This window comes from Mammaliicoccus sp. A-M4, from assembly GCF_022386955.1.
GTDB classification, from domain to species: Bacteria; Bacillota; Bacilli; order Staphylococcales; family Staphylococcaceae; genus Mammaliicoccus; species Mammaliicoccus lentus.
Genome location: NZ_JAJNHH010000016.1, coordinates 1 through 51187, shown reverse-complemented (window position 1 = coordinate 51187; position 51187 = coordinate 1). Strand labels below are relative to the sequence as shown.

The window sequence follows — 51187 nt, the reverse complement described above, 5'->3', positions numbered from 1 at the left end:
TGCTTAATGACTCTGATTCACTTAATGACTCACTTAATGATTCGCTTGCACTCAACGATTCTGACTCACTTAATGACTCGCTTGCACTCAATGATTCCGACTCGCTTAGAGATTCACTTGTACTTAATGATTCGCTTTCGCTCAATGACTCACTTGTACTGATCGATTCCGATTCACTTAGTGATTCACTTGCACTCAATGACTCCGACTCGCTTAATGACTCACTTGTACTTAATGATTCTGACTCGCTTAACGATTCACTCGCACTCAATGATTCTGACTCACTTAGTGATTCACTTGTACTCAATGACTCTGACTCACTTAGAGATTCACTTGCACTCAATGACTCCGACTCACTTAATGATTCACTCGCGCTCAATGACTCTGACTCACTTAGAGACTCACTTGCACTCAATGACTCTGATTCACTTAATGACTCACTTGTACTTAATGACTCTGACTCGCTTAATGATTCACTCGCGCTCAATGATTCTGACTCACTTAGTGATTCACTTGTACTGATCGATTCTGATTCACTTAATGACTCGCTTGCACTCAACGATTCCGACTCACTTAATGACTCGCTCGCGCTAATCGATTCGGACTCACTAATCGATTCTGAATCATCTTCATTTTCTATAATTATAGATGCATCATTACCATTATTTGCAAGAATATCAAGATTTATCAAACCGCTACCTACAGCTGATGTAAACTTATATTCTTGCCTTCCCGGTTGGTCAGATCCAGGTAACATACCATTTTCAGTTAATTGATTTAAATCAATCACTAAATTATATGTAATTCTACTACCAACACCTAAATTTACTAAATTTCGAACTGATCCATAAACTAAACCTGTATTAGGATCAATATTTAAGTCGCTACCCTTTACAGTTCCGGTGTTTCTAATTATTCCGCCTACGCCTGGTAAATCATAATCTATTTTAATAGCATTTCTAAAATCAGGATTTGACATTAAATCACGAATTTGTGGAGGCAATTGGAATGTTGGATACATATTTACTATACCTAAACTAACTAAAGGTCTTCCCTCTAATTTTAGGTTTAAATTACCATTATTATGATTCGCGGTTAGTTCCATATTATCTAAAAGTGTAACATCTGCAACAGCAGCGGTTGCTATATTATCTTCTCTAACCTGACTATTTTCATTTGTTCTTCGTGGAAGTGTCGCTTTTTTATCTGGTTCTTTTTCTGCATCTTTTTCTTCCTCAGCCGGTGTTTCTGAATCTTCTGGTTCTTTTTCATCTTCTGTTGGTGTTTCTGATTCTGAGTCTTCTGTATCTTTTTCACCTTCTGTTGGTGCTTCTGACTCTGAGTCTTCTGGTTCTTTTTCATCTTCTGTTGGTGTTTCTGACTCTGAATCTTCTGGTTCTTTTTCACCTTCTGTTGGTGTTTCTGACTCTGAGTCTTCTGGTTCTTTTTCACCTTCTGTTGGTGTTTCTGACTCTGAATCTTCTGGTTCTTTTTCACCTTCTACTGGTGCTTCTGGCTCTGACGTTTCTGGCTCTTTTTCACCTTCTACTGGTGTTTCTGACTCTGACGTTTCTGGCTCTTCTTGCACTACTTCTTCTAAGCCTGTTTCACCTTCTGCTGGTGTTTCTGCTTCTGGTACTATTTCTTCTGTATCTTTCACATTTTCAGTCTCTCGTTGAGTAGATTCAACCGTATCTTTTTCATCTTCTATTGGCTTTTCTGTAGCGTTTTGTAAAGGTTTCCTAATATCACCTGTATTTTCACCTGATGCGACGGACCCAAAATTACCTTCATTATTCTGTTTCTCGTCAGCCGCTGCAACATTCCCGCTTGTTGCAAAAATAGTAAGACCAATTAATACTGATCCAACTCCAACCCCAAACTTCCTTATAGAAAACCTTTGTCTTTCTCTCACTGCATAAACTCCCCCTCTAAGATTAGTTGTATTTACATATTACATTGCACTCTAACAAATTACAATTGTTATTTATGAATTTTTTATTTTTTTGGAATATTCATATTTATTTTATAAAACTTTATTTACTATCAAAAATAAAAAAATCTATTTTTAAATAATTTTCACATAAAAAATCATATTCATTCAATGGGTTAGTCATCTCATTTTACAAAATTTTAATATACTAAAATAATAAACCAAGTACTCTTCATGCTAATTGAAGAAAATAAAGAATTTTCTAATTAAATAGGTTTACACAAATGGTAAATATAATTTTAATAGGTAAATTAATTATGTTTAAGCTTGTATTACCTATTTTATACACTCAATTCTTATAGATATATTTGCAATTATGTGTATTTGATGTACAATAAAAGTGAATAATTACACTCGATAATAGCGAATGATAAAGGAGTGGTATTCCCACCTAGCAACTTAAATTGAAAGGGCATTGCATGTGTTTGAACTGGAAAAACGACAAATAAGTAAAGATAGTACTTGTTCAAGGATTTATGCATTTGAATGTTGACTAAGCAGTTATGGTCAAAGGTACTCAAAAATTAAGGAGTGGTTTATTATGCGTAAAGTAGGAAAGTTACTTTCAGCATCTGTCGTTGTATCAACACTTGTCGCAGGTTCTTCAGCAGCATTTATAACGACAAGTGGTCCAGAAGCTCAAGCAGCAGAGCAAGTTCAAAAATGGGGGCATGGTGAAGGAGCAGCAAGCGGTGCAAGTACACAAGGCGCTTCAGAAGAAATGGCACAAACACCTTGGTATAACTATTACGGTTATACAACATATGATCCTTCGTTTACACAAGATTATAATTTTGTACGTGCATTGAAATATGACAATGTTTCAATTGATAACTATAAAGTAGATCCAAAAGCTTATAAAAATTATGACCATAGTATAAAAGTTTATGATACAACTGTAGATTTTAACGATGATAATGAAGTTATTCAAATTAGCTTTAATACTAAACCAAATACGGTATCTAAAGAAACTTTCAAAAAAGCACATGCTTCTAATGATATGGGAGGAGAAGGTGATTCAGGTATCGGAGATGGTACAATGGTATATTATAATACTAATGATGGTTCATATAAGGCTTTCTTTGATGAAAATGATTACTTAACTAAAATAATCATTGGTCAATAGAATGAAATAACAACTATAGGAAGTCGTAATCTTAAAAATGTAGATGACAAAATAGTAAGCACATCACTCTACTGATGAAATTCAGTACACAAAGTGATGTGCTTATTTTATATTATAAATTTGGTTAATGATGATTATTTTAAACTACTATATTTATGATTCTGTCATTTTAATAATAATTCTACCTGCATCGCCATTTGCTAATTGATCAAAGCCTTTATTTATCTCATTAAGTGAAATGACATCACTGATTAATGGATCAACGTTAAGCCGATTACTTTGATACAAACTAACAAACCTAGGTATATCACGATCAGGAACACAACTTCCAACATATGAACCTTTAATCGTTCTTTCTTCAGCTGCTAAAGTTACTTGAGGTATTGATAATTCTGCTTTAGGATCAGGTAAACCTGTTGTAACTGTTGTTCCACCTCGTTTTGTTATTGCATATGCTACTTTCATTGCTGGCACTACACCTGCTGTTTCAAATACATATTCAGCCCCGCCTGTAATATATTGCTTAACTTCTTCTATTACATTTTCATCGCCTGAATTATATACTGCTGTTGCACCTAATTTTTTAGCTATTTCAAATTTATCTTCATTTATATCTAATGCAATTATTTCATTTGCACCGGCCAGTTTTGCACCAATAATAGCATTTAATCCTATTCCTCCAAGTCCTACTACAGCGACATTACTACCTGGTCTAATCTCCGCTGTATTTATAACGGCTCCTATACCAGTAATAACAGCACAACCAAACACAGCTGCACGTTCATAAGGAATATTTGGATCAATTTTTACTATAGAATTTTCTGATACAACAGCATATTCAGAAAATCCAGAAACGCCTAAATGGTGATGGATGACATCATTATCTTTAGATAAACGAAATCCACCTTCTAGCATTTCACCTTTTTCATTTGAAGCAGCACCATTTTCACATAATGCCGGTCGTCCTTCACGACAAGGTATACACTTTCCACAGCTTGGAATAAATGTACAAACAACATGGTCTCCAACTTCAAAATCGGTAACATTTTCACCTAGTTCTATAATCTCTCCTGCCGCTTCATGTCCTAACGCCATAGGCATTGGTCGCGGTCGACTTCCGTTAATCACTGATAAATCAGAATGACATAAACCTGCTGCATGAATTTTAATTAATACTTCATTTTTGTTAGGATTATCAAGGTTTAATGTTTCTATCTTTAAAGGTTCAGCTTTTTCATAAGGACCTTCTACACCCATTTCATATAATACTGCTGCTTTTGTCTTCATTTATATACACACCCTTTATTCATAATAACCATCAGTAGATTTTCTAAAAGTCTCAAATTGATTACCGTCATGACCAAACCAGATTTCTGCGTTTTTTTCTTTTGCGAGTCGCTTAATGTATTCAACTGAGTTTGCCCAACCAATGGAATCATAAATAATACCAGGTGGCTGCAATTTAGGTTCCATACTTTCTCGTGTGTAAATAGCATCAGAAGCTAAGATTAACGTGCCTAGCTCTTCCGTTTCAATTTCAAGACCAATCATCCCCCATGCATGGCCACTACCAAAATTCAGTACCTTCACGCCATCTACAAGGTTCAAGTGGTCTTGATCACGTGAAATTGTGTGCCAAGTTAAATCACTTTTAATCCAAGCATCAATATCACTCCAAATATATGCACCTTCTTGTTGGTTACGTGCATAGCACTTCATCGCACCACTGAATTCATCATCATGAACAATAACAGTTGCGTTTGTAAAATATTCTAAACAACCAGCGTGGTCTAGATGTAAATGTGAAGCAACTACTATATCTACATCTTTAGGATCTACGCCTAACTGTTCTAGCCTATTAGGTAAATGACACGAGTCATCTGAAAAATACGGAAAAGCTTTCTGTGTCGCATTAATCCAACGACCCTCTTCACCCATTGAATTAGGATTACAAGCAGTATCAAATAAAATTTTAGCATCCGGATGGTCTATAAAAACTGTATAAATCGGAAATTCATGTAATTCATTTTCTTTATTAGGATTGTCGAGCGTGGCTTGGTTTGAATTAGCTATCATTAGATTTTTGTCCATTTGCATGCGTCCATTATCCAAAACATAGATTTTCATACGTTCTTTTTTTATATTTACCAATACAATCAACCCCTTTAATTATATGTTACTCCCCATTGTAAACCCTTTCACTTTTGGTGTAAAATTATACCTACCGAATTATATTGTTTCTATATTTTGTATAATTATTTGATTTTTGTTATTCATTCAACATGTTATAATGTTATTATTTTCACGAAGATTACATTTTTAATATAAAGGGGTCTAAAAATGAAAAAATTAATAATATTAAGCGTATTAGTATTGGTATTAAGTGCTTGTAATAATAAAGATTCAAATAATAGTGCAATAGATAAAATCGAGAAAAAATATGATGCAAATGTAGGTATGTATGCTCTTAATACTCAAAACGGTGAAGAATTATCATTTAATGAAGATAAACGCTTTGCTTACGCGTCTACATTAAAAGCTGTAAGTAGTGCCATGTTACTTGAAAAAGTACCTTCTAATAAATTAGATAAAAAAATTCACATAAGTAAGGACGATATTGTTACATATTCACCTGTGTTAGAAAAATATGTCGACAAAGAGATAACTTTAAAGAAACTTATAGAAGCTAACATGTTATATAGTGATAATACTGCTAATAATAAAGTTATTGACGAGCTAGGTGGTTATAAAGAAGTTAAAAAAAGATTAGTAGACTTAGGTGATACAATGACGTATCCATCAAGAAAAGAACCCGATTTGAATTTATATACACCAAAAGACAAACGAGATACAACCACTCCCTTAGCCTTTGGTAAAACATTGAATAAACTTATAATCGACGGCAATCTTAGTAAATCAAATAAAGATTTCTTAATGAACCTAATGTTAAAAAATAAAAGTGGAGATACGTTAATTAAGGATGGTGCTCCATCCGACTTTAAAGTTATGGATAAAAGCGGTCAGGCAGTTACGTATGGTTCAAGAAATGATGTTGCTTTTATTTATCCAAAAGGACAAGATAAACCTATAATATTAGTTATATTCACTAATAAAAATAATAAAGACGCTAAACCTAATGATAAAATAGTAAGTGAAGTAGCTGAAGAAGTTTTGAAAAATATTAGTGAATAATTAATAATAAAACAGATAGAGATCCAAGAATAGCTACTTGAATCCCTATCTGTTTTTACATTTCTATACCATTTTGATGTATCACTTGTTTATACCAATCAAATGACTTCTTCTTTCTACGTTCTAATGTCCCATTACCAGTATCGTCTTTATCTACATAAATCATACCGTATCGTTTACTCATTTCACCCGTTGAGGCTGATACTAAATCAATAATGCCCCAACTAATATAGCCTAGTAGTGGTACACCATCTTGAATTCCATCATACATTGATTGAATATGTTGTTGCATATAATCTATACGATAATCATCTTGAATACTACCATCTGCTTCTATTACATCTTTCGCACCTAATCCATTCTCTACAACAAAGAGTGGCTTCTCAAATCTTTCATATATTTGATTCATTGTAATTCTTAAACCAAGAGGATCGATGACCCAACCCCAATCACTCATTTTTAAGTAAGGATTTTTGGCAGATACAATAATATTACCTTCATTTTTTTCTACTCTTGATATATCTGCAATGGAAGTACGAGATGCATAATAACTAAATGCTACAAAATCTACAGTGTGTTTTAATATTTCTTTATCATTTTCATTGATTTCAATATTGATACCTTTAGATTTAAAGAATGAATCCATATAATAAGGGTATTTCCCTTTTGCTTGTACATCTACGAAGAATGTATTTTTTCTCTCATCATTCATAGACTTCCATACATCTTCTGGGTTGCAACTATAAGGATAGAAACTACCGCCAGCAATCATACATCCAATTTTCGCATTAGGTGTGATACGATGACAACTTTCAACAGCTCTAGCACTTGCTACTAACATGTAATGAGCTGCTTGATATAACATTTCTTCCTTATTTTCATTTACATCAAAGTACAAACCCCCACCTGAAAACGGGCTGTGTAACACTACGTTGATTTCATTAAATGGGATCCAGTAGTTAACATATTCTCCAAAGTATTCAAAACACGTTTCTGCAAATTTAATATATAAATTGATTGTTTCTCTATTCTTCCAACCATTGTATTGCTCAACAATACCCATTGGAATATCAAAATGCGCAAGTGTTACAAGCAATTCCATATTATGTTCTTTACATGTTTTAAATAAATCAGTGTAATAATCTATACCTGCTTGATTTGGTCTTGCTTCATCACCATTTGGATAAATTCTACTCCAAGAAATAGACGTTCTGAAGACTTTCAATCCCATTTCAGCAAGTAAAGCAATATCTTCTTTATAACGATGATAAAAATCAATACCTGTATGGCTTGGATAATATTCATCATCGCTCAGTCCTGGTTTTTTATACCCTAATTTTACTTCTTGACGATTAGTGCCATGAGGTATTAAATCTATATTACTTAATCCCCTGCCACCTATATTCCATGCGCCCTCAGTTTGGTTTGCAGCAATTGCACCACCCCAAAGAAAATTTTCTGGAAATGTTTTTATTGTCATTATTTAACCACTCCTAATATCGATGTATGTGCTTGAACGTCGTCTCTATCAAATGACGTAATCGAATCATAATCATCTGTATTTGTAATTACTACTATCGTTGTAGGATCATAACCCGCTTCTATAATTTGTTCTAAATCAAATGTCCCAATAACGTCACCAATATTCACATGATCCCCTTCTTCTATTACGGATATGAAAGGACCACCATCTAATTTCACTGTATCAATACCAACATGAATTAATACTTCAATTCCATCGTCACCTGTAATACCAATAGCATGTTTTGTCGGGAAAACAGAAGTAACTGTTCCTGTTACAGGTGCGTAAATTGTATTTCCTGTTGGTTCAATTGCGATACTTTTTCCAATAACTTCTCTACTAAATACATCATCTTCAACACTTTCAATCGGTTTAACTCTACCTTCAACTGGCGCTGCAACAGTAATATCATCTTTTGTACCCAAATCTAATAATTCATCCTCTGATTCTGGAATATCTTCAAATCCAAGTATTAACGTTAAAACGAATGAAATAACAATTGATAAAACCATAACTACAATAACCCAAAATATACTCATAGGATTATTTTGATCTATAAATTGAACACTCGTAAATAGGCCAGGTGCTGCCATAGAGTGACTCGCCAGTCCTGCAAGACCTGCAACCGCACCTGCAATAAAGCCTGTTATAACAGAGGCAATCATTGGACGTTTTAAACGAATAGCTACCCCATATAATGCAGGTTCAGTAATACCTGCAATAATCGCTGATGATGCTGCAGCCAATGATGTTTGACGCAATTCTCTATTTTTAGTTTTGAACGCTACTGCAAGTGAAACTCCACCAAGAGATAAGTTTGCACCAATCTCAGATGGCATAACCATACCCTCTTTACCTGTTTCAGCAATTGTTTGAACAATTGTTGGTGTGAACACACGGTGCATACCTGTCATAACTAATAATGGCCATAATGCACCAACAATTGCTACAGCTAAGAACCCTAATTTATCATGTACAAAGAATACAATTTGAGATAATCCTGTACCGATTAAAATACCACTTGGCCCAACAATAATAATCGCAATAGGCGCTGCAATTAATAAGATTAACATAGGTTTTAAGAAGTTTTTCATAACAATTGGCGTAATACGGTCTGCAAAATCTTCAATGTATTTCAATAACCAAGTCATTACAATTGCAGGAATAATCGTATACGTATATTTCACTGACATGACTGGAATAAATGCAAATGTTGCTTCTTTACCTTCAGATGCTTTCAACATAATATCCATAAATTCTGGGTGAACCATAACCCCAGCAACTGCCAGTGCCAAGAACACATTACTGTTAAACTTCCTAGCAGCGGATACTGCAACAAGCATTGGTAAGAAGAAGAATGGTGCATCTCCGATAGTATTTAAGATATTAAACGTTGAGCTTTCTTCTGATAATATACCAGTCATACTTAAAAGCATTGCTAATAATTTAATCATTGATCCACCGATGATGGCAGGGATTAATGGTGACATCGTGCCAATGATTGCATCTAAAATATTAATGCCTATCTGTTTGAATGTTAATTTTTCCTTTTCAACAGGCTCGTTACTTTTAGCACCACCACTCACACCTAATTTCATCAATTCAGTATATGTCTTCGAAACGTTATTACCAACGATTACTTGATATTGTCCACCTTGTTTACGTAAACCCATTACCCCATCAATATTTTTTATGCCCTCATCATTTGCCTTGCTTTCATCCTTTAACACAAATCTTAAACGCGTCATACAATGCGTTAAATTCTTTACGTTATCACTCCCACCTATATTTTTCAGTATTTCCTCGGCAATACTTTGATTATTAGCCATTTCCTTCACTCCCATCTTGTTTAGAACAATAAAAAAGACCTAAACCACAAATAGACAGACTTATCCTAAGATAAATTCATCTATTAATGGTTTAGGTCTCGCCTGCCGAACAGTCACAATCCTAAACAATTAATTGTTTATTTTGTTTTCTTAAATTTAATATATCACACGTTTATCAATTGTCAACGCTTTCATTTCTAGAAATCAATCTTTGAATATGAATTGTTAAATATAAAGCTTCGTCACGCGTCATCTCATATTGATATTTTTTCAGTAAAAACACTTCAATCTTTTTCACACACTTGAACGCAGTTTTATATTTTACCTTCACAATATCGTAAAGCTCAATTTCGCTTGTGTCGAGTGGATTATCTGAGAAAATACGTTGTGCAAGAAACTTTAAATGCGTCACAAATCTAAAATAAGTTAAGCTTTCTTCATCGAAATCTAATCTAAAATGATACTTCACTAAACTTAAAATATTCTGCACCATTTCAGTTACTTGATTATAATCAGCTAAGTTATTATGCTCAGCATTTAACAAATGAATAGCAACGAAAGCCGCTTCATCAATTGGTAATTTAACGCCTACAATTTCATCAATCCAATCCAAAGCACGCACGCCTATTTCATACTCAGTAGGATAGAATTTTTTAATTTCCCATAGCAGTCCATTTTTTATTGCCATCCCCTCTTGTTGACGTTCTATAGCAAAGTTAATATGATCAGTAAGTGCAACATAAATCGTATCACTTAAATCTTTATTATATTCAATCTTTGCAACCTCAATTATCTTCTCAACAGCTTGAACAACCTCAATGGGTACTTCAATTAATAACGTTTTGAAACGATCTGATATCTCTTGGCTACTTAAATCAAAAATTTTATCTATCTTTGACTCTTCTACAATGTCACCCTCTTGTTTTTGAAACCCAATCCCTTTTCCCATCACAACATGCTCTTGGTTGTTTTGAGTGACACTGATTACATTGTTATTTATGATTTTATCTATCTTCATATGGCACCCCTTATTCTAGTAAATACATTGTGCCATATTGTTAGAATGAATATCAATAATATAGTGGTCAATCGAATATTCAAAATTCCTTCCATGTATTCCACATAATATATTTTATAAATTTTTAGTTAATTAATTATATAAATACTATTCATTTGTAATGTTTTGTATTTTTTATTAATGTTAGGTCTATAACAACTAAGGAGGCAATTTAATGGTTAGCAAATCTGATATTACTTTTTTAGAAAGGTGTGTCGAGTTAGCGGAACAGGCGCTGAATAAGGGAGATGAACCTTTTGGATCTATTATAGTAAGTTCTGAAGGTAACATTTTATTTGAGGATCATAATCGTGTTAGTGGCGGTGATCATACAAGACATCCTGAATTTGAAATAGCGAGATGGGCTGCAAATCATTTATCTCCTGAAGAACGTAAGTCAGCAACTGTTTATACTTCTGGGGAACACTGCCCGATGTGTGCGGCTGCACATGGTTGGGTAGGTCTTGGTAGAATCGTTTATGCAAGTTCTTCAGAACAATTAGGTAAGTGGTTGAGTGAGATGGGGGTACCACAATCACCAGTAAAAAGTCTACCTATTCAACAAATTATAGAAAATGCTGATGTCGATGGCCCAGTTGATGAATTAGCAGAAAAAGTACATGCATTACATTTAAAGTTACACGAAAAAAATTAATATATTCTTAAATAATTCCCCTCAATATTCGAAAGATGTTGAGGGGATTTTTATATTCAAAAAATCTACGTGTGTGATTAATCCCCTTCATTTGTGATACACTTCCCCGTTATTAATTTCTTTGCTACCGTTAGCCATCCCTTCATTCAGTCTGTGACTGGTCAATATCCTTTTGTGTAAGTTGAAAATTTATGGTAATATCATCATGGATAAATAGACGAGATATTAATAGAAAAGAAGGTTTAAATATATTATGAAAGAAAATTTTTGGAGTGAATTACCACGTCCATTTTTTATTTTGGCACCTATGGAAGACGTTACAGATATCGTCTTTCGTCATGTTGTTAGTGAAGCAGCTAGACCTGATGTGTTTTTCACTGAATTTACGAATACTGATAGCTTTTGTCACCCTGAAGGTATAGATAGCGTTCGCGGACGCTTAACATTTAGTGAAGATGAACAGCCTATAGTCGCTCATATATGGGGAGACAAGCCGGAGCATTTCCGAGAAATGAGTATCGGTATGGCTGAGATGGGCTTTAAAGGTATTGATTTAAATATGGGTTGCCCCGTAGCCAATGTTGCAAAAAAAGGTAAAGGTTCTGGATTGATACTTCGACCTGAAACCGCGGCTGAAATTATTCAAGCATCTAAAGCAGGTGGTCTACCGGTAAGTGTAAAAACCCGCCTCGGATATTATGAAATAGATGAGTGGAAAGATTGGTTAAAACACGTCTTCGAACAAGACATTGCAAACTTATCTATCCATCTCCGTACTCGTAAAGAGATGAGTAATGTAGATGCACACTGGGAATTAATCGAAGCAGTCAAAAATCTGCGTGATGAAATCGCACCAAATACATTGCTAACTATTAACGGTGATATTCCAGACAGAAAAACAGGGCTTGAACTTGCAACAAAATATGGCATTGATGGTGTAATGATCGGTAGAGGCATTTTTCATAATCCCTTTGCTTTTGAAAAAGAACCACGCGAACACACGAGTAAAGAACTGTTGGACTTGTTAAGATTACATCTAACATTATTCGACAAATATTCTCAAAAAGAAAATCGACAATTCAAAAGTTTACGCAGATTCTTTAAAATCTATGTACGAGGGATTAGAGGTGCAAGTGAACTGCGACATCAATTGATGAGTACACAATCAACAGACGAAGTTCGTGCATTGCTCGATGAGTTTGAAGCGAAAATAGAGGAAGATATAGAATCTTAAAGCAGCTATGAGCAAGTATCAGGTTTTAACCCTACAATTATAAACTTTATCGCAGATATGTATATAGCCCCTGTTAACATTATTGTTAACAGGGGCTATATTATTAATTATAAATCTTTATATTTAGTATTTGAATCTTTGCTTTTGTTTATTGGGTACTTTTCAACATTTTTCACTAGTTTCTTACGGATAATTTCATTAATATCAAAGTCTAAATTATCTGCCAACATATAACTATAGATTAATACATCTGCTAATTCTTCTGCTAACCTCTCACGCTTAGTATCCACTACCTCTTCAGATGATTTCCACTGAAATAGCTCAAGTAATTCTGCTGCTTCTAAACTAATTGATAAAGATAAATCCTTTTCATTGTGAAATTGTCTCCAATTACGTTCATCTCTAAATTGATTGATTTCTTTTAGTACATCTTTTGTTTTATCCATTTTTATCACCTTTAGACGCTTTTTTAAGTGCTTCTCTTAATTGTTCATCTACTGCATAAATATATAAACCATTTACACCACGTGTAAGTAAAACATTTAATTCATTTTTCAATAGCATTTCCGAAAAATGATGCTTTGAACCATCTTCTAATGTTCTCCGACGTGTAGCCTTTTTATTAGCACTACTATCTTTATCAAAAACAATCCTACCATCTCTATATTTTACAGAAGGTCCAATTATTACTCCAGCATAGTTTAAGTCTAAACCTTGAATTGTGTAAGTTGAGCCTATCTCATTTATTGATTGATCTTGTTCAACCCAAGGCAAGTTCGACTGTTTTTTACTAACTTCCAATTGATAATTCCATGGCATTGAAAAATTGCCAATATCCACTCTCCAATAGTCCTTATTTTCAGGAGGTTTTTCTTTATATTGCCAATCAAAGGTGGCAAGCATTCTCGATATACCACTTTCTGTATTTTGAGACTTGTCTTTGATAGATTTTTTTAATTCCATTGGTGTATCAAAGATTTTAATTTCATAACCTTTTTTATCAAAAGGAATATTGTTTATTACTTGATCATCAACCAAATTTCTTATCCAATTAATTGTTGCTTCATCACTATTAATGCGCATTTGATTTTTTAATGTAATATGATTATTTTTATTTTTGGCGTAATCAAAATAATAATTTAACTTATCTACTTCCCATATTTGTTCAGTTGTAAGTACTTGTTTTAAGTCAAAAACAATAACTACAACTTTAGCTCTTTCCAATAAATCATTTAAATGATTTTTTCCTTGATAACTCTGTTTACCTTGAGTTAAAAGTAAATGTGCTTCATCTACAATTACAACATCTACTTTTTCATTTGATGAATGACTATTAATAAAGCTAGTTGGTTTACTAACAATTTTATTCTTCTTAGTAGAAATACCCAATTTAGTAACTATTTGATTATAAATTGATACATGCTCATTTTGATTTACTAATAAATGAATATCTAGATTATCATCTAAATCTAAATTGTACTTTCCAATTTCATAAAGCAACGTACTCATTAAAACAGTTTTTCCTGATCCAGCTTCTCCCTCAACAATTATCAATTGTCCTTCTTCATCTAAAATTAGCGACTCTTTAATTTTATCTAATATCTCTTCCTTAGCATTAATTTGCTCTTGAGTTAATTTATGAAAAGGAGATGCTTTAAATATTGCTGAATCTTTAATGATGCTTTCAATTGGAAACAAAGATTTATTTTTATTATTTAATGTTTTCCAAATATCAGAAAAAATTTCATCTAGCTTTTCAGACGTATAGTATTCATTTTGTTGATTTGTTCTACTATTATGAACCCTAGAAATACTATCTACACTTAACAAATACTGCATTAGTCTATTTTCAATATCTAAGGTTAATGACTTATTAAATAATTCATGACCAATCACATACATTGATGAACTGTTTGATTCAGAAAAGCTTTCCCAAAATGGTTTCATTTTTGTATCCGCATTAAGATGTTGTCTAGTTCTATTTCTAATATCTGCTGTTTCTCCAACGTAAACTTCAAAGTTATTTTCACGTTTTTTGTCGTTTATTATGTATACAGTTGGATACCTTAATAAGTATTTTCCATCTGCCGAAGTTTTCCATTTTTGGATTGAATCATTAAGATTTTCCATTGAATATTTCATATTTTCTATCTTTAACAAGTTTCCCATCTGCATCACCTATTAAATTATTATCTATTAAATTCTATTTTATCAATTTTGTAATAATTTTATATGTTTTTTTAAAATTTAACTTAAGAAACCTCAATTTTTATAATTTAACCTTATTTATTATTAAGGTAATGAAATAAATAAGGATAAATGAGCAATGTTTTACTCATTTATCCGATATATTTATATGGAAACTAATTTAAATATATTAGTCATATTTTTACTTCTATTTAAATTATCACTATGATAAGTAGATATTGTATATAAACTTTAGAGAAATAACAGTGGCTCTAGACCATGAAATGAATAAACTAAACCTTTCATTAAAAAATATAAGTCGCGTAGATTCTAATTTCTCTGTAAATATTTTAACAGAAAAAGAAAATAGTATTACACCTCAAAGTTGGATGGAAGGTTGGACAATTGAAGCTGGCATGTTGGCAATGAAATATATATTGGAGTCAGGTCAATCCACCGAAGTTGTCTTGACGGCTAACGATATGATTGCAATTGGCGCCGGACAAGCCATAAAAAGTAGTGAAATAAAGGTGCCAGAACAGCTTCAAATTATTGGAATTAATAACAACGAAATGTCTTCGCTAGTGTCTCCGTCTATCTCAAGTATTGATATTCCGAAGACTACCCTAGCAAAAGAAGTGGTTTGCTTAACTAACAAACATATTAAAGGGAACGATACAAACGCTTATCATATCAATATAAATACACACTATATTAAACGTGAAAGCACACAATTTTAAGCTAGTTTAATAATTCTAATAATACATCTTAATTTAGGATGATAAGAAGTAGTATCTCAATAATATTTGAATTCGACAAATTCACTTTCAATTAGTGTTACAAGAATCTCATTTACAAATTGTGATATATTACTATTGAATTTTTAAAATAGAAAATATACTGTTAAAAATAAGAGCATCTTCCAAGTATAGTGAAAGATGCTCTTATTATTTTTTTGTTATCTTGTCAATAATTCTACTAATTTTTATCCTTTGCGATGGATGTTATATATAAATCATTTTCTCTAAGTTTTATATAATACGCATAGGTATCATGTTTTACAAATTAATCTACCGATAGATGCTTGATATAAAAATGATCATTCATTTGGTAGTTATTTAGTTTGAAGTATTTTTTTGTGTATATTAGAATTCAAATAAATATTAGCTACTATTTCTATAGTTTGAACAGTTGTGCATTAAACGGACAAATCGCCTTTTTGCTTTTGATATTTTGAATTAAAAAACCATTGGGTGTTGAGATTTTCACTTATATTTCATGCAAAGTCTCTGTTGTCCAAACAATAAACTGAAAATACTTAGAATAATAAAATTCTCAAAAACAAGTAATTTAAGTTGTAGTTATTTTGTCTGAGATTCATATGATAAGAAACAAAAAGAGAGGATTGAGTTAAAGAAGCTATAAATGTACAACTCTACATTATTGAAGCATTTTTAAAACATTCATTTCCTAATTACATATTACTCAATATACTTTATAAAAAACACAAAATATGGCAGTCATATTTTGTAATATATAAATTAAAGATGCTCACGATTGGAATCGAGCATTTAGGATACTTGCTATATATATACCTAAAATTACAGAGTACTAAAACGGTGTTGCGTTCAACATTTCTTCTGCGTACATATACCTTATACCTAAAATTACAGAGTACTAAAACACGCTAAAGCACACACAAAAACAGACGCAGATATACCTTATACCTAAAATTACAGAGTACTAAAACCACTATGTGGCGTAGTGAGGGGTTTTTTTAATATACCTTATACCTAAAATTACAGAGTACTAAAACCTTCTGTGACAATATCCTCTTTGCCATGTAATATACCTTATACCTAAAATTACAGAGTACTAAAACCAACTGTGCTGAATTTAGCAGTAGCACGTTATATACCTTATACCTAAAATTACAGAGTACTAAAACCAGGTGAAAAGGATAGTACAGATGCATTTAATATACCTTATACCTAAAATTACAGAGTACTAAAACCTCTAGCACAATTATAACCTTGAAATATAATTAAGAAAATAGATAAGTTGATAACGCTAATGAAATTTTTGTTTTATCGATATCTAATTGATATTCTAAATTACAATGTTTTAAAAATGAAATAATGATATAAAGATCAATATCTTTAAAAACAATAATATCCGCAAGCAAATAGTTAGAAATAATTGGTTTTATTTCTAAAACTGAACAATATTTTACAAATAAATATTCAAACCTCTCTTCAATCTGTTCTTTTTCCACATTAATTGGCGCATTCCAATAGCTATCTTCAAAAAATGATTCAGTAATCATTTGAACATTATTAATAAAATAATTTAGTCCTTTAATACTCTCAGATAAAAAACATGGTGATTCGGTTAAAACAATAACCGGAACAGGTAAGTTGTTTAGTATTTTCCTGAACCTTATTTGTTCTTTAATACTAAGTCCAGCTTCTGGATATAAATAGATTACAAATGCTTTTTCTTTTGCTTGATAATCCATTTCATCCACTACTAGTGGGACAACTTGTTCTAAACGAGTAATTAGTCTGGCATAATCTTCCGAATAATCATATTTAAATGAGAGTAGTTTGATGAATAGTTTTAAATCAAAAGACTTAATAGTAAGTGGCAGTGTACCTTTTAAATTATCTCGTAAATCATCTAACAGTACATTGATAGAATTAATATAACCTTCTATTTCCATATCACTTTGCATTTCTCTCATAATCTTCATAGTCATCATACTCGTTGCTGATAAATGGTGTTCATTTTCAATTGTAGAATGATCTAAGAGAAATCCTCTAAACCGATTATGTGATACTCTTTCATAATCTGTAAGGTTTGTAATTGTAACAGTATCTTTATTTGAATTTCTAGGTTGAAAATAATTCTTAAGCATATCTAAAATGTATTCTTCATGCGTTGAATCCTCATTATAAATAGATGTATATATACTAGTATTTAAAATAACTTTTGGTATTGCATCAATGTTGATTTCTAAAATTGCTTCATACATAGGTTTTCTCCTAAAATAAAATTGTACGATTATCTCCTAATATTTCGATATTTTTATCTTCATCTCCTAACAATATTTTCATTTTTTCATATTGCTTTTCGGTAATAGTTAAAGCTCTAACATGACCATTTGGTGGTAAAATACGTTTCACATAATTTACACTGCTATTCGCCGCATCTTTATTGATACAACTTTTAATGTAAATAGAATACTGCATCATCAAAAACCCTTCCGAAATGAGTCCCTTTCTGAACTTACTATATAAACGTCGTTCTTCTTTTGAGTCAGTTGGGAGATCAAACATAATCAAAACTCTCATAAATTTATAACTCATGATTTGTAAAATGAATATTGCTTAATATTTGGTAATTTGAGTGTTTCATATCTCCCTGTTCTGAAATACTCAATAATTGATTGAATCATAATTTCAATCGCCCTAATAACTGTATTCTGCTGCCCATCAATTTGTACCCTAGCATGCATCAGATTTATCAGCTCTAGCCTATACTCTTTAGTCATATATTCCACTTTCGGAGGATGTTTCAAAAGATATAAGTCTACTAATGGTCTAAATACTTCAATGATATCTGATGCAAGGTTAAAGTGGTTTCTTGCACCATTATGATGTATTCCTAAAGCTGGAATCAATCCTTTAGCCACAATTGTTCTTGCGATTGCCGAATTTAAAATAGTGTAACCAAAATTCAACACCATATTTTCTATTAAAAAATCATCATCACGTCTAAAATTTTTAAAAAATGTATTAAAATAATACTTAGCTGCTTGGCCCTCTATGTTCATTTCATCTCTAGGTGAAACCATTGTTTGTAATGTTTTCATTTTGATTATTCTTTCTTCATGCACTTCAAAATGTTTCATACACTGAATTTGATTTTGTATTTTTTGAATCAAAATATATTTCCATAATTCAGCTTTTCTTTCTTCCGACCATTGAAGCTGTTCCTTCATTTGGCCATATTGATTAAAATGACCATTAATCGGCTGAATCATACACTCTGGCAAATGATGTTGATTACAAAAAATAACTAAAATATTATATTTAGATAGCTCTATCATAAGCCTAGAGGTTATAGTAGTTGTTAAATCTTCAATCACTATTGCGAAAATATCGCTAAGGGGAATTTTAACCTCCAAATCCCCTTTTGCGACTTTTAAATTATTTAAATTTAATGCAAGCTTATCTACTTCTGAAAGATACACAATTCTCCATGCCAAAATTTAATCATCCTTTCATTATCATTTGAGGATGTTGTTTACTTTTCACTTCATAAAGATTGCCTAAAATATCTGTAGAATATTTTTTAATAGATTGTGTTTTACTTGCTATGGTTTTAATTATTCTAGGTGATCTTTTATCATTCATATGCTCTAAGTATTCTCTATATGTGATGTCTATCATATTTACTTCAATTCGGTTAAGTAGATCATTATTTACTCCTATGACTCTATATAATTCCCCATTAACCTTAATCAAGTCATTATTGTAAAAACTTGCGATAAATTCTGCTTGATCACTAATTTTCTTCAGTTTCTTTGCTTTTTCATAACACTCTGAATTAACTTCATAGTAGTTTTCTTTTTTGATAACTTCTAAATTTTTAACTGTCACAAATTTATATACGCCATTATCTAAGTAAACATCAAAGCGATACGGTTTTAATGATAGTTTTACTACTTTATTTCTGCTCGTTGGATAATCCTTCGTAATATCTAAGTGCACGTTTAGCTTGTTACCATAATATTTAATTTTTTTGATGACTGGTCCATTATCTTTTTTACTATATTTCGTTAAGTAATTGCCAGTTTCTTTATGATATTTATAAAGAGGATTTTTCTCATTGCCATATTGTTCCATGATCAATTTTAACTTTTGATACGTTTGTGGATCATGATGATACATCAATAATTTTTCAGGTGATTTATTAATTAATTTTTTCAATTTATCATTATCTTTATCGTATAACCCATTTAAGTTATTAACGATTAATGTATTCCCTTTGTCATCTTTTCTCGTAGAATATAATGTATCATTTACTAACTCTCTATTCGGCTTTTTATCAACTCTATGTGAATACTTATAATCTTTAAAATCCTTAATGTTTTGGATTTGGTGAGGCGTTATAAAAATTTCTTTATACTCTTGCTCAGTCTCAATTTCAGGCATACTTTCAGCTTGTTTTTCTTCGACCGTTTGATTTTCCATCACTTTTTTAGCTTTATCTAGTTTTTTCCATTCTTTGAAAATAAAATCAGCGTTCGCAATAATCAGTGCATCTTCAGCATGGTGTTTGTAGCCCTTATTTCTTTCTTTTTTGAACTCCCATTCCCTTCTTAAGAAACTTGTAAATCCGCCATTAATCGATTTCACTTTGACATCTAAGTCATTCACTCTAAAATACGATCTTAATAAGTTCATTAACTCTCTTGTCGCATAACGTGTATCTACTAAGTTACGGTTAATAAAATCTTTTTGGACACTGAAGCGGTTGATATCTCGTTCTTCTAACAAATATTCTTTTTTCTTCTTAGAGATTCTACCTTTGCCTTTAGCAAGATTTAAAATATGCTTTTTGAATGTCTCATAACTTATTTTAGAATTTGAAGAACTTAAATATTGAAATGGCGTCCTATTACCTTTTTTACTATTTTCCTCTTGTTTTACCAACACTTTATTGTTGAAAGAGTTATCAAAAGAAACAGAACGTGGAATAATATGGTCTACTTCGTAATTGAATGGATTATTAAGTAAATCTTCTAGAGGGATTGCTTCTAACGAGTATAAACATTTCCCTTCTTGCATATCGTGCAGCTTAATTTTTTCAATTAAATATTTAGCATTTTCTTTACCTGTTGTTCTTATAATTTCCTCAATACGTTCATTCGTTTGACGATTTCTCTTCTGCATTTCATTAATCATTTTTTGTGCATCTTTAGAATTCTTTTCTCTCGCAAGTTCAATAATAATATCATTTGGCAAACCGTATTTTTTAATAATAGCGTTAATTACTTTAATAGACTGTATAAATGAACGTTTTACAACTGGAGACAATATAAAATCATCAACTAAAGTCGTAGGAATTTCTTTTTGTTGGCTTAAATCCACCTTTTTAGGTACAAGTTTCAAACGATTGAAGATTGCCATTTGATTATCGTTTGTATGCCACAATTCATCTAATATTAAATTTATTGCCTTTAGAGAAAGGCTATGAGTTCCTGTATAACCTGTCAATTTTGAAATTTGTTCAATCTCTTCTTGTGCCAATTCTGAATTTAGGTTTGCTAATTCTTCTTTAATATCTTCTGATGACTGGTAAATGGTTAATATTTCAGCTATTTGATTGAGTAGCTCTGCATTCTCAAGAATTTTTTTTCTTGCTGTGATATCTTTTATATCGTGATAAACTTTGAAGTTTGTAAATTCTGGTTTACCTGTACTTGTGACACGATAGCCTTTGATGTCTTCTTCATTCACCAAAATTTCCTTCGCGATTTGTTTAAGCGTCGGCTTTTTCTTTTGTTTAAAGACATTCTCGATAACCTGGAATTTTTCATAATACTCTAGCTTCTCATTCTCATCTCGTACAATAACCAAGTTGTTCAAATCATTCAGCACATTATATAAATCAGCATTATAGGCATATTTCACACTTCGTAATTCTTCTGGGAAATACGTACAATGTCCCATTAACATTTCATACCATTCTTTAATATCTTTCCATCCAAATGGGCTACCTTCACCTGGTCCCTCATAATATGTTCTTCTTGTTTCCAATAAATCGATATAAGTATCTATAAATGATTGATCAAGTTGATGATATGCTTTTTGTACTTTTAATAACTGCTTTGCCTCTTTTACATAGTCAGATGTTTTGAAACGGTTAATCGATCCTCTCACTTCACCGTCTGCTTTCAAACGTTCCAACTGTAATTCCGCAACATACTTCTCTTCTAATGCTTTACTATTTCTTGAAATTTGTTCTTTTGTGGATAATTCATTACCTGTATCTTCTTCCACTTCATTAACATTATGTACACCTCTACGCTTTGCTAAATGGAGCAATGCCACAGAAAATTCCTCTTCACTTAATTTTTGACTTAATCCTTTTACACGTGTCTCGTAAGGATTGATCCCACTTTGTTCACTATGATCCGTCAGCAAATTATGATCAAATAAAAGTTTCTTTACTCTTTGTAATCTATGTCTACGACGTCTCTTAAGCCTTCTAGTACCTCTTTTTGCTCGTCGTCCTTCATTATTTTCAACATTAGCCTCTTTAAATAAACGTACACCAGCATCTATGACATCTTTAGTTTCATAATCAATAATTCCATAACCCACTGATGTAATCCCGATATCTAATCCTAAGATATAATTCCTTTTCATATGACCACTCCCAGATACATGAAATTTTTATTGTTGATATAAAAAAATCTCGCCAACAAGTTGACGAGATAAACACGGCATTTTGCCTTGTTTTAGTAGATTCTGTAATTTTAGGTATAAGTACAATACATATTAGTATTGTACTTATATAATAATATATCTTTCAACTTTAATCAAACAAAATTTTATTGTTCTTTAACTTAAATTCAGTATAAAAATTTATCTTTTAAAAAGCTGCTCTTAATTTAACTATAACAATGTAATACTTCTAATAATTAATAAAAAAATGCTGTTTCAACTATTTTCTAACACCTCACAAGTAATTAAGATGACTTATATTTCACCTAAAAACTGTGAAAGCATTCCTGGAATAATCAATATGATTGCAATAATTAACCAACATCTTTTAGAAATAAATTCATAAAAAATCATAGGTTTAAGTGTATATCTTTATCACAAATATATTCTAAATCATCTTGAACATTAACTAAGTTTTCAAAATTAACGCCATATAGCTCAGATAAATCTTGTTACGTTAAACCAAAAATTGTTCTGTATTTCCTAATTATCATTGTGTTACCAAGTATATCTATAATTAACATAGTCAGTTGAATAGTGTAAAAAACCGCATTATTTATGATACGCTTCTGCTTATCAGTTGATGATGCGGTTTTTAAGTAATAAGTTCATTAAAAAAATAATTGGCTTATTATGAACAACTAACAGAATTGATTCCAATTATACTACTTCACAATTTATATAGTAATCTTCAATAGATATGATTTTTAATTTTAAATTATTAACTACAATCACCTCATAATAATGGCTTTCTTCGCCTGTTAAATTACCTACATAGAAAGCTGGTGTTCCTTTTTTTACTTTTACCCGTAATTTGTAACCTTCTTCTCTTGATTCGTACCCTTTTATTAATGAAGTGTGTAAAATTCCAAGTTCAAACAAATCTACTCCATTTAAGTTTTTAGCATTTTTCTCCATTAATTTGTATATCCGAGGACTAACCGTTCTATAAGTAGTTATATCCTCTTTTACTTTATATTTATCAAATACCTCTAGAATTTCTTTGTGATCATTAGTACCACTTCTTAAATCTTCATTTATTTTTTCCCCACTACTAGCTAATATATATTCTTCAGTTGGTTGGCCGTTTCTACGTGTTTCAGTCTCATATTCAAGTACTCTATCTACATAACTATGTATATTTTCATGGGATAAATTACTATTGTCCCACTTTTCACCGACACGGCAAAAATAGCCTTTTTGTTTTAAATACCATTTTTTTAATCTAAACACAACTTAAAACCTCTCTAATTAATTATTATCTATAAATATTGTCCGTCGAATACTATTTCTTTAAAGAATCTACAGCTTTAAAAAACATTGATACGTTGTACTCAATATTGTTATGCTTTGTTTTTTTTCTAGGATAGTAGTAATTCTTATAATAATCAATTTTAGCTTCTAACATATTCTGTTCAATAGACAAAGTCGCGATTGATAATTCTTCTTTCAACGCATTTCCAAATCTTTCAATCTGTTCTTTTACATATCTGTACTTTTTAATGGATTCCTCTATCAGTTTAATTCTTTTTTGATTATCTGATTCTTTTTCGCATTCATCCACAATACGCCTAATAATATATAACCTAACAGTCGGTAATCTTATATCTATAAGTAAAATAATGACATATGATTGAATAAATGCGTTCAATCCTTCTTCAAATTCATGGCCAGTTTTCTTTTGTCCTTTAAATGCCTTCAAATATAATTCTATTAAATAAAATAATTCATTTAAAAAAGCCCATGCATATTCCTTTTCTAAAGCAACATAACTAATTAATTGATTAGTAAGATTATAATACTGAATCTCATTATGTAAATATTCCCAATGCTTCTCCATCTTTGTATATGATATTTTTCCTCCTAACCGTACATACTCATTTTCTTTTTTGGATCGATTATAGAGAATATTTGGCTTTGTAACCAATCTTTTTTGCGTCTTGTTTATATCTGCTAATGCTTTTGAGGTAATAGATGGGTCATAACTCAAATGTTCATCTACTTTCTTTATCGCAAGTAGTGATTTTAATTGTTCTTCATTTATAAATGGTTTAAGTTTAAATTCATTGTTTTGACTATTGATATACGTCATAGTATTTAAATTTCTATAAATTTTATTCATACTTCTAAATTCTGAGTCATCTAACAAATAATCAAAATTAGGGTTAAAGTGTTTTTGTATAAATGAAACTCTATGCATCTTTTGGTGTTCATTTAAATCGCTTAAACTTCTTAATAACAATAAGTCTTCATAAACCTCACCTGATATATCAAACTTTAGACAATCTACTAAACTGCCATACTTGTCAATAATTTCTTCTATCGTAGGTATCATATATACCCCCCTCCCTATTTTTTGTTCCGCGTCTAATTAAAATGCTTCATTTATGCTTATTATAGCAATCAACCATTGAGGTGTTAAGCATCTACAGTATTGATTGACTAATAAGACTTATTTGGAGGAACTTATGATGAAAGAAAAAGAATTTTATACACTAAAACGTGCTGTTACAAGCATCGCATTTAATTTACCTGTAGGCACCATGTTTATGTATCACGATTTGAATGTGAGGGCTAATGTTTTGTGCTCGACTGAAATTCAACAAGATGTTGGTCGTTGGTTTGCACATTTTGTAAAATATACACCTAACCTTCCATTCATTGTAGTTGGAAAAAAAGGTTCATCTTTGCTCTACCTTAAAACTGCACCAAATCCGATGAATCATCAAAATAACTGGAAAGGTGGTAACAACTAATGACTAACATCATCTTTAGTGAATATCCATACTGGCTTACTGAAGATTCATGGTATGAAGTTATACCACCGAAAGGTAAAAATGATCAGCAAAAGTCCATACGCTTATCTAGTCCAATTTTAATTAAAAACAAGTTTCTTGACCCCAAATCTGGGGTTGAGAAACTAGTTATTTCCAACGGACAAAATATTGAACGTATTGAAACATCAGATATTTTAACATCGCAAAAGTTACCTTCACTAATCATGTATGGCTTCAGCATCAATGAGAAGTACATTAAATCATTAAGCAATGCACTACAATTAATGCGCCAATCACTGCCTCTGTCATCGTTGTATACGGGTGTCGGTGTGTTAAATACTGATAAAGGTGTCGTCATTTCATTAGATGAACCATATCTTTCAAAAGAAATTACACAGTCGCAGGCGGATGAAATCATTTGTGAAACACAGTACGATCTACAACCTAAAGGCACTTTTGAAGACTGGTGGCAAATGTATCTTGATGAAGTAAAAGGAAACTTGTTACTCGAACTTGCTGTAGTGTTTGGTATTTCTTCATTAGTAACTGCGTTTTTAAAAACAAAACATGAGGTTGAATTCGCAGGTACGATTTTCTCATTTACGGGAAATTCAAGCACGGGTAAATCAACTGCAGCGGCTTTAGGAGTCTCAATAACCGGCAACCCTACTAAAGGTAGTAATACGCTGTTTAGATCATGGAATGGCACTAGAAACGCGCTTGAAGGATATCTAAGTAACAACTATGGTGTACCTATTGTATTGGACGAACTGTCATCTGCAACCTTTAAAGATACAACTGGTTTGCTCTATTCAATTGCCGAAGGTCAAGGAAGACAACGTTCTAATATACACGGAGAAGTCAAGTCACTAAAAAACTGGGGAACCTCAGTAATTAGTACTGCCGAACACAGTATTTTCAATAATAGTGCACGTAATGATGGTTTGAATGTACGTACCATTGAAATATCTGAAGCTTTTACAACTAACGCTGACAACGCAGATACTATTAAAAAAGCAACATCAGCTAATTATGGTCATATCATGCCATTAGTAGCTGAATATCTACTCAATCGTGAACAAGAAGTCATTAAATGGTTCCAAAATGAGCACCTAAGGTTCAAAACTCAACTAGAAAAGGAAACCAGCAATACAGGAATTCGGATGTTCAAACGCTATGCAACCATTACAACATCAGCACGTATATTGGAACGTGTCATTGCCACACCTGTTGATTTGAATGCTGTAAGGGACTATCTTATTAACTATCATTTAGATTCTGTTAGTGAGCGAAGCCTAGCTGATAAAGCAATTGAAGTCATTGTCCAATTTGTAGCACAAAATCGTGGTAAGTTTTCTGACGACACTAGGTTATCAACGCTTATTGAAAATTATGGAATGATTTCACTTGAAGATGATCATATCCAGGTGAAAATGATTGCCTCGGTTTTTAAAAATATGTTAAAAGAACATAATTTCCAAGATACAAATAATGTCATTGATGCACTGAGGGATAAAGATTACATCCAGTCAGACGCCAATCGTAAAACAACAAAACGTAGTGTCAAAGACAAAGAAGGCAAACCAAAAACCATCGTATTTTATCATCTTAAGCTTGATAAATCATACGCTCCTATTTTTGGTCTATCTGAAAAAAGTAAATTCAATATACCCTTATCATTTATCTCTGAACACCAACATCCAATACTACGAGACATGATTTCAAAAGCAAGAGAATGGGATAAAAACGGTGATATTGACTTTTAAAGCTTAAAATATGTTATTAAATAAATTTGCTACAACACCTATTTAAAGGTGTTGTAGCACAAATATTAAATCAATGGAGGAATTGTACTATGAATACAGTAGCACTAGCTCACGAAATTGAAGATGAAAGATTTGAATACTTAGAAAGCACACCCCTAGATACTGTGAAGGAATGCTGTAAACAAGAAGGTCGTCAAATAAGTAACACTTACACTGAGGAGTACAAGTTAATAAATGACATTTTGGAGAAAGTAATCAAACCTACGTCCATTGTTGCATATGGAGAATATGAAGATTACATTCATTTAAAAAAATTTGCTCAAAGAAGAATATCGAATTCGTTACTACTTTTGAGATGCAACTAAAGAATTGTTGTTAATACTATGAATAATGAGGTGATATACATGGACGAATTAATCATACTATTAGCCGATCTGGTTATTGAAGAAATCAATCACGCTGATGACTAATAATACCGCCCAACACCCGACTGGTGTTGGGCTTATCTATAATTTCGTTCATAAATATATATTATCTCTTTGAAAGGAGGAAATACTATGAAACGAGCCATTGGTTATTTGCGCCAAAGTACAACGAAACAACAATCACTCCCAGCTCAAAAGCAAGCAATAGAATTATTAGCTCCAAAGCACAATATTCAAAATATCCAATACATTAGTGATAAGCAATCAGGCAGAACAGATAATCGAACAGGCTATCAACAAGTCACCGAACGCATCCAACAAAGACAATGTGACGTATTATGTTGTTATCGCTTGAATCGACTTCATCGCAACTTGAAAAATGCATTAAAACTCATGAAACTCTGTCAAAAATATCATGTTCATATTCTAAGTGTTCATGATGGCTATTTTGATATGGATAAAGCGTTTGATCGCCTAAAACTCAATATATTCATGAGTCTGGCTGAACTTGAATCCGATAATATTGGAGAACAAGTCAAAAATGGACTTAGAGAAAAGGCAAAACAAGGTAAACTCATAACGACCCATGCGCCTTTCGGTTATCACTATCAAAATGGTACTTTCATCATTAATAATGATGAATCACCTACCGTCAAAGCTGTATTCAATTATTATCTTCAAGGATATGGCTACAAGAAGATTGCACAATATTTAGAAGACGATAATAAACTTATTACCCGCAAGCCTTATCAGGTACGAAATATAATTATGAACCCAAATTATTGTGGTCGTGTCATCAATCAATATGGTCAATATAACAATATGGTACCACCTATTGTTTCGGCAACGAAATATGAACATGCTCAAGCAATCCGTAATAAGAAGCAACTTCACTGTATACCTTCAGAGAATCAGCTGAAACAAAAGATCAAATGTCCTTGTTGTGACTCAACACTGACAAATATGACAATAAGAAAAAAACATACATTGCGATATTATATTTGTCCTAAAAATATGAATGAATCTCGCTTTGTCTGTTCATTCAAAGGAATAAATGCACAAAAATTAGAAGTTCAAGTCTTAGCTACATGTCAGAACTTCTTTCAAAACCAACAGCTCTATTCAAAAATTAATAATGCAATTCATCAACGCCTCAAAAAACAAAGAGTGATAGAAGCTAAAAGTACGCTAACTCAAGAACAACTGATAGATAAACTTGCCAAAGGTATGATTGATGCTGAATCATTCAGAAAACAGACTCATTTGATGAATCAAAAGCACAAAACCATATCCTCCATAAGTGATAATCAGTTACAAACATCACTACAAAAGGTTATACAGAAAAGTTTCACGTTAAACATGCTGCATCCCTATATTGATGAAATTCGCATTACAAAAAATAAAGCCCTTGTTGGGATCTATTTCAAAAATGAACCATTGAACATTGTGAACCAAACCTCGCAATCATCGATTGCTTAATCAGAAAGGATGAAAAAATCATGCAACAACTCAAACAAAAACGTGTCGGTATCTATGTTCGTGTATCAACGGAAATCCAAAGTACTGAAGGCTATAGTATCGATGGACAAATCAATCAAATTCGAGAATATTGTGATTTCAATAACTTTGTTGTTGTAGATGTATACGCGGATAGAGGTATCTCTGGAAAATCTATGAACCGACCAGAACTACAACGTTTGTTAAAAGATGCGAACGAAGGTCAGATTGATTCTGTTATGGTCTACAAAACAAACCGACTAGCACGTAACACTTCTGACTTACTCAAAATTGTTGAAGACCTTCATCGTCAAAATGTCGAATTCTTCAGCTTATCTGAGCGTATGGAAGTCAATACAAGCAGTGGTAAATTGATGCTACAAATTCTAGCGAGTTTTTCAGAATTTGAAAGAAATAATATTGTCGAAAATGTATTCATGGGTCAAACCCGACGCGCTCAAGAAGGCTATTATCAAGGCAATTTGCCGCTGGGCTATGACAAAATACCGGATAGCAAGCATGAACTCATGATAAACCAACATGAAGCGAATATTGTCAAATATATATTTGAGTCATATGCTAAAGGCCACGGATATCGTAAAATTGCGAATGCACTCAATCACAAAGGATACGTGACTAAAAAAGGAAAGCCTTTCAGTATTGGTTCAGTGACCTATATCTTATCTAATCCATTCTATGTTGGTAAAATTCAATTCGCAAAGTACAAAGATTGGAATGAAAAGCGTCGTAAAGGGCTGAATGATAAACCAATAATAGCTGAAGGTAAGCATTCCCCTATTATTATTCAAGACTTATGGGATAAAGTCCAATTACGTAAAAAACAAGTCAGTCAAAAACCTCAAGTCCACGGTAAAGGAACTAATCTATTAACAGGTATCGTTCATTGTCCACAATGTGGTGCACCAATGGCAGCTAGTAACACAACGAACACATTGAAAGATGGTACCAAGAAGCGAATACGTTATTATTCTTGCAGTAACTTCCGAAACAAAGGCTCAAAAGTATGTTCTGCGAATAGCGTTAGAGCTGATGTGATTGAGAAATACGTCATGGATCAAATACTCGAAATTGTCAAAAGTGATAAAGTCATTAACCAAGTCTTAGAACGTGTCAATCAAGAAAATAAAGTCGATATTGGTGCATTGAACCACGATATCGCTTATAAACAACAACAATACGATGAAGTCAGCGGGAAACTCCATAATTTAGTTAAAACCATTGAAGATAATCCGGACCTAACATCTGCATTGAAAGCAACTATTCATCAATATGAAACACAACTCAATGACATTACAAATCAAATGAATCAACTCAAACAGCAACAAAATCAAGAGAAACTATCTTATGATACGAAACAAATCGCTGCCCTATTACAACGAATATTTCAAAATATAGAATCAATGGATAAAGCACAACTCAAAGCATTATATCTTACAGTCATTGACCGTATTGATATTCGTAAAGACGGTAATCATAAAAAACAGTTCTACGTTACACTAAAACTCAATAATGAAATTATTAAACAACTTTTCAATAATACCCCTCTCGACGAAGTGCTCCTCAGCACTTCGTCTTTATTTTTGCCTCAAACGCTCTTTCTTCAAATCTAATATCTATGTACTGTCCTTTCGTCATTCAATAACACCCATCTAACGAATCTTTTCAACATACTAACAAGTCACAACTCAATGTGAAGCTTATATTGTATGACGAAAGAACATCCCAAAATAAAATATGAACGGGATAGCAATGGGATTTGATAAATACATGTAGGATAAGGATTACGCAAGCGTAATCCCGAAATCCCATTATTATTTATAAATAAATAATATAAAAAGAAAAAGTAAGTCGTACTGACACCACCAAATCCAAATGATATATAAATATATCGCTATATTTCCTGAGAAATGAGCGGGATAATGGGATTTCCTTGTCATATCAACAATTGTGATAATTTTCTATTGGGATATTTTCTTAATAACAATGGGATTCACAAACGAAACAAAATTTTTTTGAAGCATATATTATCTATATGGTGTATTACATGTATACATCAAAAACATTATAGGAGGTCATAACCATGACACTAGAAAAACAACTCAAAGAGTATATAACTAACTTATTCAATCTGCCAAAGGACGAAAAATGGGAATGTGAATCTATCGAGGAAGTGGCAGATAATATCCTTCCTGATCAATATATCAGACTTGGTCCGCTTACCAACAAAATCCTTCATACGTATACTTACTACTCTGACACACTTCATGAAAGGCATATATACCCCTTTATCCTCTACTATCAAAAACAACTTATTGCGATTGGTTATATTGATGAAACAAACGATATGGACTTCTTATATCTTCATAACACAGTTATGCCACTACTAGATCAAAGACACTTACTTGAAAAGGAGAATTATAATAATGAATAAATGGATACACATAGCTCAGATAAGCGTCACAGTCATTACAGAAGTTATTACAATAATGAAAGATATAGAAAAGGAGAAATGAGCATGAAACGTTATATTACACGTAGTATTGCCAATTACTTGCCAGCAATGTTGCAGCAACAGTTATGGAAACTTGTAGCGCAACGCGAAAACGAACAATTCAAGGAACTAGAAGAGATTGATTACTTTCATATATTCCAGTTCAATATGCATAATAGTCAATTATATATCAAACATAAGCAAGAACGTCCAGAGTACGTAAAAATTCATAAGGCAAATTATTCAAAAGCTATCAATATTAATAAGGTCTACATTATCCGAGAAGATGATGTAGACCTTTCTTATTACGTCATGTTGTTACCTGAAGAATATTAAATAAAGGAGTTAGATAAAATGAAATCAATCAAAAGTGTATTAGAAACTGAAGCGATATTTAGTCAGGATAAAATGCATCGTTATCTTCTCAAGAAAACTTGGGATATTGATAAAGAAGTACTTACAATTATAACGATGTATCCTCATTATGATGGTGTTATCAACGTTGACCTTACAACACAACTTATTGTCAATAAAGTAGCTGAAAAAGATGAATATGGTGGCGTTAATTTTATAAATCTTTTTTCAAATATTGATACCCCCATTAATTTAAAACATATCGAAAACAGCCATGACAAGCACACGGATATTCACATTATGAAAGCTGTCAAAGAAGCCGATAGTGTTTTATTGGCTTGGGGTTCCTACGGAAAAAAACCTCTTGTGGAAAATCGAGTGAATGAAGTATTAGACATGTTAAAACCTCACAGTAAGAAAATCAGTATATTAACAAATCCTCAAACAAATGAAATCATGCATCCATTAAATCCATACGCTAGAAAGGCATGGACAATTAAACCATTAAAGGAGACTAAATAGAATGAATCAAACATGGAAAGAAGTATACCAATATTTAATGCATCAACCACACATCGATGTTATTAAAGGCATTATCGCCTTTTCATCAAACAAAAAAAATAATTCAGAATTAGATGAGCTATATTCCATTTATATGAATGATGATTCTATCACATCCATTGTTCACCCTGACTTAATAGAAAGTATAGAGCTTATCCATAATGAGTAGAAAAAGAATAGATGTTGTCAAAGTCCAAATGGTTAAAGAAGATACACTTTGGTATTTAAAAAGACGTATTGAAGAACCAAAAGACGCTGCTGATATTATGCGTGACTTCATAGGAAATGCTGACCGAGAACACTTCATTTTAATTTGCTTGAATAGCAAAAATGAACCTACACATATTGAAACCGTCTCTATAGGAACCATTAATTTTGCGGTTATACATCCTCGAGAAATATTTAAAACAGCCATATTAAGTAACGCAACGGGTATGATTATTGGCCATAACCACCCAAGTGGAGACATATTAACCATAGTATAATAAATAATAGTAGTTAAAGTAGTTCAGGAGGAGATGTTAAAGGGAGATTTTACTTTAAATAAAAATTAACAAGGTTTATAATTTGTAGTACTTAAAGTGTTTAAAGAGGGGGGCGCGTGTGAGGGTTCAAAGGATAGAAGTGGAGAATAAGCCGTATCCATTGTATTTATTACTAGATAAAGAATACCAGCTAAATGAATGCTTCTAGTAAAAGGAAAATTATCAGTCAGAGTGAGATCAGCAAAAAAATAGCTGTAATGAATGAAGAAATGCAAGGGTTTTGGGCTAATAATAGTTGGGATATAAGAAAATGTCCACATCCTTCTGCCATAGAATTAAGTAAGAATCCTGCTTTAAGAAATCGTTGGGTTCGTTTTGAACGTGTTAAAAATCTGTGGTTAAGAACAGAATTGAAATATTTTTATTTTTACCATTTAAACAATGGAATATGGAATGCAAAAACTGTCTGGATTAGAAAAGGAACAGTAATTAATAAAATGTTGGATTTTTTAGATTTAAAGTATCCCAGCATTACTTCAATTACTGAAGTTCCTATTGATAAAGCAATGACGGAGTATAGAACATATTTGACAAAACAGGGTGTTAGAATTACCACCACTAATTATAAGATTACTGCTAATCAAGAAAAAACACCTGTAAAAGCTAATTCTTACTATGTTACTAATCTTAAACAATTTATTGAGTTTTATGAGGATTTTTATTTTGATGGAGAGGAGTGGGATAAAGACGTTTGGGATAGACGAAACTTACCTTTGCCAGATGATAAGGTTAACCCAACACAATATGAATATACAATTAACTTTAAAGGGTTTCGGAATACATATTTTAAACAGCTTGTAAAAAGATATTGTAAGTTAAGATTGAACATGGATAGCTTTTCCTATGTAAGTGATATTGCCCAAAAACTTAAAGAGTTCTTTAATTTTCTGGACATAAAGTTTAAACACGTTCAGAGAGTACACCAATTAACGAGAGTGGAAATTGAAGCATATTTAAGTGAACTAAACATGATGGGGATAAAACCTAGTACAATAACTGGGAGGATCTCTATATTGGAAGGACTATTTAGTACCCTTCATAGGCTAGAATGGGATGATGTTCCTTCCAAATTATTAATTTATCCCGAGGACTATCCGAAAATACCAAGAGCAAAACCTCGCTTTATAGACGAATTCGTTCTAGAGCAATTGAACAGTCATCTTGATAAATTACCCGAATATATAGCTACGATGACTATGATTGTTCAAGAATGTGGAATGAGGATAAGTGAATTGTGCACCTTGAAAAAAGGCTGTTTATTAGAGGACAAAGATGGAGATTACTTTTTAAAGTATTATCAATGGAAAATGAAAAAGGAGCATATAGTTCCAATATCTAAAGAGGTAGTTTTACTTATTAAAGTTCGGGAAGATAAAGTTTCAGAGGAATTTCCAGATAGTGAATACCTCTTTCCAAGAAAAGATGGATCGCCATTAAAACAAGAAACATTTAGAGGCGAATTAAATAAATTAGCTTATGAGCAAAATATAGTGGATAAATTAGGCGAGATTTATAGATTCCATGCCCATGCCTTTCGCCATTCAGTAGGAACAAGAATGATTAACAACGGGGTGCCCCAGCATATTGTGCAGAAATTTTTGGGACATGAAAGCCCAGAAATGACAAGCAGATACGCTCATATCTTTGATGAAACTCTAAAAAATGAATTTACTAAATTTCAAGAAAAACTGGTTACCAATAATGGAGATGTGCTCAATCTAGATGATGATAGTGAAGTCGATGATGTAGAGCTTCAATGGTTCAAGAAAAATATAAATGCACAAGTGCTTCCAAATGGTTATTGTAGATTGCCAGTAATAGCAGGTGGTTGTCCACATGCGAATGCATGCTTAGATTGCACTCACTTCTGTACCAGTAAGCAATTCTTACCACAGCACGAAGAACAGTTAGAGCGTACAGAAGAGTTATTAACCATAGCAAAGGATAAACAATGGCAAAGACAAATAGAGACTAATAGCCGTATTAAAGAGCGTTTAGAACAAATCATTGGAAGTTTAACGGGGTAATTATCAATGAATAAACAAGTTAGAAATACAACAGAAATTGTACGTTTGGCGAAGCAGAAATCACAAAAGACAAGAGAAAAAGTAGACAAAGCGATTTCTAAATTTTCGATTGAAGGTAAAGCTATTAATTTTAATTCAATAGCAAAGGAAGCTAATGTTTCTAAATCATGGCTTTATAAGGAACACGATATTAGGCAAAGAATCGAATCCCTTCGTGAGCGTCAAATAACATCAAATGTAGTCTCAAAACCCAAGAAAAGTTCTCGTTCGGAGGAAATCCTTATAAAAACCTTAAAAAGAAGAGTTATGGAATTAGAAAAAGAAAATAAAAAATTACAGAACCAAATTCAAAAATTATATGGAGATCTGTATAATAAAGAGTAGTTTTTATTATTAATCTGTAGACAGATTGTGAAAGGATGCACTTAAACTAACGGGGCAGTTATGTTTAAGATACTTTAAAATTTGGTTAAAATCTCCGAAAGGATTGGTTTCTAACATTAGAAACCAATCCTTTTTAATATTAATTATATATCATTCAAACAATCATTTGACTATTTGTTTATAGTGGGATATATTATAATCATCAAACAAACAGTCATTTGAATAAGGAGGGTAATTATGACAAAAGATATGTGTGAAGTTACCTATATTCATGAAGATAAGGTAAACAGGGCTAAAAAAGACCTTGCTAAACAGAATCCTATGGATGTAGCGAAAGTTTTTAAGGCTCTATCAGATGATACAAGAGTTAAAATTGCTTATGTTTTGTCTTTAGAGGGAGAGTTATGTGTTTGTGATGTAGCTAATATCATTGAATCTTCAACGGCTACGGCATCCCATCATTTAAGATTATTGAAAAATTTAGGTATAGCAAAATACCGTAAAGAAGGAAAATTAGTCTATTATTCACTAGATGATGAGCATGTTAAACAGCTTGTAGAAAAAGCTTTCTTGCATCAAAGGGAGGTTGCTAGTATTGGATAGTTCAACAAAAACATTAACAGAAGATAAACAGGTTTACCGTGTGGAGGGTTTCTCGTGTGCGAATTGTGCTGGGAAGTTTGAAAAAAATGTAAAAGAACTATCAGGGGTGCATGATGCTAAAGTCAATTTCGGAGCTTCCAAAATTGATGTCTTTGGCAGTGCAACCGTTGAAGATCTGGAAAAGGCTGGTGCTTTCGAGAATCTTAAAGTGGCACCAGAGAAGGCTAGAAGAAGGGTCGAACCAGTGGTAACAGAAGATAAAAATGTTTACCGTGTGGAGGGATTTTCTTGCGCAAACTGTGCTGGGAAGTTTGAAAAAAATGTAAAACAACTAGCTGGAGTTCAGGATGCAAAAGTGAACTTTGGCGCTTCTAAAATTGATGTATATGGAAACGCATCGGTTGAAGAGCTTGAAAAAGCAGGTGCTTTCGAGAATCTTAAGGTAATTCCTGAAAAACTGGCGAATCCATCGATACAAGCGGTCAAAGAAGACACTAAGGCTCCTAAAGAAGAGAAAATACCGTTTTATAAAAAACACAGCACATTGCTGTTTGCCACATTACTGATTGCTTTTGGTTACCTTTCTCACTTTGTAAATGGAGAAGATAACCTTGTAACGTCCATGTTATTTGTAAGTTCGATTGTAATTGGCGGATATTCACTATTTAAAGTTGGTTTTCAAAATTTGATACGCTTTGATTTCGACATGAAAACCCTGATGACCGTTGCAGTTATTGGAGCTGCCATCATTGGTGAATGGGCAGAGGCATCCATTGTTGTCATTCTCTTTGCAATCAGTGAAGCACTTGAACGTTTTTCTATGGATAGAGCAAGACAGTCCATTCGTTCATTGATGGATATTGCCCCAAAAGAAGCACTTGTTAGGCGGAATGGTCAGGAAATAATGATCCATGTGGACGATATTGCCGTGGGTGATATTATGATCGTCAAACCAGGGGAGAAAATTGCCATGGATGGGATCATTATAAATGGTGTGTCGGCTGTCAACCAGGCTGCTATAACAGGAGAATCTGTCCCTGTTGCCAAAACGGTAGATGATGAAGTATTTGCAGGCACGCTTAACGAAGAGGGACTACTTGAAGTAAAAATCACCAAATACGTAGAGGATACAACTATCTCCAAGATTATTCATCTGGTTGAGGAAGCACAAGGGGAGCGCGCTCCAGCGCAAGCATTCGTAGATAAATTTGCGAAATATTATACGCCGATCATTATGGTTATTGCGGCGCTCGTTGCAGTCGTTCCACCTTTATTCTTTGGTGGAAGTTGGGATACTTGGGTTTATCAAGGATTAGCGGTACTTGTAGTTGGATGTCCGTGTGCATTAGTTATTACTACTCCAATCTCGATTGTCTCGGCAATTGGAAATGCAGCTAAAAAAGGTGTGTTGATTAAAGGCGGTGTCTATCTAGAGGAATTAGGAGCCATTAAGGCAATCGCATTTGATAAAACAGGAACACTGACAAAAGGTGTACCAGTGGTAACAGATTTTAAAGTGTTAAATGATCAAGTGGAAGAAAAAGAGCTGTTTTCCATTATTACAGCTTTAGAATATCGATCACAACATCCACTTGCTTCAGCAATAATGAAGAAAGCAGAGCAAGATAATATTACTTATTCCGATGTTAGAGTGAAGGACTTCACTTCTATTACAGGTCGGGGCATTCAAGGGAATATAGATGGAACAACCTATTACATTGGCAGTCCAAGGCTTTTTAAAGAATTAAATGTTTCCGATTTTAGCCTTGAGTTTGAAAATAAAGTGAAAGTTTTACAAAACCAAGGGAAAACGGCCATGATTATTGGAACGGACCAAACAATCCTCGGCGTGATTGCTGTAGCAGATGAGGTCCGCGAAACAAGTAAAAATGTGATTCTAAAACTTCATCAGTTAGGAATCAAGCAAACAATTATGCTGACAGGTGATAATCAAGGTACCGCAGAAGCAATCGGTGCTCATGTAGGCGTTTCTGATATTCAGTCCGAATTGTTGCCACAGGATAAGTTGGACTATATTAAAAAAATGAAAGCCGAGCATGGTAATGTAGCTATGATTGGCGATGGCGTCAATGATGCTCCTGCACTTGCTGCATCCACTGTTGGCATTGCAATGGGCGGTGCTGGAACAGATACTGCCATCGAGACAGCTGATATTGCATTAATGGGAGATGATTTAAGTAAGCTTCCATTTGCAGTAAGACTTAGCAGGAAAACGCTAAATATCATCAAAGCGAACATCACGTTTGCCATCGGAATTAAGATAATTGCCTTACTATTGGTTATTCCAGGCTGGCTAACCCTTTGGATTGCGATTCTTTCCGATATGGGAGCCACTATTTTGGTAGCATTAAATAGTTTGCGACTGATGAGAGTGAAGGATAAATAGGTACTATATGTGTGCAATTTACGGAAGGACTTTTCATTTTGAAGAAAAGTCCTATCCCTAAAATATTTGGAGATGATAAAATGATCGCGACGATACTGACGGCTACTGCGGTATATGTAGCAACAGGAATTGATTATCTCGTCATATTAATTCTTTTGTTTTCGCAAGTAAAAAAAGGTCAGGTAAAACATATTTGGATAGGACAATATATAGGGACTGCAATTGTGATAGGAGCAAGTCTTTTAGTTGCACAGGGGGTTGTAAATTTAATTCCTCAGCAATGGGTTATCGGACTACTTGGACTTTTACCACTTTACCTAGGCGTGAAAATATGGATTAAAGGAGAAGAGGATGAAGATGAAAGTAGCATTTTATCTTTATTCTCCTCTGGAAAATTTAATCAGTTATTTTTGACGATGATTTTCATCGTATTGGCTTCCAGTGCGGATGACTTTTCCATTTATATACCGTACTTCACGACCTTAAGTATGTCTGAAATCTTTATTGTCACTATTGTCTTTCTAATTATGGTTGGAGTTTTGTGCTATGTCAGTTACCGTCTAGCTTCCTTCGATTTTATATCGGAAACAATTGAGAAATATGAACGTTGGATTGTACCAATTGTATTCATTGGGCTAGGTATTTATATATTGTTTGAAAATGGAACATTCAATGCTCTGATTTCATTTCTTCTTTGAAGTGGCGAATCCAAACCATAAAGTAAAGTATAAAGAGGTTATCCTATTGATTGGGATAACCTTTTTATATTTAACTAATTATCATTTACGTTAAACACATGTACTTAAAGTAAGAACATTGATTTAAACCATTTTTTTCATAATTTACTCTTGATAAGATCCGACACCTTCTCCAGGAGATATCAAAATAACTCAGAGAATAAAAGAGATTAGTGAAATGATGGGCATTATATTATATGACCACATAATATTTTCAGAAAATGATCATCATTCAATTATCAAAAAAATTGCACTTTCTACTGGTATATATCCTTGCATTAATTTTATAAAAAATGCCCCTACTGAAGATATAAAAGCAATTGCTATGCTATTGTTCACTACCGTATTCATTGGTAATTTAAATAATGCTAATAATACAGGAATGATGATAAATGCTCCACCTGCACCCACAATTCCCGAAATTACACCAATTCCAAATCCAACTATAATAAATAGCAAAGGTTTAGATTTCGTCTCTTGTGTAGTAGGTTTAACTTTAATAAACATCAATATTAAAGCAAGTATGGCGATTATTACATATACCGTATTTACAAAAGTAGCATTAAACAAACTAGCTAAAATTGCCCCTAACATGCTTCCAATCAACATACCCCCTCCCATATATATAACAAGTTTAGGAGAGAAAGCTGGTTGTTTTCTTGCATTTAATGATCCACTAAGTGTACTGAAAAATACTTGACTAGAGGTAAGTCCCGAAGCAATATATGCACTATACGCAGGTATACCTATTAATGGTGGCAATATAAGAATAGCTGGGTAAATAATAATTGCGCCCCCAATACCTATTAATCCAGATATAAATCCACCCAGTACGCCAATTAGCAACATAATAGTCATATTTGCTATATCCATTATTTACTTTTAACTAATAAATTAACTGCTTCATTAATTAATTCTTGAGAACTTTCATTATTTTCTTCTGCTGTTTTAACGCATTCTATTAAATTTTCACTAATTATAATCCCCATTAAACGTTGTATAGAACCTTTAGATGCACTAAGTTGCGTAATTATATCTTTGCAATCTTTTTCTTCTTCCATCATTTTTACGACACCATTTAATTGACCTTGTATTCTATTTATACGATTAATCATTTTTTTATCATAAGTCATATTCATTTCCTCCACATAAATTGATTAAGTTAATAATAATAAATTAAAACAAAATTGTCAAATACCCCTATAGGTATTTGGCAAATGATTCTATCCGTTTTATTATACCCTCATAGGTATTTATAGGAGGTAAGTATGGAACAATACAAAGAAGTACACATTAATTCATTAAACAAAGAAGAATTAGAAAAATTGGCAAAAATGGGTCAATTGATTGATGTTAGAACAAAAGAAGAATATGAATTAGGACACATTAACGGTTCAACTTTACACCCAGTAGAAGAGATTAAATCATTCAATAAGAATAGCAACAAAACGTATTATATACATTGTAAAAGCGGTAACCGAAGCACTAAAGCTTGCGATTATTTAGCCAAACAAGGTTATGATGTCGTGAATTTAAAGGGTGGATATAAAGATTATGAAGCAAAGAACTTCAATAGTGCTCCTTTAATAGAAAAAGATATTGAAATCAAAGAGAATCGTAAACAATTTGATTTTAGAGGTCTTCAGTGCCCTGGACCTATTGTTAATATCAGTAAAGAAATTAACAATATTTCAACGGGTGAGCAAATCGAGGTAACAGTTACAGATCCTGGTTTCAATAGTGATATTAAAAGTTGGGCGAAACAAACAGGGAATACCCTTGTAAATCTTACTGAAGAAGCAAATGTAATTAATGCAATTATTCAAAAAGAAAAGCCAAAAGAATTTGAAATCAATGACACTGCTACAGGTACAACAATTGTTTTATTTAGCGGTGAGTTAGATAAGGCAGTAGCAGCAATGATCATCGCAAATGGCGCTAAAGCAGCAGGTAAAGATGTAACTATTTTCTTTACTTTTTGGGGCCTCAACGCATTAAAAAAAGCGCAATCAACTCGCGTTAAAAAGAAAGGTATTTCCAAAATGTTTGACCTTATGTTACCTAAGGATCCAATACATATGCCATTATCAAAAATGAATATGTTTGGACTAGGTAATATTATGATGCGTTATGTAATGAACAAGAAAAATGTTGATTCTTTATACTCACTTATCGATCAAGCAATCGATCAAGATATAAAGTTAATTGCTTGTACCATGAGTATGGATGTTATGGGAATTTCAAAAGAAGAATTAAGAGATGAAGTCGATTATGGTGGCGTAGGTACTTATATTGGACATACTGAGCAAGCAAATCATAACTTATTTATCTAATCAATAAAATCTATTTTAAAAAGGAGTTTTTTTTTGTTTTTCAAACAATTTTATGAAGACAATTTTTCACAAGCATCTTATTTAATTGGATGTCAACGTACAGGAGAAGCAATGATTATTGACCCTATACGAGATTTAACAAAATATTTAAAAGTTGCAGATAAAGAAGGATTCACAATTACTAAAGCTGCAGAAACACATATTCATGCTGATTTTGCTTCAGGTATTAGAGATGTGGCAAATAAATTGAATGCAAGTATATACGTATCTGATGAAGGTAAAGATGAATTTAATTATAAAAATATGCCTAAACAAACACATTTCGTTAAGCATCAAGATATTATCTATTTAGGAAAGATTAAATTAGAAGTCTTACACACTCCAGGCCATACCCCTGAGAGTATTAGTTTTTTACTTACTGACGAAGGTGGGGGTTCCAGTATACCAATGGGATTATTTAGCGGTGACTTCATCTTTGTTGGTGATGTAGGTAGACCAGATCTATTAGAAAAAGCTGTAAATGTTGAAGGTTCTACAAAAATCGGAGCAAAACAAATGTATCAGTCCATACAATTTGCTGCAACATTACCAGACTATATTCAAATTTGGCCAGGTCATGGTGCAGGGAGTCCTTGTGGTAAAGCGCTAGGTTCATTACCTACAACTACTTTGGGTTATGAGAAAATAAACAACTGGGCTTTTAATGTTAAAGATGAAACTTCATTTATCGAAACTTTAACACTCAATCAGCCAGCTCCACCACACCATTTTTCACAAATGAAAAAAATAAATCAATTTGGTATGCAAATGTACCAACCATATAATGTTTACCCTAGTTCAAGCAATACACAAACTGCTTTTGATCTTCGAAGTAAAGAAGCATTCCATGGTGGTCATATGCATGGAACTATCAATATTCCTTTTAATAAAACTTTTATAAATCAAATTGGTTGGTATTTAGATTATGACTAAGATATTGAATTAATTGGCGATAAATCTACCGTTCAACAAGCTATTCATGCTTTACAATTAATTGGTTTTGAAAATGTAAAAAGTTACCGTTTGCCACAAACAAATATCGTCACATCATCTATTCATAGTTCTGAAATGACTGGTGAAGAACATAATGTATTAGATGTTCGTAATGATGATGAATGGCGTAAAGGTCATTTAAAACAAGCAATTCATATTCCTCACGGTAAACTTTTAAATGAAGATATACCTTTCGATAAAAATGACCTAATTTATGTACATTGTCAATCAGGTGTTAGAAGTTCAATAGCGGTAGGAATATTAGAATATAAAGGATTTACGAATATTGTTAACGTTAGAGGTGGCTATCAACATTTACCAGCATTTTTAAAATAGTTTTCTTCTGCAATAGAACTATAAAAATCCCTCAATCCGAAAATTCAATTCGGATTGAGGGATTTTTTTATAAAGACAATTACGAACTTTGATTATTCATTTGAATTAGTTTTTTATGCTTTTATATCTAAGTAAATATCATTAATCTGTAGTACTTTTTGGATAATTGCTAATGTACCACCTAGCAAAGTTGCAAATTTGACATTAGATGTTAACTTTATTTGAATTTCGTTACGTGAATATTGTTTGAACTGGTTCTTAATTGCTTCTAATATTTCAGGCATTTCATTGAACAATGGACAGTTAATGTAAATTGCATTCGGATTAAACTGGGTGTTTAAATTATGTATTAAAACAGCAATTTTATTTATAAATTGTTCCATTTCTTCAACTACGACTGGATTTTTTTCATTATAAAATTGAATTAATTTGCTAAGCGTCATCTTCTCATTTAGTTGATTACTTAAATTATGCAGTAAAGCTTCTTGTGAAAAAATATCTTCAATCTTATGAAAGATCTCCACATTATCGCTAACTTTTGAGACAAGTGTTTTTCCAATTTCACCCGCTTCCCCATTTGCACCACGATACAATTGATTATTAATAATAAGCCCAGCACCAATACCTTTATGTATACTTAAAGCAATAAGATTATTGTAGGATAAATTATGATTAAAATTACGTTCATATAACGCTGAAAGATTCGCTTCATTTTCAACTACGACTGGAACATTAGTAATTTCTTTTATTTTCTTAGCAATTGAAATTCCTTCAGTTTCATGGAATGGTAAATATGTCACATGCTGCTCATTATCCACAACTCCATGTATAGAAACAGACACACCTAATAGTCCGTTATAAGTATCAAGTTTCTCCTGAATATCAATATGTTTTTTTATTATGCTTAATATACTACTAACCTTTTCATCAGGTAAATCATAAGATTCATGCTTAATGACATTACCATCAAAATAATTGTACATCACTTCAACAGAACTATAAGTTAAATCCAAAGAAATAAAATAACCATAAAGATGATTAACCTTCAGAAGAATAGGTTTTCTACCACCACTCTTCGTGCTATCACCCTCACCAACCTCATTAACAAGAGATTTATACTTTAACTTATTCAAAATACTAGAAATCGTTGCCTTATTAATCTCAAGATTTTTAGATATTTGAGTACGCGAAATATTATGATGGTTATAAATTTCCCTTAGCACTCTTTTTTCATTATCATTTATATTTAAAATATTTTCCATAATTGCCTACCCCATAAGTTATTTTGAATTTAGTTTATAGTTTATCATGTATTTTTATACCAACTATTTTAACATAAATTAAATTAAACCTTAGAACAACTTAAAACCTCACTTAGGTTATCATCTTCGTTCTTTTATTTTTTTTATTATTTCAATAAATTACGTATTTCCAATATGACGATTTTTTATGCAAAGTCGTTGTATGTTTTTCAAATTTTTGACATTTATGCAATCTAAATAGCCAATTAGGGAATTTTTAACATTTTTTATTTGTTTGATATTATACTTAATGTATCTTAAATAGAAAGAGGGTATGCATATGGATTTCACTGGTGTTATTACAAGCATTATTGATTTAATCAAGACTTGCATTCAGGCTTTCGGTTAATTTTTTCAACTAAAAAACAGAGGAAATATTCAACGACTTGATTGTTTCCTCTGTTTTCTATGTATTGTTGTAAACACAACAATTTTATTTTTTATTCAATATATTTCTCAATTCTTCTATTTCATCTTGTGATAGATCTTCTTTTTCTACAAAGTTTAAGACAAGTGAATTGAAACCGCCTTTGTATACTTTATTGATAAAGTTTTTAGATGTTTTATATTTTATATCACTTTCTTCTACAAGAGAGTAATATTGAAAAATTTTATTGTCTTTTTTACGATCTATAAATCCCTTTTTATACAATCTCGTTATAAGTGTACGAATGGTTTTTGGACTCCAGTCCTTTTGCATTTGTATTTCTTCTATTATATTATTCGCACTTGCATATTTTTTCATCCAAATGATATTCATAACTTCCCATTCTGCAGATGATATTTCATACGTTTTATTATCCATTATATTAACTCCATTTCTTTTAAAATACGCTCAGAAATTTGTTGTGCTTTTTCGCCATTCGCATTGTCTTCGCCTTTTAAATGTGTAGCAAAATAATACGTATTATCTTTCGTTTCAACATAACCTACGAACCATCCATTTGCTTCTTTGTGATTCACGATTCCTGTTCCAGTTTTACCTACATATTTATAAGTATCTTTTTGTTTCAAAGTCATACTATTTTCAACTTTTTCAATAGCCTTATTATCAAAATGCATGTTATGTTGTTTCATATTTTTCAACAAATTAACCTGTTCTATTGCAGAAATTTTTAATGAAGATTCATTCCAATAATTTTCATTCCCTGATATTTCTTCATTACCATATTCAATTAGATCTAAATAAGATTTAACCTCATCTTGTCTTAAATGTTTGTTTAAATTTTCGTAATACCAATTTACTGAATATTTCATTGAAGAATTTAAATTTTGATCTTGGTTCCATTCTTTAAATGGATATTGATGTTTATCCCATTGTTGTTCAGTATGATTTAATGAGAGTAAATTTTGGTCGAATGCCATTAACGCTAAATAAATTTTGTAAGTAGAATTAGGTGAATATCGTTGTTTACTTTCTGGTTCATTATAAATAGAATAAGCTTGCTCCCGTTCATTATAAAGCACAAAACTTCCATCAAATCCTTTGAAATACGGAGCTAGTTGATTTAATTTTTTATATGATACATTTGTTTCATATTTGTCTTGTTGAACATGTGCAGATAGTAACGGTGCTTGTATTAAAAGCGATATACTACATACAATATACGCAACAATACGCTTGTTTCGATTAGGTTTAGGCATTGAATCATAAAGTGCAATATACTTAACACGTTCTTTAATATTTGAATTAAAACCTAGTAAATATTGTGCTGCCACATTATTTATGTGCTGAGATTTTAAAATAGAGCATTTTAATATCGATTCACCATAACGTATATGTTCATGGCGATTCAAAATTTTTAAAACGTTTCTATCACATACTTTTTCACAGTCATTGTCCATCATTGTTTTACTTATATATAGTGCAGGATTAAACCAGAATATCATTTTAAAAACAACATAAAGCTGGTTGAATATTAAGTCATGACTTTTCACATGTGATAGTTCATGTAGAATAATATATTCAATTTCTTTGTCATTCATGGTTTCGACTACGACAGTTGGTAGTACAATTTGGGATTTCACTAAACCAAATACCATCGGATTATCAATGTTTGAACTATAACTAATTGTTATATGCTTTTTGTAGAACTGCATCTTACTTTGACATACTTTAAGTCGTTCATTAAGATATGACGATTCCAATGACGAACTTTTAATAACATCAATTTGTCGGAATGCCTTAATCATATAAAATAAGCACAACAAACTACCAAATACCCATATCAAAAGAATCATATACGTTATATTTGAGGTCTCAAACTGATTAACATTAATTGCTAAGTCTTTCGTAACAGATGATTGTTGACCATCTAACATATGACTAACCGAAGAAGTCGTGTCAGATACATTTCGATTCATCATATCTTTTGAAAATGTAAAATTCGATATTTTGTAAAATGGTATTAATGGAATTAACGTGGAGACGAGCACTAATAACCAAATCTTATGTGACATAATATTTTGAGTATATTTTATATAGAGCATTCTCACTAAAAAAATTACACATATCGTGAGCAATGAACTGATTATACTTAACATTAAAAAAGATGATAACACCTTCTACACCTCCATATCACAAAAATTATAACATTATTTTGACATAAATACTACATTTGTAATATACTACAAATGTAGTCTTATATAAGGAGGATATTGATGAAAAAGATAAAAATTGTTCCACTTATTTTAATAGTTGTAGTTGTCGGGTTTGGTATATATTTTTATGCTTCAAAAGATAAAGAAATTAATAATACTATTGATGCAATTGAAGATAAAAATTTCAAACAAGTTTATAAAGATAGCAGTTATATTTCTAAAAGCGATAATGGTGAAGTAGAAATGACTGAACGTCCGATAAAAATATATAATAGTTTAGGCGTTAAAGATATAAACATTCAGGATCGTAAAATAAAAAAAGTATCTAAAAATAAAAAACGAGTAGATGCTCAATATAAAATTAAAACAAACTACGGTAACATTGATCGCAACGTTCAATTTAATTTTGTTAAAGAAGATGGTATGTGGAAGTTAGATTGGGATCATAGCGTCATTATTCCAGGAATGCAGAAAGACCAAAGCATACATATTGAAAATTTAAAATCAGAACGTGGTAAAATTTTAGACCGAAACAATGTGGAATTGGCCAATACAGGAACAGCATATGAGATAGGCATCGTTCCAAAGAATGTATCTAAAAAAGATTATAAAGCAATCGCTAAAGAACTAAGTATTTCTGAAGACTATATCAAACAACAAATGGATCAAAATTGGGTACAAGATGATACCTTCGTTCCACTTAAAACCGTTAAAAAAATGGATGAATATTTAAGTGATTTCGCAAAAAAATTTCATCTTACAACTAATGAAACAGAAAGTCGTAACTATCCTCTAGAAAAAGCGACTTCACATCTATTAGGTTATGTTGGTCCCATTAACTCTGAAGAATTAAAACAAAAAGAATATAAAGGCTATAAAGATGATGCAGTTATTGGTAAAAAGGGACTCGAAAAACTTTACGATAAAAAGCTCCAACATGAAGATGGCTATCGTGTCACAATCGTTGACGATAATAGCAATACAATCGCACATACATTAATAGAGAAAAAGAAAAAAGATGGCAAAGATATTCAACTAACTATTGATGCTAAAGTTCAAAAGAGTATTTATAACAACATGAAAAATGATTATGGCTCAGGTACTGCTATCCACCCTCAAACAGGTGAATTATTAGCACTTGTAAGCACACCTTCATATGACGTCTATCCATTTATGTATGGCATGAGTAACGAAGAATATAATAAATTAACCGAAGATAAAAAAGAACCTCTGCTCAACAAGTTCCAGATTACAACTTCACCAGGTTCAACTCAAAAAATATTAACAGCAATGATTGGGTTAAATAACAAAACATTAGACGATAAAACAAGTTATAAAATCGATGGTAAAGGTTGGCAAAAAGATAAATCTTGGGGTGGTTACAACGTTACAAGATATGAAGTGGTAAATGGTAATATCGACTTAAAACAAGCAATAGAATCATCAGATAACATTTTCTTTGCTAGAGTAGCACTCGAATTAGGCAGTAAGAAATTTGAAAAAGGCATGAAAAAACTAGGTGTTGGTGAAGATATACCAAGTGATTATCCATTTTATAATGCTCAAATTTCAAACAAAAATTTAGATAATGAAATATTATTAGCTGATTCAGGTTACGGACAAGGTGAAATACTGATTAACCCAGTACAGATCCTTTCAATCTATAGCGCATTAGAAAATAATGGCAATATTAACGCACCTCACTTATTAAAAGACACGAAAAACAAAGTTTGGAAGAAAAATATTATTTCCAAAGAAAATATCAATCTATTAACTGATGGTATGCAACAAGTCGTAAATAAAACACATAAAGAAGATATTTATAGATCTTATGCAAACTTAATTGGCAAATCCGGTACTGCAGAACTCAAAATGAAACAAGGAGAAACAGGCAGACAAATTGGGTGGTTTATATCATATGATAAAGATAATCCAAACATGATGATGGCTATTAATGTTAAAGATGTACAAGATAAAGGAATGGCTAGCTACAATGCCAAAATCTCAGGTAAAGTGTATGATGAGCTATATGAGAACGGTAATAAAAAATACGATATAGATGAATAACAAAACAGTGAAGCAATCCGTAACGATGGTTGCTTCACTGTTTTATTATGAATTATTAATAAGTGCTGTTACTTCTCCCTTAAATACAATTTCTTCATTTTCATTGTATGTTGAAAGTGACACTGTAACGAGTCCATTTTCTTTTTTTATGGATTTCTTATTTGTAATTTCAGCGATAACGTACAATGTATTACCTGGGTATACAGGTTTAATAAATTTAACGTTATTCATTTGTGTTCCTGCTACAACTTCTTCTCCGTATTTACCTTCTTCTACCCATAATTTAAATGATATTGAAAGTGTATGCATGCCAGATGCAATGATACCTTTAAATCTACTTTGTTCTGCTTTTTCTTTATCTATATGCATATATTGAGGATCAAAAGTTGTTGCAAATTGGATAATTTCTTCTTCTGTAATATGAAGGCTTTTTGTTTTGAATGTTTCTCCTACTATAAAATCATCGTATTTCATATATGTCTCTCTTTCTTATTCAAATTAATTTTTTAGTATGTAACATGTTAAAGGTAAGTCTACCGTCACTGAAACGTAAGACTCACCTCTAACTTTCTATTGAGACAAATGCACCATTTTATCTGCATTGTCTGTAAAGATACCATCAACTCCCCAATTAGCAAGTTGGTTTGCACGTGCTGGTTTGTTTACAGTCCATACGTTCAATTCATAACCCGCTTCTTTTACCATTTTTACTTTTGCTTTAGTAAGTTTGGCATCTTCAGTGTTTACTATTTTAGCATTACAGTAATCTAAAAGTGTTCTCCAGTCTTCACGAAACGAAGTTGTATGGAATATAACTGCTCTGTTATATTGTGGCATGATTTCTTCTGCAAGTTTAACAAGCACAACATTAAAGCTTGAAATGAGCACTTCTTGATTCTGATTTAAGTTTGTTAATTGTTCTTCCACTTGCTTAACCATACTTTTAGAAAGTGCTAGTCCATTCGGTCCAGTAATACCTTTTAATTCTACATTTAAATTCATATTATATTCATTTGCTATTTTTACTACATCATCGAAAGTTGGCAAATGTTCATCTTTGAATTTTTCACCAAACCAAGATCCTGCAGAAGCATCTTTAATTTCATCATAATTCAATTCAGTTATTTCCCCGGACATATTTGTAGTCCGTTCTAAATAATCATCATGAATGATAATCAGTTGTTCATCTTTTGTAATTGCAACATCTAACTCCAACCAGTTTATACCTTCTACTTCTGAAGCAGCTTTAAATGATGCAATTGTATTTTCCGGAGCTTTACTAGGTAATCCTCTATGTCCATATACAGTTAGCATATTACCTCTCCTTGCATTTTTATTTTTTTAATTAACGTAACTGTATTATCACATTAATCGCACTTTTATTTCCATTAAAAAGAGATGAATATCATAAATAAAGAAGTCGATAGATTCGTATTGATTATGGAGTTAATCTACGTCTCATCTCATTTTTAAAAAATCATTTATGTCCCAAGCTCCATTTTGTAATCAAGTCTAGTTTTTCTGTACCCCTTATCTGCAATTTTACTTAGGATTGCTTTTAACTTACCTCTTATCTGCAATTTTACTTAGGATTGCTTTTAACTTACCCCTTATCAGCAATTTTACTGAGAACTGCTTTTAACGCACCTCTTATCTGCAATTTTGCCTAGAACTGCTTTTAACGTACCTCTTATCTGCAATTTTACTTAGAACTGCTTTTAACAAACCTCTTATCTGCAATTTTACTTAGAACTGCTTTTAACGTACCTCTTATCTGTAATTTTACTGAGAACTGCTTTTAACAAACCTCTTATCTGCAATTTTACTTAGAACTGCTTTTAACAAACCTCTTATCTGCAATTTTACTTAGAATTGCTTTTACTATTCCTCTTATTAGTATAATCTCAGTAAGAATGCGTATAAAAATGAAAATTACAACCGATTTTGTAAGTGCTGACGCCTGAGGGAATAGTATGTGCGAGAGACTAATGGCTCGAGCCATACCCCTAGGCAAGCATGCACGTACAAAATCGTAAGATAAAAAAATAAGCATATCACTGTAAACTTTAAAAAATCAGTTTAGTGATATGCTTATTTATTTCGAGTTAGGATTTATGTCCCAAGCTCATCAAGCACAATCGGCCACTAGTTTATTTCTCTATCTTATATGTTCTGATATGGTCTTCTATACTGTATAAGTATACTTTTGAATATGGATCTTGTGTCAATTCACGTTCGAAATCAAATTCTTGATTATCAAATCTGTTAAAGAATGTTTCGTATTCTTCGACTGATAATTGCTCTCTAGATTCTAGCATATTTAAGTGTTTCTCTTTATCTAATGCTTTGTCATATCCTTTAACGATTGAACCACTAAAGATTTCTCCTACTGCTCCTGAACCATAACTAAATAGACATACTTTCTCTTCTGGTTGGAATGTGTGGTTCTGTAATAACGAAATTAAACTTAAGTATAATGATCCTGTATAAATGTTACCAACATCTCTATTCCATAATACGGTTCTGTTGCAAAGTTGAATTTATAGTATAATTTTAACAAAAAGGAGTCTTCTGTATGAACTATTTCAGATATAAACAATTTAACAAGGA

44 protein-coding genes, 3 pseudogenes and 1 CRISPR repeat array are annotated in these 51187 nt (G+C 32.1%); of the genes and pseudogenes, 25 read left to right on the top strand and 22 right to left on the bottom strand.

Annotated features, from left to right (window positions below; genetic code table 11):
• Positions 1-1915, bottom strand: a 1915-nt coding sequence (locus tag LQ682_RS12455) for a YSIRK-type signal peptide-containing protein (RefSeq protein ID WP_239724414.1), incomplete at its 3' end; no start/stop codon positions are given.
• Between the two features lie 619 nt (positions 1916-2534).
• Between LQ682_RS12455 and isaB the strand changes: the two genes are divergently transcribed.
• On the top strand, positions 2535-3119 hold the full coding sequence (gene isaB, locus LQ682_RS12450) for an immunodominant staphylococcal antigen IsaB family protein (RefSeq protein ID WP_239724399.1): 585 nt from the start codon (positions 2535-2537) through the stop codon (positions 3117-3119).
• Between the two features lie 153 nt (positions 3120-3272).
• On the opposite strand, the gene LQ682_RS12445 is transcribed toward isaB, so the two are convergent.
• Positions 3273-4406 carry a zinc-dependent alcohol dehydrogenase family protein gene (locus LQ682_RS12445; protein ID WP_218729249.1) on the bottom strand — a complete coding sequence of 378 codons (1134 nt, stop codon included), beginning with the start codon at positions 4404-4406 and terminating at the stop codon, positions 3273-3275.
• A 15-nt stretch (positions 4407-4421) separates the two neighbouring features.
• Positions 4422-5270, bottom strand: a complete 849-nt coding sequence (ahlS, locus tag LQ682_RS12440) for an AhlS family quorum-quenching N-acyl homoserine lactonase (RefSeq protein ID WP_064205281.1) — start codon at positions 5268-5270, stop codon at positions 4422-4424.
• Between the two features lie 189 nt (positions 5271-5459).
• Between ahlS and bla the strand changes: the two genes are divergently transcribed.
• On the top strand, positions 5460-6311 hold the full coding sequence (gene bla / locus LQ682_RS12435) for a BlaZ-like penicillin-hydrolyzing class A beta-lactamase (protein ID WP_064205282.1): 852 nt from the start codon (positions 5460-5462) through the stop codon (positions 6309-6311).
• Between the two features lie 55 nt (positions 6312-6366).
• On the opposite strand, the gene ascB is transcribed toward bla, so the two are convergent.
• The 3 genes from ascB to licT all read right to left on the bottom strand — a co-directional run bounded on the left by ascB (position 6367) and on the right by licT (position 10680).
• A complete protein-coding gene (ascB, locus tag LQ682_RS12430) occupies positions 6367-7791 on the bottom strand; it encodes a 6-phospho-beta-glucosidase (RefSeq protein ID WP_016999795.1) in 1425 nt (474 codons plus the stop codon).
• Entirely contained in the window at positions 7791-9662 is a 1872-nt protein-coding gene (gene ascF, locus LQ682_RS12425) for a PTS cellobiose/arbutin/salicin transporter subunit IIBC (RefSeq protein ID WP_218688676.1), read from the bottom strand. The genes ascB and ascF overlap by 1 nt, the downstream gene beginning before the upstream one ends.
• A gap of 175 nt (positions 9663-9837) precedes the next feature.
• Complete coding sequence (gene licT / locus LQ682_RS12420; RefSeq protein ID WP_218688675.1) at positions 9838-10680, bottom strand: BglG family transcription antiterminator LicT; 843 nt, start codon at positions 10678-10680, stop codon at positions 9838-9840.
• A gap of 214 nt (positions 10681-10894) precedes the next feature.
• Here licT and LQ682_RS12415 point away from each other — a divergent pair, with 214 nt between their 5' ends.
• Together LQ682_RS12415 and LQ682_RS12410 are read left to right on the top strand one after the other, a co-directional pair.
• On the top strand, positions 10895-11374 hold the full coding sequence (locus LQ682_RS12415) for a nucleoside deaminase (protein ID WP_070044772.1): 480 nt from the start codon (positions 10895-10897) through the stop codon (positions 11372-11374).
• A gap of 253 nt (positions 11375-11627) precedes the next feature.
• A complete protein-coding gene (locus tag LQ682_RS12410; protein ID WP_103269372.1) occupies positions 11628-12608 on the top strand; it encodes a tRNA dihydrouridine synthase in 981 nt (326 codons plus the stop codon).
• A 107-nt stretch (positions 12609-12715) separates the two neighbouring features.
• On the opposite strand, the gene LQ682_RS12405 is transcribed toward LQ682_RS12410, so the two are convergent.
• Both LQ682_RS12405 and LQ682_RS12400 read right to left on the bottom strand, forming a co-directional pair.
• A complete protein-coding gene (locus tag LQ682_RS12405) occupies positions 12716-13054 on the bottom strand; it encodes a nucleotide pyrophosphohydrolase (RefSeq protein ID WP_103269373.1) in 339 nt (112 codons plus the stop codon).
• Entirely contained in the window at positions 13047-14777 is a 1731-nt protein-coding gene (locus tag LQ682_RS12400; RefSeq protein WP_218688674.1) for a DUF2075 domain-containing protein, read from the bottom strand. Before LQ682_RS12400 ends, LQ682_RS12405 begins: the two co-directional genes overlap by 8 nt.
• Before the next feature lie 284 nt (positions 14778-15061).
• Here LQ682_RS12400 and LQ682_RS12395 point away from each other — a divergent pair, with 284 nt between their 5' ends.
• A complete protein-coding gene (locus tag LQ682_RS12395; RefSeq protein WP_218688673.1) occupies positions 15062-15535 on the top strand; it encodes a substrate-binding domain-containing protein in 474 nt (157 codons plus the stop codon).
• Between the two features lie 908 nt (positions 15536-16443).
• Positions 16444-16810: a CRISPR direct-repeat array (repeat unit 37 nt; unit sequence ATATACCTTATACCTAAAATTACAGAGTACTAAAACC).
• 29 nt (positions 16811-16839) lie between these two features.
• On the opposite strand, the gene LQ682_RS12390 is transcribed toward LQ682_RS12395, so the two are convergent.
• The 6 genes from LQ682_RS12390 to LQ682_RS12365 form a co-directional block, all read right to left on the bottom strand.
• Entirely contained in the window at positions 16840-17829 is a 990-nt protein-coding gene (locus LQ682_RS12390) for a hypothetical protein (RefSeq protein WP_182093637.1), read from the bottom strand.
• 10 nt (positions 17830-17839) lie between these two features.
• A complete protein-coding gene (gene cas2, locus LQ682_RS12385; protein ID WP_147640556.1) occupies positions 17840-18148 on the bottom strand; it encodes a CRISPR-associated endonuclease Cas2 in 309 nt (102 codons plus the stop codon).
• An 11-nt stretch (positions 18149-18159) separates the two neighbouring features.
• Positions 18160-19065, bottom strand: coding sequence for a type II CRISPR-associated endonuclease Cas1 (gene cas1, locus LQ682_RS12380; RefSeq protein ID WP_218688672.1), 906 nt, complete (start codon positions 19063-19065; stop codon positions 18160-18162).
• 7 nt (positions 19066-19072) lie between these two features.
• Complete coding sequence (gene cas9 / locus LQ682_RS12375; RefSeq protein WP_182093639.1) at positions 19073-22234, bottom strand: type II CRISPR RNA-guided endonuclease Cas9; 3162 nt, start codon at positions 22232-22234, stop codon at positions 19073-19075.
• 738 nt (positions 22235-22972) lie between these two features.
• Positions 22973-23545 carry an ADP-ribosyltransferase gene (locus LQ682_RS12370; protein WP_000489177.1) on the bottom strand — a complete coding sequence of 191 codons (573 nt, stop codon included), beginning with the start codon at positions 23543-23545 and terminating at the stop codon, positions 22973-22975.
• A 52-nt stretch (positions 23546-23597) separates the two neighbouring features.
• The gene (locus LQ682_RS12365; RefSeq protein ID WP_000613217.1) at positions 23598-24647 is read right to left on the bottom strand and encodes a hypothetical protein; all 1050 of its coding nucleotides are present in this window, start codon (positions 24645-24647) and stop codon (positions 23598-23600) included.
• A 136-nt stretch (positions 24648-24783) separates the two neighbouring features.
• On the opposite strand from LQ682_RS12365, the gene ssb reads away from it, so the two are divergent.
• From ssb to LQ682_RS12290, 16 genes and pseudogenes are all read left to right on the top strand, one after another.
• Positions 24784-25068, top strand: a complete 285-nt coding sequence (ssb, locus tag LQ682_RS12360) for a cassette chromosome ssDNA-binding protein (RefSeq protein WP_000659554.1) — start codon at positions 24784-24786, stop codon at positions 25066-25068.
• Entirely contained in the window at positions 25068-26855 is a 1788-nt protein-coding gene (gene cch1, locus LQ682_RS12355; protein ID WP_000181743.1) for a cassette chromosome replicative helicase, read from the top strand. Before ssb ends, cch1 begins: the two co-directional genes overlap by 1 nt.
• Positions 26856-26944: 89 nt before the next feature.
• A complete protein-coding gene (locus tag LQ682_RS12350) occupies positions 26945-27220 on the top strand; it encodes a hypothetical protein (protein WP_001791132.1) in 276 nt (91 codons plus the stop codon).
• 192 nt (positions 27221-27412) lie between these two features.
• Positions 27413-28759 (top strand): cassette chromosome recombinase CcrA, encoded by a 1347-nt coding sequence (gene ccrA, locus LQ682_RS12345; RefSeq protein WP_000816499.1) that lies wholly within the window; start codon positions 27413-27415, stop codon positions 28757-28759.
• 20 nt (positions 28760-28779) lie between these two features.
• Positions 28780-30408, top strand: a complete 1629-nt coding sequence (ccrB, locus tag LQ682_RS12340) for a cassette chromosome recombinase CcrB (RefSeq protein ID WP_001186596.1) — start codon at positions 28780-28782, stop codon at positions 30406-30408.
• A 470-nt stretch (positions 30409-30878) separates the two neighbouring features.
• Complete coding sequence (locus tag LQ682_RS12335) at positions 30879-31229, top strand: SAUGI family uracil-DNA glycosylase inhibitor (protein WP_000171449.1); 351 nt, start codon at positions 30879-30881, stop codon at positions 31227-31229.
• Positions 31230-31313: 84 nt separating this feature from the next.
• On the top strand, positions 31314-31625 hold the full coding sequence (locus tag LQ682_RS12330; protein ID WP_000833212.1) for a DUF960 family protein: 312 nt from the start codon (positions 31314-31316) through the stop codon (positions 31623-31625).
• Between the two features lie 18 nt (positions 31626-31643).
• Entirely contained in the window at positions 31644-32165 is a 522-nt protein-coding gene (locus LQ682_RS12325; protein WP_000836008.1) for a DUF1643 domain-containing protein, read from the top strand.
• Position 32166: 1 nt separating this feature from the next.
• Positions 32167-32373 carry a hypothetical protein gene (locus tag LQ682_RS12320; RefSeq protein ID WP_001077283.1) on the top strand — a complete coding sequence of 69 codons (207 nt, stop codon included), beginning with the start codon at positions 32167-32169 and terminating at the stop codon, positions 32371-32373.
• Positions 32366-32689 carry a JAB domain-containing protein gene (locus LQ682_RS12315; RefSeq protein ID WP_000088091.1) on the top strand — a complete coding sequence of 108 codons (324 nt, stop codon included), beginning with the start codon at positions 32366-32368 and terminating at the stop codon, positions 32687-32689. The genes LQ682_RS12320 and LQ682_RS12315 overlap by 8 nt, the downstream gene beginning before the upstream one ends.
• A gap of 118 nt (positions 32690-32807) precedes the next feature.
• A pseudogene (locus tag LQ682_RS14295) lies at positions 32808-32888 on the top strand (site-specific integrase); the annotation flags it as partial.
• Positions 32884-34776, top strand: coding sequence for a site-specific integrase (locus LQ682_RS12310; protein WP_075100293.1), 1893 nt, complete (start codon positions 32884-32886; stop codon positions 34774-34776). The pseudogene LQ682_RS14295 and the gene LQ682_RS12310, both read left to right, overlap by 5 nt.
• A gap of 6 nt (positions 34777-34782) precedes the next feature.
• A complete protein-coding gene (locus tag LQ682_RS12305; RefSeq protein WP_001041908.1) occupies positions 34783-35160 on the top strand; it encodes a DUF6262 family protein in 378 nt (125 codons plus the stop codon).
• A 237-nt stretch (positions 35161-35397) separates the two neighbouring features.
• The gene (locus tag LQ682_RS12300; RefSeq protein WP_000159127.1) at positions 35398-35763 is read left to right on the top strand and encodes an ArsR/SmtB family transcription factor; all 366 of its coding nucleotides are present in this window, start codon (positions 35398-35400) and stop codon (positions 35761-35763) included.
• Positions 35756-38170: a cadmium-translocating P-type ATPase CadA gene (locus tag LQ682_RS12295; RefSeq protein ID WP_000378485.1), complete on the top strand. Its 2415-nt coding sequence runs from the start codon at positions 35756-35758 to the stop codon at positions 38168-38170. The genes LQ682_RS12300 and LQ682_RS12295 overlap by 8 nt, the downstream gene beginning before the upstream one ends.
• Before the next feature lie 80 nt (positions 38171-38250).
• On the top strand, positions 38251-38868 hold the full coding sequence (locus LQ682_RS12290) for a CadD family cadmium resistance transporter (protein WP_000562107.1): 618 nt from the start codon (positions 38251-38253) through the stop codon (positions 38866-38868).
• A 273-nt stretch (positions 38869-39141) separates the two neighbouring features.
• Here the strand turns inward: LQ682_RS12290 and LQ682_RS12280 are convergent.
• Positions 39142-39780: pseudogene (locus LQ682_RS12280) on the bottom strand (sulfite exporter TauE/SafE family protein); the annotation flags it as partial.
• Entirely contained in the window at positions 39780-40040 is a 261-nt protein-coding gene (gene cstR / locus LQ682_RS12275) for a persulfide-sensing transcriptional repressor CstR (RefSeq protein ID WP_000220507.1), read from the bottom strand. The gene cstR and the pseudogene LQ682_RS12280, both read right to left, overlap by 1 nt.
• 135 nt (positions 40041-40175) lie before the next feature.
• On the opposite strand from cstR, the gene LQ682_RS12270 reads away from it, so the two are divergent.
• Both LQ682_RS12270 and cstB read left to right on the top strand, forming a co-directional pair.
• Complete coding sequence (locus tag LQ682_RS12270) at positions 40176-41240, top strand: DsrE/DsrF/DrsH-like family protein (protein WP_000438836.1); 1065 nt, start codon at positions 40176-40178, stop codon at positions 41238-41240.
• Positions 41241-41273: 33 nt separating this feature from the next.
• A pseudogene (gene cstB, locus LQ682_RS12265) lies at positions 41274-42608 on the top strand (persulfide dioxygenase-sulfurtransferase CstB).
• A gap of 113 nt (positions 42609-42721) precedes the next feature.
• Here cstB and LQ682_RS12260 read toward each other — a convergent pair.
• Complete coding sequence (locus LQ682_RS12260; RefSeq protein WP_000427807.1) at positions 42722-43870, bottom strand: ROK family transcriptional regulator; 1149 nt, start codon at positions 43868-43870, stop codon at positions 42722-42724.
• 319 nt (positions 43871-44189) lie between these two features.
• Here LQ682_RS12260 and psm-mec point away from each other — a divergent pair, with 319 nt between their 5' ends.
• Positions 44190-44258: a phenol-soluble modulin PSM-mec gene (gene psm-mec, locus LQ682_RS12255; protein WP_014532405.1), complete on the top strand. Its 69-nt coding sequence runs from the start codon at positions 44190-44192 to the stop codon at positions 44256-44258.
• A gap of 84 nt (positions 44259-44342) precedes the next feature.
• Here psm-mec and mecI read toward each other — a convergent pair whose 3' ends face one another.
• Both mecI and mecR1 read right to left on the bottom strand, forming a co-directional pair.
• Entirely contained in the window at positions 44343-44714 is a 372-nt protein-coding gene (gene mecI, locus LQ682_RS12250; protein WP_000369214.1) for a mecA-type methicillin resistance repressor MecI, read from the bottom strand.
• Entirely contained in the window at positions 44714-46471 is a 1758-nt protein-coding gene (gene mecR1 / locus LQ682_RS12245) for a beta-lactam sensor/signal transducer MecR1 (protein WP_000952923.1), read from the bottom strand. The genes mecI and mecR1 overlap by 1 nt, the downstream gene beginning before the upstream one ends.
• A 96-nt stretch (positions 46472-46567) precedes the next feature.
• Here mecR1 and mecA point away from each other — a divergent pair, with 96 nt between their 5' ends.
• Entirely contained in the window at positions 46568-48577 is a 2010-nt protein-coding gene (mecA, locus tag LQ682_RS12240) for a PBP2a family beta-lactam-resistant peptidoglycan transpeptidase MecA (RefSeq protein ID WP_063852655.1), read from the top strand.
• A 45-nt stretch (positions 48578-48622) separates the two neighbouring features.
• On the opposite strand, the gene LQ682_RS12235 is transcribed toward mecA, so the two are convergent.
• The 3 genes from LQ682_RS12235 to LQ682_RS12225 all read right to left on the bottom strand — a co-directional run bounded on the left by LQ682_RS12235 (position 48623) and on the right by LQ682_RS12225 (position 51117).
• Positions 48623-49051: a MaoC family dehydratase gene (locus LQ682_RS12235; RefSeq protein WP_000872606.1), complete on the bottom strand. Its 429-nt coding sequence runs from the start codon at positions 49049-49051 to the stop codon at positions 48623-48625.
• 96 nt (positions 49052-49147) lie between these two features.
• Positions 49148-49891, bottom strand: a complete 744-nt coding sequence (locus LQ682_RS12230; RefSeq protein ID WP_000958858.1) for a glycerophosphoryl diester phosphodiesterase — start codon at positions 49889-49891, stop codon at positions 49148-49150.
• An 836-nt stretch (positions 49892-50727) separates the two neighbouring features.
• Positions 50728-51117, bottom strand: coding sequence for a hydroxymethylglutaryl-CoA synthase (locus tag LQ682_RS12225; RefSeq protein WP_020444595.1), 390 nt, complete (start codon positions 51115-51117; stop codon positions 50728-50730).
• Positions 51118-51187 lie beyond the last annotated feature (70 nt).

Coding starts and splice junctions, on each gene's coding strand:
- isaB (WP_239724399.1), top strand. CDS start 2,535: ATGCGTAAAGTAGGAAAGTTACTTTCAGCATCTGTCGTTGTATCAACA.
- cstR (WP_000220507.1), bottom strand. CDS start 40,040: ATGACTTATGATAAAAAAATGATTAATCGTATAAATAGAATACAAGGT.
- ascB (WP_016999795.1), bottom strand. CDS start 7,791: ATGACAATAAAAACATTTCCAGAAAATTTTCTTTGGGGTGGTGCAATT.
- LQ682_RS12350 (WP_001791132.1), top strand. CDS start 26,945: ATGAATACAGTAGCACTAGCTCACGAAATTGAAGATGAAAGATTTGAA.
- cas2 (WP_147640556.1), bottom strand. CDS start 18,148: ATGAGAGTTTTGATTATGTTTGATCTCCCAACTGACTCAAAAGAAGAA.
- cch1 (WP_000181743.1), top strand. CDS start 25,068: ATGACTAACATCATCTTTAGTGAATATCCATACTGGCTTACTGAAGAT.
- LQ682_RS12235 (WP_000872606.1), bottom strand. CDS start 49,051: ATGAAATACGATGATTTTATAGTAGGAGAAACATTCAAAACAAAAAGC.
- LQ682_RS12335 (WP_000171449.1), top strand. CDS start 30,879: ATGACACTAGAAAAACAACTCAAAGAGTATATAACTAACTTATTCAAT.
- LQ682_RS12410 (WP_103269372.1), top strand. CDS start 11,628: ATGAAAGAAAATTTTTGGAGTGAATTACCACGTCCATTTTTTATTTTG.
- ascF (WP_218688676.1), bottom strand. CDS start 9,662: ATGGCTAATAATCAAAGTATTGCCGAGGAAATACTGAAAAATATAGGT.
- LQ682_RS12445 (WP_218729249.1), bottom strand. CDS start 4,406: ATGAAGACAAAAGCAGCAGTATTATATGAAATGGGTGTAGAAGGTCCT.
- cas9 (WP_182093639.1), bottom strand. CDS start 22,234: ATGAAAAGGAATTATATCTTAGGATTAGATATCGGGATTACATCAGTG.
- LQ682_RS12330 (WP_000833212.1), top strand. CDS start 31,314: ATGAAACGTTATATTACACGTAGTATTGCCAATTACTTGCCAGCAATG.
- LQ682_RS12400 (WP_218688674.1), bottom strand. CDS start 14,777: ATGGGAAACTTGTTAAAGATAGAAAATATGAAATATTCAATGGAAAAT.
- LQ682_RS12325 (WP_000836008.1), top strand. CDS start 31,644: ATGAAATCAATCAAAAGTGTATTAGAAACTGAAGCGATATTTAGTCAG.
- ccrB (WP_001186596.1), top strand. CDS start 28,780: ATGCAACAACTCAAACAAAAACGTGTCGGTATCTATGTTCGTGTATCA.
- LQ682_RS12365 (WP_000613217.1), bottom strand. CDS start 24,647: ATGATACCTACGATAGAAGAAATTATTGACAAGTATGGCAGTTTAGTA.
- LQ682_RS12290 (WP_000562107.1), top strand. CDS start 38,251: ATGATCGCGACGATACTGACGGCTACTGCGGTATATGTAGCAACAGGA.
- LQ682_RS12415 (WP_070044772.1), top strand. CDS start 10,895: ATGGTTAGCAAATCTGATATTACTTTTTTAGAAAGGTGTGTCGAGTTA.
- LQ682_RS12305 (WP_001041908.1), top strand. CDS start 34,783: ATGAATAAACAAGTTAGAAATACAACAGAAATTGTACGTTTGGCGAAG.
- LQ682_RS12405 (WP_103269373.1), bottom strand. CDS start 13,054: ATGGATAAAACAAAAGATGTACTAAAAGAAATCAATCAATTTAGAGAT.
- ccrA (WP_000816499.1), top strand. CDS start 27,413: ATGAAACGAGCCATTGGTTATTTGCGCCAAAGTACAACGAAACAACAA.
- mecI (WP_000369214.1), bottom strand. CDS start 44,714: ATGGATAATAAAACGTATGAAATATCATCTGCAGAATGGGAAGTTATG.
- LQ682_RS12315 (WP_000088091.1), top strand. CDS start 32,366: ATGAGTAGAAAAAGAATAGATGTTGTCAAAGTCCAAATGGTTAAAGAA.
- ssb (WP_000659554.1), top strand. CDS start 24,784: ATGAAAGAAAAAGAATTTTATACACTAAAACGTGCTGTTACAAGCATC.
- bla (WP_064205282.1), top strand. CDS start 5,460: ATGAAAAAATTAATAATATTAAGCGTATTAGTATTGGTATTAAGTGCT.
- LQ682_RS12310 (WP_075100293.1), top strand. CDS start 32,884: ATGAATGCTTCTAGTAAAAGGAAAATTATCAGTCAGAGTGAGATCAGC.
- LQ682_RS12300 (WP_000159127.1), top strand. CDS start 35,398: ATGACAAAAGATATGTGTGAAGTTACCTATATTCATGAAGATAAGGTA.
- licT (WP_218688675.1), bottom strand. CDS start 10,680: ATGAAGATAGATAAAATCATAAATAACAATGTAATCAGTGTCACTCAA.
- LQ682_RS12320 (WP_001077283.1), top strand. CDS start 32,167: ATGAATCAAACATGGAAAGAAGTATACCAATATTTAATGCATCAACCA.
- LQ682_RS12270 (WP_000438836.1), top strand. CDS start 40,176: ATGGAACAATACAAAGAAGTACACATTAATTCATTAAACAAAGAAGAA.
- LQ682_RS12260 (WP_000427807.1), bottom strand. CDS start 43,870: ATGGAAAATATTTTAAATATAAATGATAATGAAAAAAGAGTGCTAAGG.
- LQ682_RS12390 (WP_182093637.1), bottom strand. CDS start 17,829: ATGTATGAAGCAATTTTAGAAATCAACATTGATGCAATACCAAAAGTT.
- LQ682_RS12230 (WP_000958858.1), bottom strand. CDS start 49,891: ATGCTAACTGTATATGGACATAGAGGATTACCTAGTAAAGCTCCGGAA.